The 57671-nt window shown below is 45.9% G+C and carries 38 protein-coding genes and 3 tRNA genes (1 of these 41 cut by a window edge); 7 read left to right on the forward strand and 34 right to left on the reverse strand.

All coding sequences use genetic code 11. From position 1 onward, the window contains the following. Position 1 precedes the first annotated feature (1 nt). From BMY09_RS16610 to BMY09_RS16660, 11 genes are all read right to left on the reverse strand, one after another. Positions 2–78 (reverse strand) — tRNA-Arg (locus tag BMY09_RS16610). Between the two features lie 50 nt (positions 79–128). Continuing rightward, positions 129–205: transfer RNA gene (locus tag BMY09_RS16615), tRNA-Arg, on the reverse strand. Between the two features lie 4 nt (positions 206–209). Continuing rightward, positions 210–299 (reverse strand) — tRNA-Ser (locus tag BMY09_RS16620). A gap of 67 nt (positions 300–366) precedes the next feature. Further along, positions 367–549, reverse strand: coding sequence for a carbon storage regulator CsrA (gene csrA / locus BMY09_RS16625; protein ID WP_019620695.1), 183 nt, complete (start codon positions 547–549; stop codon positions 367–369). A gap of 150 nt (positions 550–699) precedes the next feature. Next, positions 700–1935: an aspartate kinase gene (locus BMY09_RS16630; protein WP_091360509.1), complete on the reverse strand. Its 1236-nt coding sequence runs from the start codon at positions 1933–1935 to the stop codon at positions 700–702. 52 nt (positions 1936–1987) lie between these two features. Continuing rightward, a complete protein-coding gene (alaS, locus tag BMY09_RS16635) occupies positions 1988–4552 on the reverse strand; it encodes an alanine--tRNA ligase (protein WP_175483579.1) in 2565 nt (854 codons plus the stop codon). Between the two features lie 209 nt (positions 4553–4761). Then, a complete protein-coding gene (locus BMY09_RS16640) occupies positions 4762–5220 on the reverse strand; it encodes a regulatory protein RecX (protein WP_091360512.1) in 459 nt (152 codons plus the stop codon). 133 nt (positions 5221–5353) lie between these two features. Then, positions 5354–6397: a recombinase RecA gene (gene recA, locus BMY09_RS16645; protein ID WP_091360513.1), complete on the reverse strand. Its 1044-nt coding sequence runs from the start codon at positions 6395–6397 to the stop codon at positions 5354–5356. 97 nt (positions 6398–6494) lie between these two features. After that, positions 6495–6986 (reverse strand): CinA family protein, encoded by a 492-nt coding sequence (locus tag BMY09_RS16650; RefSeq protein ID WP_091360515.1) that lies wholly within the window; start codon positions 6984–6986, stop codon positions 6495–6497. 86 nt (positions 6987–7072) lie between these two features. Then, complete coding sequence (locus BMY09_RS16655) at positions 7073–7978, reverse strand: lysophospholipid acyltransferase family protein (RefSeq protein ID WP_091360517.1); 906 nt, start codon at positions 7976–7978, stop codon at positions 7073–7075. A gap of 1 nt (position 7979) precedes the next feature. Then, entirely contained in the window at positions 7980–9383 is a 1404-nt protein-coding gene (locus tag BMY09_RS16660; RefSeq protein ID WP_091360518.1) for a cytochrome P450, read from the reverse strand. Positions 9384–9643: 260 nt separating this feature from the next. Here BMY09_RS16660 and BMY09_RS16665 point away from each other — a divergent pair, with 260 nt between their 5' ends. Genes BMY09_RS16665 through BMY09_RS16675 form a run of 3 tightly spaced genes read left to right on the forward strand, consistent with a single transcriptional unit; the run spans position 9644 to position 19858 of the window. Then, on the forward strand, positions 9644–17215 hold the full coding sequence (locus BMY09_RS16665) for a type I polyketide synthase (RefSeq protein ID WP_091360520.1): 7572 nt from the start codon (positions 9644–9646) through the stop codon (positions 17213–17215). A gap of 2 nt (positions 17216–17217) precedes the next feature. Further along, a complete protein-coding gene (locus BMY09_RS16670; protein WP_091360522.1) occupies positions 17218–18540 on the forward strand; it encodes an aminotransferase class I/II-fold pyridoxal phosphate-dependent enzyme in 1323 nt (440 codons plus the stop codon). A 19-nt stretch (positions 18541–18559) separates the two neighbouring features. Beyond that, complete coding sequence (locus BMY09_RS16675) at positions 18560–19858, forward strand: capsule biosynthesis protein (RefSeq protein WP_091360525.1); 1299 nt, start codon at positions 18560–18562, stop codon at positions 19856–19858. A 16-nt stretch (positions 19859–19874) separates the two neighbouring features. On the opposite strand, the gene BMY09_RS16680 is transcribed toward BMY09_RS16675, so the two are convergent. The 7 genes from BMY09_RS16680 to BMY09_RS16710 form a co-directional block, all read right to left on the reverse strand. Beyond that, the gene (locus BMY09_RS16680) at positions 19875–21440 is read right to left on the reverse strand and encodes an LTA synthase family protein (RefSeq protein WP_091360527.1); all 1566 of its coding nucleotides are present in this window, start codon (positions 21438–21440) and stop codon (positions 19875–19877) included. A gap of 2 nt (positions 21441–21442) precedes the next feature. Beyond that, positions 21443–22225, reverse strand: a complete 783-nt coding sequence (locus tag BMY09_RS16685) for an SDR family NAD(P)-dependent oxidoreductase (protein WP_245756616.1) — start codon at positions 22223–22225, stop codon at positions 21443–21445. A gap of 401 nt (positions 22226–22626) precedes the next feature. Then, the gene (locus tag BMY09_RS16690; protein WP_091360531.1) at positions 22627–24636 is read right to left on the reverse strand and encodes a capsular polysaccharide biosynthesis protein; all 2010 of its coding nucleotides are present in this window, start codon (positions 24634–24636) and stop codon (positions 22627–22629) included. Beyond that, a complete protein-coding gene (locus BMY09_RS16695; RefSeq protein ID WP_091360532.1) occupies positions 24633–25571 on the reverse strand; it encodes a glycosyltransferase family protein in 939 nt (312 codons plus the stop codon). The genes BMY09_RS16690 and BMY09_RS16695 overlap by 4 nt, the downstream gene beginning before the upstream one ends. Further along, positions 25568–27823, reverse strand: a complete 2256-nt coding sequence (locus BMY09_RS16700; protein ID WP_217647461.1) for a glycosyltransferase family 2 protein — start codon at positions 27821–27823, stop codon at positions 25568–25570. Before BMY09_RS16700 ends, BMY09_RS16695 begins: the two co-directional genes overlap by 4 nt. A 412-nt stretch (positions 27824–28235) precedes the next feature. Next, positions 28236–28784 carry a dTDP-4-dehydrorhamnose 3,5-epimerase gene (gene rfbC / locus BMY09_RS16705; protein WP_091360534.1) on the reverse strand — a complete coding sequence of 183 codons (549 nt, stop codon included), beginning with the start codon at positions 28782–28784 and terminating at the stop codon, positions 28236–28238. 255 nt (positions 28785–29039) lie between these two features. Beyond that, a complete protein-coding gene (locus BMY09_RS16710; RefSeq protein WP_091360536.1) occupies positions 29040–30428 on the reverse strand; it encodes a hypothetical protein in 1389 nt (462 codons plus the stop codon). A 1011-nt stretch (positions 30429–31439) separates the two neighbouring features. Between BMY09_RS16710 and BMY09_RS16720 the strand changes: the two genes are divergently transcribed. The 3 genes from BMY09_RS16720 to BMY09_RS22070 all read left to right on the forward strand — a co-directional run bounded on the left by BMY09_RS16720 (position 31440) and on the right by BMY09_RS22070 (position 35526). Further along, the gene (locus BMY09_RS16720) at positions 31440–32651 is read left to right on the forward strand and encodes a hypothetical protein (RefSeq protein ID WP_091360541.1); all 1212 of its coding nucleotides are present in this window, start codon (positions 31440–31442) and stop codon (positions 32649–32651) included. A 138-nt stretch (positions 32652–32789) separates the two neighbouring features. Further along, complete coding sequence (locus BMY09_RS16725; protein ID WP_091360543.1) at positions 32790–33917, forward strand: polysaccharide pyruvyl transferase family protein; 1128 nt, start codon at positions 32790–32792, stop codon at positions 33915–33917. A 427-nt stretch (positions 33918–34344) separates the two neighbouring features. Then, the gene (locus tag BMY09_RS22070) at positions 34345–35526 is read left to right on the forward strand and encodes a hypothetical protein (RefSeq protein WP_139203209.1); all 1182 of its coding nucleotides are present in this window, start codon (positions 34345–34347) and stop codon (positions 35524–35526) included. 154 nt (positions 35527–35680) lie between these two features. Here the strand turns inward: BMY09_RS22070 and BMY09_RS16735 are convergent, their stop codons facing one another. The 16 genes from BMY09_RS16735 to BMY09_RS16810 form a co-directional block, all read right to left on the reverse strand. Beyond that, positions 35681–36928, reverse strand: coding sequence for a glycosyltransferase family 4 protein (locus BMY09_RS16735; protein WP_091360547.1), 1248 nt, complete (start codon positions 36926–36928; stop codon positions 35681–35683). Beyond that, on the reverse strand, positions 36925–38730 hold the full coding sequence (locus tag BMY09_RS16740) for a glycosyltransferase family 2 protein (RefSeq protein ID WP_091360548.1): 1806 nt from the start codon (positions 38728–38730) through the stop codon (positions 36925–36927). Before BMY09_RS16740 ends, BMY09_RS16735 begins: the two co-directional genes overlap by 4 nt. Before the next feature lie 141 nt (positions 38731–38871). Then, positions 38872–39747: a glucose-1-phosphate thymidylyltransferase RfbA gene (rfbA, locus tag BMY09_RS16745; RefSeq protein WP_091360550.1), complete on the reverse strand. Its 876-nt coding sequence runs from the start codon at positions 39745–39747 to the stop codon at positions 38872–38874. Positions 39748–39750: 3 nt separating this feature from the next. Then, positions 39751–40647 (reverse strand): dTDP-4-dehydrorhamnose reductase, encoded by an 897-nt coding sequence (rfbD, locus tag BMY09_RS16750; RefSeq protein ID WP_091360551.1) that lies wholly within the window; start codon positions 40645–40647, stop codon positions 39751–39753. After that, positions 40644–41729: a dTDP-glucose 4,6-dehydratase gene (gene rfbB / locus BMY09_RS16755; RefSeq protein ID WP_091360553.1), complete on the reverse strand. Its 1086-nt coding sequence runs from the start codon at positions 41727–41729 to the stop codon at positions 40644–40646. The genes rfbD and rfbB overlap by 4 nt, the downstream gene beginning before the upstream one ends. A 69-nt stretch (positions 41730–41798) precedes the next feature. Further along, complete coding sequence (locus BMY09_RS16760) at positions 41799–42887, reverse strand: KpsE/RkpR family capsule polysaccharide export protein (RefSeq protein ID WP_091360555.1); 1089 nt, start codon at positions 42885–42887, stop codon at positions 41799–41801. A 48-nt stretch (positions 42888–42935) separates the two neighbouring features. Further along, positions 42936–43625: an ABC transporter ATP-binding protein gene (locus BMY09_RS16765; protein ID WP_091360557.1), complete on the reverse strand. Its 690-nt coding sequence runs from the start codon at positions 43623–43625 to the stop codon at positions 42936–42938. Continuing rightward, the gene (locus tag BMY09_RS16770) at positions 43622–44410 is read right to left on the reverse strand and encodes an ABC transporter permease (RefSeq protein ID WP_091360559.1); all 789 of its coding nucleotides are present in this window, start codon (positions 44408–44410) and stop codon (positions 43622–43624) included. Before BMY09_RS16770 ends, BMY09_RS16765 begins: the two co-directional genes overlap by 4 nt. Positions 44411–44476: 66 nt before the next feature. Continuing rightward, on the reverse strand, positions 44477–46201 hold the full coding sequence (locus BMY09_RS16775) for a polysaccharide biosynthesis/export family protein (protein ID WP_245756617.1): 1725 nt from the start codon (positions 46199–46201) through the stop codon (positions 44477–44479). 59 nt (positions 46202–46260) lie between these two features. Further along, entirely contained in the window at positions 46261–46641 is a 381-nt protein-coding gene (locus BMY09_RS16780; RefSeq protein WP_091360563.1) for a DVU3141 family protein, read from the reverse strand. A gap of 807 nt (positions 46642–47448) precedes the next feature. Further along, positions 47449–48258 (reverse strand): sulfotransferase family 2 domain-containing protein, encoded by an 810-nt coding sequence (locus BMY09_RS16785; RefSeq protein WP_139203210.1) that lies wholly within the window; start codon positions 48256–48258, stop codon positions 47449–47451. Between the two features lie 14 nt (positions 48259–48272). Further along, positions 48273–48890 (reverse strand): acetyltransferase, encoded by a 618-nt coding sequence (locus tag BMY09_RS16790; protein ID WP_175483578.1) that lies wholly within the window; start codon positions 48888–48890, stop codon positions 48273–48275. Positions 48891–48923: 33 nt separating this feature from the next. Next, on the reverse strand, positions 48924–51275 hold the full coding sequence (locus tag BMY09_RS16795) for a hypothetical protein (RefSeq protein ID WP_091360570.1): 2352 nt from the start codon (positions 51273–51275) through the stop codon (positions 48924–48926). Position 51276: 1 nt separating this feature from the next. After that, positions 51277–52398 (reverse strand): DegT/DnrJ/EryC1/StrS family aminotransferase, encoded by a 1122-nt coding sequence (locus tag BMY09_RS16800; protein WP_091360573.1) that lies wholly within the window; start codon positions 52396–52398, stop codon positions 51277–51279. Then, entirely contained in the window at positions 52391–53140 is a 750-nt protein-coding gene (locus BMY09_RS16805) for a sulfotransferase family 2 domain-containing protein (protein ID WP_091360575.1), read from the reverse strand. The genes BMY09_RS16800 and BMY09_RS16805 overlap by 8 nt, the downstream gene beginning before the upstream one ends. A gap of 40 nt (positions 53141–53180) precedes the next feature. Next, positions 53181–55952, reverse strand: a complete 2772-nt coding sequence (locus tag BMY09_RS16810) for a glycosyltransferase (RefSeq protein WP_245756618.1) — start codon at positions 55950–55952, stop codon at positions 53181–53183. 606 nt (positions 55953–56558) lie between these two features. Between BMY09_RS16810 and mutS the strand changes: the two genes are divergently transcribed. Then, a protein-coding gene (mutS, locus tag BMY09_RS16815) for a DNA mismatch repair protein MutS (protein WP_091360578.1) crosses the window boundary here: on the forward strand, positions 56559–57671 show its 5' end (the start). The gene runs 1473 nt beyond the window's last position; 1113 of the gene's 2586 nt are visible here — the first part of the coding sequence; the start codon lies at positions 56559–56561; its stop codon lies off the right edge, out of view.

Raw genomic sequence — 57671 nt, forward strand, 5'->3', positions numbered from 1 at the left:
GTGGCGCGCCCGGCACGATTCGAACGTGCGACCGCCTGGTTCGTAGCCAGGTACTCTATCCAGCTGAGCTACGGGCGCGTACAGGAAAAAAATAAAGCAGGAAAAAAAGAACGGGATATTTGATGGGGTGGCGCGCCCGGCACGATTCGAACGTGCGACCGCCTGGTTCGTAGCCAGGTACTCTATCCAGCTGAGCTACGGGCGCTAAATGGCGGTGAGCGAGGGATTCGAACCCTCGATAGAGTTTCCCCTATACGCCCTTAGCAGGGGCGCGCCTTCAGCCACTCGGCCAGCTCACCTAAACAACGGCGCGTATAGTACAATACTGATTTTCAAAAGAAAAGCATAAAAACCAGAAAAGAAAAATTATTCGCTATCCTGCTCTTTTTCTTTCTGAATACGCTGATAGATCTCTTCACGATGGACAGATACATCTTTAGGCGCGTTAACACCAATACGTACCTGGTTTCCTTTGACGCCCAATACCGTAACGGTAACGTCATCTCCAACCATCAAGGTTTCACCAACTCGGCGAGTAAGAATAAGCATAGAAAAATCTCCTTATTTAACAGACAAGTACTACAGACCTGACCTCTCCTGTTTGCATTATAGCGTAACAACGGGCTGCCGCAGGGTGACCTTGCGTTAAACATTATAATTGTCCATCAATGGTCTAACTATAGACCACTGATGATAAGTTTATTCGCTAACTGTATCAGCCGCGTCCAGATCGAAAGCTGAGTGCAAACCGCGCACAGCCAACTCAAGGTACTTCTCTGCAATCACAACAGAAACCTTAATTTCAGATGTCGATATCATCTGAATATTAATGTTGTCGCCCGCCAATGTATCAAACATCTTGCTAGCAACACCAGCATGAGATCGCATACCCACACCAACAATGGATACCTTGGCAATTTTATTATTACCTACGATCTCCCGAGCCCCCAGTTCTTCTTTGATCTTTTGCAGAATTTCCTGCGCAGCAGCAAAGTCATTCCGGTGCACGGTAAACGTGAAGTCAGTAGAGTTATCAGCAGCGATGTTCTGAAGAATCATATCAACTTCAATATTAGCGCGACTGATCGGCCCCAAAATACGAGAAGCGACACCGGGAATATCTGGCACGCCCAGAACTGTCAGTTTTGCTTCATCGCGGTTAAATGCAATACCTGAGATGACCGGTTTTTCCACTGTATCGTCTTCCTCTGTTGTAATAAGTGTACCAGGACCGTCCTGAAAACTATGCAGAACCCTCAGCGGCACATTATATTTACCCGCAAACTCGACCGAGCGAATCTGCAGTACTTTTGAACCGAGACTGGCCATTTCCAGCATCTCCTCAAAAGTAATCTTATCCATACGTTGTGCGCCTTCCACAACCCGTGGGTCTGTGGTGTATACGCCATCGACATCCGTATAGATCTGACACTCGTCAGCCTTCAGAGCAGCAGCAAGCGCAACACCGGTGGTGTCAGAGCCTCCACGACCCAGTGTGGTGATATTGCCATCAGGATCCACACCCTGAAAACCCGCCACAACCACAACCCGCCCCTGTTTAAGGTCGGCACGCATGCGCTCAACTTCAATATCCTGAATCCGTGCTTTCATATGCACATCATCAGTCAGAATTTTCACCTGGCCACCGGTATAAGAACGCGCACTGACGCCACGCGCCTCAAGCGCCATACACAGCAGCGCAATGGTAACCTGCTCCCCCGTTGAGACCAGTACATCCATCTCACGGGGACTTGGCTGATCCTGCATCTCTTTCGCCAGAGCAATCAGACGGTTTGTTTCACCGCTCATGGCGGACACAACCACCACGATATCATGCCCAGCGTCACGGAACCCCTTAACCTTATCAGCTACACCCTGAATTCGATCAACGCTACCGACAGAGGTTCCACCATATTTCTGTACATATAGGGCCATACTTATCTGTTCCCTTCATCAGCCTTTCAGCTTCAGTTATTACATGCGTTTATTACAAGCCGTCATTAAAGCTTTGTTCAATCAGTTGTCGTACTTCAGCCAGTGCCGCTGGCAGAGCGCTAACATCGGTACCTCCGCCCTGAGCGAAATCAGGACGACCGCCCCCTTTACCCCCCAGACGGGCGGTCAGCGTACGCACCAGATCACCTGCTTTAACCTGACCAGTCAGATCCTTAGTAACACCAGCAGCCAGACTTACCTTACCATCGGCTACTGCTGCCAGAACCACAACACCACTACCAAGCTTATTCTTCAGCTGATCAATGGTGTCACGCAGTGCTTTTGGATCAACACCGTCCAACTGCTCAGCCAATACCTTCACACCATTAACATCGATGGCGTTACTCAGCAGATCTGCGCCTTTGGCAGCAGCCAGACTGGTTTTCATCTGCTCAAGCTCTTTTTCCAGCTGCCGGCTCTTGCTGATCTGCTCCTGCAGCTTCGCTTCCAGCTGCACCGCCGACTGATCGATATACTCCAGCGCTTTCGCCCCTGTCACTGCTTCGATACGGCGTACACCCGCCGCAATGCCGCCCTCGGAAACAATTTTAAGCAGCGCGATATCTCCCGTACGCTGAGCGTGTGTTCCACCGCACAGTTCGACTGAAAAGCCTTCGCCCATGGTCAGAACCCGGACAGTATCTTCATACTTTTCACCGAACAACGCAGCAGCACCGGTCTGTCTGGCAGCCTCAAGGTCCATAATCTGCGTCTGCACTTCGGAGTTGAGACGAATCTGCTCATTACAGATCTGTTCAATCTGCTGAATCTCTTCCGGTTTAACAGCCTCAAAATGCGAAAAGTCGAAACGCAACCGGTCAGCATCACAGAGCGAACCTTTCTGTTGCACATGCTCACCAAGAACCCGGCGCAGAGCTTCATGCAGAATATGCGTTGCCGAATGGTTAACGGCCGTGGCACGGCGCTTAGCGCTATCAACCTGAGGCTCAATCACATCACCTACGTTAAGGCTGCCACTGACGAGCACACCATGATGCAGGTGATTCTTTGATTCTTTAGTGCAGTCATCAACCCGGAACTCAGTGCCATTCGCGGTTAGCACACCCCGATCACCCACCTGTCCACCGGATTCACCATAGAAAGGCGTCTGATCTAACACCACCATGCCTTTATCACCGGCAGCCAGTTGGTCAACAGAATCACCATCACGGAACAGCGCCACAACTTTAGCGGAGCCATTCAGCTGGGTATAACCAACAAATTCAGTCTGACCATCAAGCCGGAGCGAATCATTGTAATCAACGTTAAACTTACCCGCCGCACGAGCACGATTACGCTGATCTTCCATCGCCTGATCAAAACCATCCATATCGACGGTTAATTTATGCTCACGGGCGACATCCGCGGTCAGGTCGACAGGAAAGCCGTATGTATCGTATAACTTAAACACCGTTTCACCGGGAATCTCTGCGCCGCTCAGATCTTCGATAACCTCTTCCAGCAGGCGCAGGCCATGATCCAGCGTCTTGGCAAACTGCTCTTCCTCTTTCAGCAACACCCGTTCAATCTGAGCCTGTTTCGCTTTCAGCTCAGGATAGGCATCACCCATCTCCGTTACCAGCGCAGCCACCAGCGAGTTAAAGAACGGCCCGGTAGCGCCCAGCTTGTTACCATGACGCACCGCCCGACGGATAATCCGACGCAACACATAGCCAGCCCCCTCATTGGACGGAATGACTCCATCGCAAATCAGGAAAGCACAGGAGCGGATATGGTCTGCGATAACCCGCAACGACTGGGTATCGGTCTCTTTACAGCCAACAGCAGCAGACGCCGCTTTCAACAGATTCTGAAACAGATCGATCTCATAGTTAGAGTGAACGCCCTGCAACACTGCAGCAATACGCTCCAGCCCCATCCCCGTATCGATAGAGGGATTGGGCAGTGGTTCCATAGACCCGTCAGCAGACCGGTTGAACTGCATAAATACCAGATTCCAGATCTCGATATAGCGGTCACCATCCTCTTCAGGACTTCCGGGAGGACCACCCCAGACATCGGCACCATGATCATAAAAGATCTCACTTGAAGGACCGCAGGGACCGGTATCGCCCATCGACCAGAAATTGTCTTCATCCAGCTTGGAAAACCGCTCTGGATCGATCCCCATCTCATCCTTCCAGATCTTTTCAGCCTCATCATCGGAAATATGCACGGTTACCCAGAGCTTTTCCTTTGGCAGTTCCAGAATTTCAGTCAGGAAATACCAGGCAAAACGGATTGCGTCGCGTTTAAAATAATCGCCAAAGCTGAAATTACCCAGCATCTCGAAAAAGGTATGATGGCGGGCTGTATAGCCGACGTTATCCAGATCATTATGTTTACCACCAGCACGCACACAGCGCTGGCTGGTCGTCGCACGACTATATGAGCGTTTCTCGCTACCGAGGAAGACATCCTTAAACTGCACCATCCCCGCATTGGTAAACATCAGGGTGGGGTCATTCCCGGGAATCAGTGAACTGCTCTCTACAATTTCATGCCCCTGGGACTGAAAATATCCCAGGAAGGCCTGACGCAGCTCAGCACTTGTCATATTTTTCATAGCTTTAGTCGCTCTAATACCTAACCGTCACCAGACCTGTTTCTGATACAAAACAGAAACTTAGAAACAGGCATGGAATTCATTATAAAAATGGCGAAGTAGTATATAACGAGACGATTAAATCTACGAATTTTTTTATTTCGGAGGGGCGTTTCTCAATGCGAAACGTTAATGATCAACCTAATGGCAGGCCCGGGTATTCACTCCCACTCCGATGCTGACTCAATAGCATAGCTTATCTGTTCCGATGTAAAGCCCCGCTGTGCCATAAAGCGCATTCGTTTTGCCCGCTCCTTATAGTCAGACCGGTCCAGCCCGGTTCGGTATTTACGCTGGTACATCTCCTGCGCCAGAGCAAACCAGTCGATCTCTGCCGCCTCAGACACAGCAGCAACCAGCTCATTGTCGATGCCTTTGCGTTGCAGCTCAAAACGGATCTTTACCCAGCCCTGCCCCTGCCCTGCCCGCATGCGGATAAAGCTTTCGGTAAAACGCTGATCAGACTGATAGCCATTGCGTGCCAGATCATCAAGAACAGCCTCAAGATCGACCTCCTCACAACGACCCGCAAGCTTATCCCGCAGTTCTTTGCGCGAGTGTTCACGCCGCGCCAGCAAGCCGATAGCCGCATTTTTTGCTTCAGACTGGGTCTGGTACATAAACACTCCTGCCTACACTGTTGCATATAAAAAGAACCTCTTAACTACCTTGGCGTGCGGTTAACCGCCACAGCAGCTTGGCGAGGACAAAAAAGGAGCCATTCGGCTCCTTTATTTAAAACTGATACAACCTTTACAGATCCAGCTGCGGCTCAGCTTCAGCTTCTTCCTCTTTCGCCTTTGGCTTCACAACGGCCAGTAGTTTTTCGCGGATTGCCGCCTCCACCTCGGTAGCCACTTCGGGATGCTCTTCAAGATATTTAGCTGCATTCGCCTTACCCTGACCGATTTTGGTGCCCTGATAGGCATACCAGGCACCGGACTTATCGACAAACCCATGCTTAACACCCAGATCGATCACCTCACCCATATGGTAGATACCTGCGCCATACATAATCTGGAACTCCGCTTCGCGGAATGGCGGCGATACTTTGTTTTTAACCACCTTAACCCGGGTTTCGTTACCAACGATCTCATCACCCTGTTTCACCGCCCCTATGCGACGGATATCCAGTCGAACAGAAGCGTAGAACTTCAGGGCATTACCACCGGTTGTGGTTTCAGGGCTACCGAACATAACACCGATTTTCATACGGATCTGGTTAATGAAAATAACCAGAGTATTGGCATTCTTAACATTACCGGTGAGTTTACGCAGTGCCTGAGACATCAGCCGTGCCTGGAGGCCCATATGGGAGTCTCCCATCTCGCCCTCAATTTCAGCTTTAGGCGTCAGCGCAGCAACAGAGTCCACCACCAGCACATCCACCGCATTAGAGCGCACCAGCATATCGGTAATCTCCAGCGCCTGCTCACCGGTATCTGGCTGAGAAACCAGCATCTCATCGACATTCACACCCAGCTTTTCCGCATACCCCGGATCCAGTGCATGCTCAGCATCAACAAAGGCACAGGTCTTGCCCATCTTCTGAGCTTCAGCGATAACCTGAAGCGTCAGTGTTGTTTTACCAGAGGATTCAGGACCATAGATTTCAACAATCCGGCCAGTCGGCAGGCCGCCAATTCCAAGTGCAATATCAAGCCCTAATGAGCCGGTAGAAATTGCCGGAATCGCTTCCCGGGGATGATCCCCCATCTTCATTACGGCACCTTTACCAAACTGACGTTCAATCTGACTCAGGGCAGCATCAAGTGCTTTCTGTCTGTTCGCATCCATTGTAATGACCTATCTCTGCAGCGCAGTTAAAATACTGTATGTTTGACCAGCATTATTAACATAGCGCGTTCCGTTTGCAAGTAAAAAATATGTTTTTTTATACAGTGTTTTTAGTTAGTTGTTTTATAAGCCCTTTTAAAGCCTCTTTGACCGCCGATTGACGTACCGAGTGGCGATCACCCGAAAACCGGAAACAGCGACTTTGCACCTCACGCCCTTCGAAATACCAGGCCATCCATACCATGCCTACGGGCTTTTCCGGGGTTCCACCACCGGGGCCTGCCACACCGCTTATTGACACACTCAACGTTGCCCGGCTGTTATCCACAGCCCCCTGAGCCATCGCCTTCACCACGGCCTCACTGACCGCACCATCACTGATAAACAGCGCCTCAGGGACACCCAGCATCCGGGTTTTAGCCTCATTACTATAGGTAACGAAGCCACATTCAAACCAGTCAGAACTACCTGCCTGCGCGGTCAATTCCTGCGCCACCCAGCCCCCGGTACAGGACTCAGCGGTGGCGATAAGGAGCCGCTGATCCGTTGCCAGCTGCGCCAGAGTTTTAACCAGTTGCCTGTGATCCATTCAACTATTCCTGTCACCGAATTTCGCAAAAGCTATTTTACCCAACCGCTCTTCGGCGATACTCATATCTTTACTATTTCAGAACACTACCCTGGAAAAGGTTTGTCCAGATTTAACTGCGCTAACCAGTACCAATGACCTAAATCCTCCTTAACCCAGCGCTCCAATACATCATTCAACTGAGCAGCCACATCTTCTGTCGCGCGCAATCGGCTTGAAGTATCACCCACCACAATCGGCGCCTCAATAACCGCCTCATAATGAGCTCCGTTTTTTCGCTGAATATGAATAGGAATCAGTGGCACATCGTGTTTTACCGCCAGCTTAGCCGCCATTACCCGATTACCGGCAAATGGAAGCTGCCTGCCCAGTGCGGGAGACCAGACCAGTCCATCTTTTTCTTCATCAATATAGAGCAGTAAACCACGCCCGGATTTCAGCCAGCTGAGCAGTTCTCGTGCAGCGGTCGGAGATGCTGGTATGTGACGATTACCGGTATCTTCAGGGCAGAAATACCTGCGAATTTTCAATGCCTGCTGCAAGCGCGCCTTATCGGGAATAGGGTCATACAAGACGGCTCCCATAATGTCATGACGGCGCATTACCTCAGCCATTAGCTCCCAATGCCCGGTATGCGCGCTGACACAGATAATCGGGCCATTGATATTACTCAGATGTTCACTTCCCCGAACGGTTAAACGCTCCGCTGCGATCTTATGCAAAACCGGATACTCGGCATAGACCCGGCCAATATGCTCAATATGCTCAATTATCCTCCCCTCCCGAGCCTGTGGATCGTGGATCCCCTCTAAACGTTCAAAATTCTGATGTAAGCGTGCCACCCATTTACGCTTCAACCGAATCGCTTTACGGGCACTCCGGCGTCCCAGCCAGGCACCAATGTCTGAAGCGACATCGATAGGCATAAACCGCAGCAACCTGGCCAGAAACAGCTCCGCCTTTTGCTGTAAAGAAAACCCTTTCTCAGCCATATCACCGCCTTTTGCTCAGAATCATTGGCAAGCCTCCCTTAGGGCGTAACGTTAAGCGACACTCAATATCCACTTTATGCTTATCGGGCAGACTGAGACGATAACGTTGTGCCAGGGTAGCCAGGCACAAAATTCCCTCCGTAAGGCCGAAACGTAACCCCAGACAGACCCGGTGCCCTACGCTGAAGGGGATATAGGTAAATTTGTCGGGCTTAGGGTTACCCGGCATAAAACGCTCAGGGTAGAATGCATTAGGGTTATCCCACTCTTTCTCATGCCGATGCAGCAACCAGGGCAGCGCCAGCATAATAGTTCCGGCCTTGACTTTACTTCCTCGAATCTCGTCTTCACTACGCGCCTGACGACTCAACAGAGGCACTGGCGGATAAAGACGAAGAGATTCTTCAAACACTGCGCGGGTAAAAGGCAGATTTGCCACATCTTCAAAGGTAGGGGTTCGCCCCTGTAATACCTGATCAATTTCAGCATACATTTTGCTGCGCGATCGTTCGCAGCCATCCAGCAGATACCAGGTCCATGCCAGCGCATTAGCAGTGGTTTCGTGGCCCGCCATAAACATTACTATCGCTTCATTCCTGGCGGCTTCTGCACTCATAGGGCAGCCCCCCTGACCACTGGAAGCAGTATCACCCTCCAATAATGCTGATAGCAGAGTCAACCGCTCTGGTTTCCTGCCGCGCTTAAAGCGATCAATAATCTGGTCAATGACCTGATGCACTTCCGCGGTTGCCCTGGCAGCTTTTTTTCGCCGCAAAGGATTTCCTAACCGGCGTAAAAATGGCAATCCAAAGGTGTCTGCATAATCGATCTGGTTGATCGTTTGCTGATACTCGGTAAAACCACTCACCACTTTAGCGGCATCCTGGTCCGGGACATCATCACCAAACACGGTACGTCCAATAATCTGCGCTGTCAGACGCGCCATCTCATTGAGGACATCGACGGTAGAACCATCCGGTAATGCTGCCCACCGGTCTGCCATCTCAACTGCTGAACCTGACATAATTTTGGCAAACCCGGGCAGATAAACGCTTTCAAATGGTGGCGAGCACGCTTTACGTCGCTCCTGCCACAACGCCCCATCACTCACAAACAACCCATCTCCGAGCAACGGTTCCAGCGCATGCCGCATCTGAGGGCTTTTCTTATCATAAATATCATGTCGATCCAGAAAAACTCGCCTGACCGTATCCGGCGAGTTGCACAGGATGTAGTCCTGATTCAACAGCCGGAATGACATTTTTCTCGCCTGGTACGCTTTATCTGACCAGATCGATAGCATGTTTCTGCGAAAGGCCGGCAGATTCCACAGCGATAAACTGAAGGAGTTAGGTCTCGGCGCCATAACCGGGACAAACAGAGCCTGGTTCTCAGGTGTATTCATAGCTGTTTTTCTACTCACAATATGGTGACTGGAGATAACTACCCCACTGAAGCAGTGAAGTAAATATTTAAACATCCGCCAATCGGAAGAGTCGCAGACTACAGACGTATTCCCCGAAAGAACTGTAACAGAATTCTATACGCTCTCGTTAGCCATTGCAGAAAAGACAGTCACATAACTCATTATCTCTTATATCAGGGGTACATTTACTTTAGAATAGGTAGCCCATCGATATGCTCTACTGGACGTTATTATTAAGCATGGATAAACGTGTTGCTCTTATTGGTTATTCATTCCGCCTGCCGCAAACCACCACAGATACCTTCTGGCAGGATCTGGTTGATAAAAAAGACTTTATTACTGAAGTAGAGGCTGAACGATGGGCTTTTGACACTCTTCTTCATCCTGACAAGAACCATCCCGGCAGCAGTTACACGTTCAAAGCGGGGTCATTAGGCAATATTGCCGGTTTCGATGCAGATTTTTTTGGCATTTCGCCCCGTGAGGCGGCCGTCATGGACCCGCAACAGCGGTTTCTAATGGAGATGACCAGCGAAGCGATTGAGCATGCGGGAATCAAAGCATCTGAACTGAGAAAGTCAGACACTGGCGTTTTCTTTGGCATCTCCAGTCTTGACTATTCATATCGCATGAGTGATGACCTGAGTGTTATCAACTCATCAACCGCAACGGGCAATACCTCCAGCATCGCCTCCAACCGGATCTCCTACAGCTTTGACCTGAAAGGGCCAAGCATTTCGATGGATACGGCATGTTCATCAACTCTGGTAGCCTTCCATCAGGCATGTCAGTCGATCCTCAGTGGCGAAGTCACATCCGCCCTGACGGGGGGAATAAGCCTCCACCTTCACCCGTTTGGATTTATCATTTTTTCTAAAGCGACCATGCTGTCGCCAGATGGCCGCTGTAAAGTTTTCGATGAGTCAGCCAACGGCTATGTTCGTTCTGAAGGCGGTGGGGTATTTCTGCTAAAAGATTATGACCAGGCGAAAGCAGATGGCGATACTATCTACGCGGTCGTTGCAGCCTCATCGGTTAATACCGACGGTAGCAAATCAGGCATAACCATCCCCTCTTGCCACTCTCAGACTGCTCTGATGGAACACACTTATCAGAAGGCGGGCATCACTGCTGACCAGGTAGACTATCTGGAAGCACACGGGACAGGCACACCGGTTGGCGATCCGATTGAAACCCGTGCTATCGGTAATGCCATCGGTAAAAAACGCCAACGGCCCCTGCCAATCGGTTCGGTAAAAAGTAATCTGGGGCACCTCGAAACAGCCTCAGCGGTTGCCAGTCTGGTTAAAGCTTTACTGATTCTGAAACACCGGGCGGTACCCGCAACGATCAGTATGAAAATGCCCAACCCTGAAATAAAGTTCGATGAATGGAATATTCAGGTTGTTGATCAGCTATTACCTCTCAAACATGATGGCATGATCACTGTCGGCATTAACTCATTTGGTTTCGGGGGCGCGAACGCCCACGTCATTCTGCAAAGCGATGAAGTTGTAGCAATTAGTGACCGGACGAAAACAACTGAGACTGAATCTCTACCGTTAATCGTCAGTGGTAAAACAGACCAGGCACTGCAAGACAATGCAAAACGTCTGGCAACCTATATTGAAAGCAACGAATCTATATCGCTATACGATATAGCCTGGAACTACAATCTGCGGAAAGAGCGTTACGATGAAGCGCTTCTGCTATACGCCCGTGATTCAAAAGACGCAGCAAGCAAGCTGCACCGTTTTGCAGAGCAACCCGAAACCCTGAATAGCGAAGGCATATACACAGGTAAGGGGCTTATCTCTTCACCTGGTGCAGTGTTTGTCTACTCTGGTAACGGGTGCCAGTGGCAAACCATGGGTAAATCTTTACTGGCATCCTCCCGGGTATTTGCCGAAACCATTGCCGAAATTGATCAACTATTTTCACACTATGCTGATTTCTCTCTGGCTGATGAGATTAATGGTCTGAACGGTGAGAATCGTTTCCAATATACTGAGATTGCCCAGCCAGCCCTGTTTGCAATCCAGGCAGGTATCACCAGACACCTGTACGATCAGGGGATTACACCGGTGGCTGTCACCGGCCATAGCGTCGGTGAAGTGGCGGCAGCCTGGGCCTGTGGCGCACTCACCCTGGCAGACGCCGTAAAAGTAATCTACTTCCGCAGCCTGTGTCAGGGAACAACCAAGGGACAGGGAGCGATGACTGCCGCGGCTCTGAGTGCAGAGGAAACGTTATCGCTCCTGCAACAAGCAGAATACTCAGACATTCACCTCGCAGGCATTAACAGCAGCAAAGGTGTTACCCTGGCAGGAGACCCTGATCAACTTGCACGTCTGGAACAACAACTAAGCGGTGATAATACATTCAACGTCCGGCTACCCCTGGATTATGCCTTCCACAGTCCATCTATGGACCCGATTGAACAGCAACTGCTGCATTCACTGTCAGACATAAAACCAGAAAAAAACCGGATCCCATATTTTTCCACTGTCACCGGTTCACTTCTCGATGGTCTTCAGCTTAATGCTGAATACTGGTGGCAGAATATCCGTCAGCCGGTGCTGTTTCAGCAGGCAATTGATTCTCTTATTGACCAGGGAAACAACTGTTTTGTTGAGGTTGGCGCCCACCCTGTGCTGCGCAGCTATCAGCAGGACCAGATTCGTCAGCACAACATCACCGCCAGAGTTATTCCGACAATCACCCGGAACAATGGCTCGCTGCAAGAGCTGCAACAATGCATTGCAGACGTTTTTATGGCCGGAGCTATCAGTCTGACCCGCTGGTTTCCCCATTGCGGCCAACGGCTGGAACTGCCTTTGTACGCCTGGCAGCATGAAGATTACTGGTATACCAATACCGTCGAATCATTACAGTTACTGAACCGTTACTCAGTCCACCCACTGCTGGGTGCAGCTGTCCCACACGCCCCTCTGTGTTGGGAAAGCCAGCTTGATACAGCTCTCCACCCCTGGCTGGCAGATCATAAAGTCGGAGATAGTGTTGTCTATCCCGGTGCGGGTTTTATTGAACTGGCTCTGAATGCAGCAAGCCACTTCCGCCAGCACGACCATATTGAGATAGAAGAGTTTGAAATTCTCGGGCCATTGATTTTAGAAGAGGGTCAAAGCAAGGTCGTTCAGACCGGGGTCAACCCGGAATCAGGCGATATCAGCATTAACAGTCGCAGCTACACCGTTACCGATCAATGGACTCTTAACTGTAAAGCCCGTGCAGTGCATCAGACCACCGGGGCGGCACTTCTGACTGAATCACCTGAGCGACCTCAACGGGAACCTGATTTTGATGCCAACGAGCACCAGCGCTTAGCGCTAAAGGCCGGGCTTCAGTACGGTCCGGCTTTCAGCGCCGTAACGCAGGGCTGGATAAATGACTCGGAAGTGATAGCAGAGTTATCGCTACCTGAATCAATCAGCGCAGCTGCCAGTCAGTACCTGCTCCATCCAGGGGTCCTGGATAGTGCGATTCAGCTAATCATTCACTTCCTGACCGAAGAGCTGGCAACAAATAGCGGCACCGCCTTTATTCCATCCCGGGCGGATCGAATTCTGATTAGCAGACATTCAGGCGCCTCTCCAACCCTGGCCCATTTAAAACTGTTACGTAAAGCACCTCACTCCCTGTTAACCAGAATCGAACTGTTCGACTCCCAGGGGCGCACAGTTGCACTGCTGGATGGGGTTCGCTTTAAAGCGGTCCGGCTCTATAAATCCGGTGCCAGGGAGATTGCATATCTCAATTACCATCTGACCGCTGTTGCCAACAGATCAGCAGAGCCAAAGTCACTGCTATCGCCACTGAACACGGCACTTGGCAAGGCCTACCAGCTCCAGCAGCATCAGATTCGCCGTTATAATGATGAAGTTGCCCCACTCCTGGAAAGTATGATTGCCCATGCCATGGCAGAGGCTGTCCATTCGGTGATGGAGGATATCTCTGAGTTGCATACTGATGCAGTAGAAGCGCTCAATTTGCAAACTCCGGAGCTGAGTAATATTCGCCGTCAACTCCTGACATCCGCGTGCGAATATGGGGTGCTGGAGTATAACGACAATGAGTATTCGCTGACGGCAGAGTTTATCGAGCCGGACATCAGCAGCAACCTGATCTGGAATACCTTACTTCGTGAATACCCCGATTTCTTTTCTGCTATCCAGTTAGCAGGAAGAACATCGCTCTTATTGCGGGATATTTTCAGGCCTCCTGGTGACCAGAGCCAGGCCAGCACCAGTGACGAAACAGATGAAAGACCCAATAGAGAGAGTTATCAGCGCCTGCTGAAAGACCTGTTAAGCCAAACCGTCTACCCGGTCGTCGCATCAGCATTAAAAGAGGTGATTACAGAGCGGCAGGGCAACCTGAAGCCAGGCGAGCGCTTACGAGTATTGGAGGCGGCCTCATCACAATGCCACTTTGGTTATAGCATCTGTTCCGAGCTGAACTTTAATATTTCAGATTACACTTTTGCCAGTGACAACGAGACAGCATTGGAAAGTGCTGATCATCTGCGTGAACGCTACCCGCTCGCCAATACATCTACACTGGATCAGGCAGACGCTGTTGCGCCATACCAGTTGGCAGTGCTCACTTTTGATGATTATCTGCCCTCAAACTGCTTACAGCTGCTAAAACAGCTACAACCGCTACTGGAGAAAGGAGCGACCGTACTGGTGTGTGGTATACAGCCATCTTTCTGGTTTGATTTTGCCTTTGGTTATAATCAGGACTGGTGGTTAAACCAACACTCTGTTCAGGCATCCGATGAGCAGTGGTTAACAACCCTGGAACAGCAAGGCATTGGTGAGCTCCAACCACTGTCTGATACCGCGGGAGACAGCAGTTTCTTCCTGATTAGCGGGAGTCTTACTAACGCTGGCTCAACACAAAACGGGGCTGAAAACATACCAGGCCAGTGGCTGATTATTGGCGGCGACAACGAGAAAGAGCAACAGCTGACTGCCGCTATCAACAGTGTGCATCCAACAACGATAATGCATCATAGCTCTCAGTCCGCCCTGAAAGAGCAGCTGTTGGAAGCCGGGCAGATGAACACGCCCATCACCAGAATCATTCTTCTGGAACAGTTTGGAGACAACGCCGACCCTCTGACCAGTCAGACGTTACGCTGCGTCCAGGCAACCGAAGTGTTGCAAGTGCTGGAGGAACTACAAAGCGAGGCTGAAATCTGGCTTATCACTCAGGGGACCGGGGCAATCTATCCCTGTGATCAGGAGTACCTGACTGAGCCTCAACTCGCTCCACCTGCAGATGCCGCTCTGTGGGGCTTTGGCCGCACGCTGATGAATGAATCGTTAGCTAACCCGGTGCGCCTGATCGACCTGCCTGCGGTTATTAGCACCGCTGCCAGCGACGCACTTTTGGCAGAGCTACAGACACCTTCAGCGGAACATGAACTCTTCATTAGTGAACAAGGGAGCTACTTTGCTCCTCGTTTGCGCCGGGAACAGCAACCCACTGAGGCAACTCATGACCATGATACTGACCTGATCTCATTAGGCTTTGAGCTTCCAGGTCAGTTGCGTAATCTGCAGTGGCAGGCTCGCCTAGCCAGGGAACTGACTGATGATGAGGTCGAGATTGAGGTCATGGCGACCGGGCTGAACTTCAGGGATATCATGTACGCGCTCGGCCTCTTATCCGATGAGGCGATTGAAAATGGTTTTGCCGGAGCAACACTGGGACTGGAGTTTTCCGGCCGTGTTATCCGCACCGGTAGCAACGTAGATAATTTCAGCGCAGGCGACAAAGTTGTTGGCTTTGGTTCCTCGTGTTTCAGCAACCGTATCATTGCCACCTGCTACTCAATCGCGCCGATTCCGGCAGGGCTAAGCTATGAAAGCGCAGCCACCATTCCGACAACGTTCCTCACTGTTTATTATGCGCTTCACCACCTGGCCCGCTTGCAACCCGGTGAAAAAGTGCTGATTCACGGAGCAGCAGGAGGGGTTGGCATAGCGTCGATTCAGGTGGCCCAATGGCTTGGCGCTGAGATCTACGTGACGGCTGGTTCACAAGAAAAACAGGATTTCCTCCAATTGCTGGGTATCCCGTCTGAACGAATTTACAACTCCCGATCACTGACTTTTGCAGAAGAAATTCTGCGGGATAGCGAAGATGGTAAAGGCGTCGATGTGGTACTTAATTCGCTGGCAGGCGAAGCGATCAAACAAAATTTCAGAGTGCTGAAGCCCTTTGGCCGTTTTCTGGAACTGGGGAAGCGTGATTTCTACGAAAACACCAAAATTGGCCTGCGACCGTTCAGGAATAATATCAGCTACTTCGGGATTGATGCCGATCAGCTACAACGGGAGCTACCTGAACTGACCAGTCGTTTATTTACAGAGATGCTGGAGCTGTTCAATCAGGAGACACTGTTTCCCCTGCCCTACACAAAATTCAATGCCCATCAGGTGGTTGATGCCTTCCGCTATATGCAACAGGCCAAGCAGATAGGCAAAATTATTGTCTCCTATGAGGAGGGCCTCAACGCCGATACTCTGATACCGGTAGACGGACAGCACAACAGCTCATTAACGTTAGATGCTCAGGGAACCTATCTGGTGACCGGTGGCCTGGGTGGCTTTGGTCTGAAAACGGCTCAGTGGTTAGTCGCCAAAGGGGCAAAACACCTGCTACTGCTCAGCCGGCGGGGGGCTACATCACAAGAGGCTGCTGAGTTTATTGCTCAGTGTCAGGACGCTGATATTAATGTCCGGGCCGAGGCCTGTGATGTCACTGATAAACAGGCATTACAACAGGCTATCGGGTTATGTGGAGAGCAGATGCCACCGCTCAAAGGCGTGGTACATGCAGCAACGGTGATTAATGACAACCTTATCCGCAGCCTTGATGCAGAGCATATAAGAACCAGCATGGCGGCTAAGCTTCGGGGCGCACAATACCTCGATGAACTAACACGGGAACAGGACCTGGAGCTATTCATACTCTACTCCTCTGCCACGACGTTGCTGGGTAACCCAGGGCAGGCAGCATATGTTGGAGCCAATCACTGGCTTGAAGCCCTGGCGGCAACGCGTCGGTCATTACAGCTGCCAGCCACCTGTGTCCGCTGGGGTGCGATCGATGATGTAGGCTTCCTGGCCAGAAACGAAACCGTAAAAGATGCATTACAAAACCGGCTTGGTGGCAACGCTCTCAACTCCGACACCGGGCTGGCAATACTGGAACAGATCATTCTGACCGATGCGCAGTCCCTGGGTGTTATGGAACTGGACTGGCATGCTCTCAGCCGCTTTCTGCCTACTGCACAACAGAATAAGTTCCGTGAGCTGGCCCTCACGGCCAGTGAAGCAGAACAGAATGATGACGATACGCTTGATCTGGAAGCGATGATGCTGGAGATGAGTGAAACCGAGTTCCATGCAGCCGTGGTTGAAATCCTGGTGCATGAGCTCAGTGAGATACTGATGATCCCTGAAAGCAAAATCAGTCCTGATAAATCGATCTATGATATGGGCATGGACTCTCTGATGGGTGTAGAACTGATGTCCGCACTGGAGTCCCGCATCGGTATTCAGGTACCGGTTATGGCACTAACGGAAACCCCCAAGCTTTCTCAGCTGGCAGACAAAATTATCGGTCTGGTAAAGGGTAAAGATCCATCGACTGAAAACACCGCCCAGGCCGAGGTGGAAAAAATAGCCGCTCAGCATGGTGCAACCGATAGCCAGATGACGGATAAAATTGTCTCCTCTATCGAACAAAGCAACAGTAACCGGACGAAGCACTGAATATGGTCGCCAAAAAACTATCCCGTGACCTGAAACAGAAACTGATTCAGCAATCGCTGCAACGAAAACTGAAGCAGGCTGAAACGGATGCAGCTAAACCCGCTGTATCACTAAAAGAAACAACGATTCCCGATAAGTTTTGCCGCTTTGATCAGCACCCGGGATATATCCAGATGCAGATAATCAACCGGGGAGCAGAACAACTCGGTGTGGAGAGCCCCTTCTTCAGAGTCCATGAAGGTCTGGCCGGGGCAACCACAATTATTGCTGGCCATGAGCTGATCAACTTTGCCAGCTATAACTATCTCAACCTTTCTGGCCACCCTGAAGTCAATCAGGCAGCAACACAGGCCATGCAGCGATATGGCACTTCGGTATCCGCCAGTCGGATCGTCTCAGGTGAACGCCCTATTCATCGTGAGCTGGAACATGCCCTGGCCAGAACTTACGGTGTGGATGATGCGGTGGTATTTGTCAGCGGCCACGCAACCAATGTATCCACTCTGGGCTATCTGTTCGGTGCAAAGGACCTGATCATTCACGATGAGTATATCCATAACAGTTCAATTGTTGGCGCTCAGCTTTCCGGCGCCAGGCGGCTGTCCTTTCCCCACAATGATCTGGATGCCCTGGAACACTTACTAAAGGAGAGACGGCACCAGTTTGAACGGGTGGTGATTATTGTCGAAGGCCTCTATAGCATGGATGGCGATTTCCCGGATCTGAAACGCTTAGTCCAACTGAAGCAACAGCACCGGGTCTTCCTAATGGTGGATGAAGCCCACTCTTTTGGTGTCCTCGGTAACTCCGGCAAGGGGCTGCGGGAGCTGGCGGATGTAGATGCGACCGATGTTGATATCTGGATGGGCACCCTGAGCAAGACACTCTCTGGCTGTGGTGGATTTATAGCGGGGGAATCTGCGCTGGTGGAAAACCTGCGCCACCTGTCACCTGGCTTTCTCTATAGTGTCGGCATTCCGGCTCCAATTGCAGCGGCTGCGATAAAGTCCCTCGAAATAATGGCCCGGGAACCTGATCGCGTACGTCGGTTACGCTCAATTTCAGAATACTTTATTACCCAGGCCAAAGCGCTGAAGCTCAATACCGGGGATAGCAGAGGCATTGCGATTATCCCCGTCATTCTTGGAAGCTCGGTTAACGCTGCCAGAATATCCTCAGCATTATTTGATCGGGGAATCAATGTACAACCGATTCTATACCCTGCAGTGCCAGAAAAAAGTGCCCGACTTCGCTTTTTTCTCTCCTGTGAACACACTCAGGAGCAGATCGATACAACCCTGAATACTTTAGCCTCGTTACTGTAATTAGCCGGTATTGATGTAGATGGATAATCGCAATTTTATCTTTCTTCAGGGTCCCACCAGCCCCTTCTTTTCCCGACTGGGGGACAGATTACTGGCCAGGGGAGCCAGGGTCTACCGTGTCAACTTTAACATGGGGGATTACGTTTACTGGCGCGCCAAGCCATCGCTGCAGTTCCGTAAAGATGTTTCTCAACTCCCCGCCTGGCTTGAAGACAAACTGATTGAACTCCAGATCACCGATATCATTATGGTGGGCGATACCCGGCCCGTAAACGCCCCCGCTGTCGCGCTGGCCAAGAAACACGATATCAGACTGCACGTATTTGAGGAGGGCTACCTGCGGCCAAACTTTCTGACGCTGGAGGAGGATGGCATCAACGGTTTTTCCCCGTTACCAAAGGATTCAGACTGGTACAGATTGGTAGCGGCAGAACTGCCCCCTTTGGAGGAGACGAAGCCGGTCAGAACACCCGTGGCTCTGCTGGCCCTGCATGAGATCGGTTATCATCTGCCAGGCCTGCTGAATTGCCTCTTCTATCCTGGTTATAAAACTCACCGCCCCTATATTTCCGGGATTGAACTATTGGGGTGGGCGGTCCGGCTCGGAATTATGCCCTGGTATGAAAAGCGCGATGAAAAAACGATTCAGACACTGATCGATCAGCAATCGGCATTTTTCTTACTGCCATTACAGCTTGACAGTGACAGTCAGATTCAGACACATTCCCCGTTTGACTCCATGGCGGAAGTCATTAGATACACGCTGACATCTTTCGCCCATCACGCCCCGGAAAACAGCTTACTGGTGATTAAGAACCACCCACTGGATACCGGTTTTTCCAACCACAGAAAGCTGATCAGGCGATTAGAGAAAGAGCTGAACATTTGTAATAGAACGGTGTATCTTGAAAGTGGCCACTTACCAACTCTGCTGGATCATTGTCAGGGCACAATCGTCGTCAACAGCACAGTGGGCACATCTTCCCTCATCCACAAGTGCAGAACAATTGCCCTTGCAGACCCTGTATATAATATCCCCGGTCTGACATCCCGTTGCAGCCTTGATCAGTTCTGGTGCGATACAGAGCGACCTGATATGCACCTGTTCCACTCTTTCCGCAAAGTGGTTCGCCATACAACGCAGATAAATGGTGGGTTTTATTCCCGCGAAGGCGTGGAGATCGGTGTGGACTCATCTATCGAGCGCTTACTGATGAACAGATCGCCGTTGCAAACACTCTTTGGAAGCTATCCACTGGAATCACAGCAGGTACTGATCCCGGCACAAGAGCCTCAGGAAGGTGCAGACTGCAACTAATTACCGCTTATCAATGTCAGGAGATCGCGGTTTTTACAGCGCGGCATAAAACTGTACGCTCAAAAAGCTCAACCGACAACTGATCGACGCCTATATCCTGCTTGCCGCCCTGCTGTTCTGCAATCTGGTTACACCAGATAAAATAGGGGGTTTCAGCAACCGGCTCCCCCATCTGTTTATAAACCTCAGCCATCACCGGCACATGATCACCATACCAGCACAGATAACTCTTCCGGGCTCTGGACGACAGGTATTGCGTTAACTGATCAATCATCTGATCGGCATTTTTGAGATGCCTCAGGTAAACCGTCAGGTCGCTGGACTTAGCAGATGGTGCCTCCCGATAGAACGCAGTAGTATCGATACCCTCATCCGATTCCAGATGCAGAGGCCCGTGGTTTTCCATTGTAATAGTGAATACAAAACAGGGGCCTCTCTCCTCACCAAGCACCTGTTTCACCTTTTCAGACACCGCCCTGTCACTAATATACTGCCCATCTTTTGCTCCGGCACTGAACCCGCCAATATCGATAAACTGATCAAAACCGAGCTTAGGAAACACCAGATCCCGGCGATAAAACTCAACCGGATAGGGATGAATACAGATAGTTTTGTATCCCAGCGATTTCAGCCTGGAAACCAGGTTGGGTAAGTGGTTTCGTGACAGATACCAGTACGGATTAAACTGATGAATCCCCATCTGCTCTGGCTGCAGACCGGTTAAAAATGAACTCTCAGTACGTACCGTATTTGCCCCCCATGCAGGCACCTTCAACTGCCCAAAAGAGAGTGACTGTTTCACCACCCGGTCATAGTGCTGCAGAACACTGCTCTGTACAGAGGGATAGCTCACCCGTGGGTCAAAAAAAGATTCACTTTGAACCACCACCAGATCGGGCAGGTCATTAGTGGTTTCAACACCGACTGCTGCATCATAAACGGCATGTGGCGAGAGCTTTGGCGTCCGCCTGAATGCCAGAAAATACCCCCAGAAACTGGCATACAAACCGTATATACGCAGGTCATCTTCGGGTCTCAGTGTGGGCAACGGCAACCTCTCAGCGGCCATATAGAGGGCCCAGAGTGACAGCGCCAAAAACACACTAATTACGCCTAGAAAGGTGTTCAGGGCCACCACGTTCAGAAGCGACGTCTCCAACATTAATGCGCCATATACAAGGGCAATAAACATTGCGGCCCCCAGAATCGCATTCCAGATACCAAAGAAAGGCAGATAGAGACGTGGGTGTCTGATCATATCGTAAAAATACTCAAAGTCCTGCAGAATAAAGGGCTCTCTGAGTGAGCGATATTTAACAAAGTTAACCGCCAGCAAGAGTAACTGAAATGAAGTCGTCAATAAAACGGCAAACCATGGACGCTGAAACAGCAACAGACACACAAAGAAAAAACTCAACCAACTTGCACTGTGGACAAAATAGCCCGTAAAACCTCTTTTAAAACAGACTGAACTTCGAGGCACCAGCAGAAGGAACTCAAACAGCAAAGATGCACTTAGCCCCACAGCGATGGCAGAGGTCAGTTGTCCACTAAAGGACATTAGGGTAAACAGATTCGACACCGTTATTTTCCGTGGTAATCAAGCAGCGCCAGGATCCGCCCCGACACGGCATATGGCAGCACTGAAAGAAACCAGCAACCGATATTCAATGGAAAGGGGAATGTTATCCGGGCTTTATTACGGATTAACCCTCTGGCGATTATTTCAGCCGCTTGTTCAGGCTGCAAAAGAAATGGCTTGGGCCCCGGCATCTCATAACACATTTCAGACGCAACATAACCAGGCATGATAACCGTTACCCCAACCCCCAGGGGGGCTAGTCCGCCACGCAAGGCCTCACCATAGGCTTTAACTGCCGCTTTACTTGCGCAATAGCTGGGAGTCACAGGTAGCCCATGGTAAGCCGCAAGAGAGCTCATCAAGGCGATTTTCCCTGTTCCACGCTGACGCATCAACGTGGCAACCTGACCCGCCATCAGCAGAGTCACTTTTACATTGAGATCGAGTAACGCTTCCATTTCGGCGGGCTTCTCTCCCGACAGGTCGTCACCTATATTGATATTCATACCCGCACAGGCAATAAAAAGATCCAGCGGGCTTTTGTTATCAAGTTGTTCCAGCCATGGCTGTAAAGAACGAGTATCAGAAAGGTCATTGCGATAAGTCATCACTTCTGCACCCGCCGCCCTGCACTCTTGCGCTACGCGCTCCAGTCCTGCCGGATTACGTCCATGAAGATGCAATATAACACCCGGTTCTGCATAATAGTTTGCCAGTGCCCCTCCGATTGCGCCAGTGGCACCGGTAATGAGGATAACTTGCGGCGTTTTAACAGTGTTACGCACGGGCGTCATACTCCTCAGGTGTTATATTCATGATAAATGGGTCTTTTGTTATTTAACTGATGACACATAGCAGTCTGCATTAAAAACAGACTAACTCTGCTGCTTTTCGCGATCCCTGAGCATATCTGAGATCTGATTTTTTAACGAATGTACCAATAGTACGATATCCTCGGGATTCCCCCCTTTTACATCCCGTATTAAGTATTCTGGCCTGATCATTCCGATGAGCCTTTCAACAAGAGGGTATTCCGGATATGAAAAATCAGCCCTTAATTGGACTCTGTATTACCTGTTGTTCAGGTAATCCAGGATCGGAGAGGTGCTGGTTTTTGGCATCCCTATATGTACATAACACGTTTTCACCCACGCCTCCAATTAACACAATGCACGGCTATCACAAACTAGCACTTCAGAAAGGTATTTCTGAACACCCGATAAAGTCTGGTTTTTATATCTGCATCTGAACAGCTGTTCCTGCTCTGGTTAAGTATCTGGATAACAGTCTCGATATTCACCTGATCACCCGAGACAGGATCGATGTACACCGGATAAACGATTAGTGTTATCGCCACCAGCTCGTCCAGGGTGAGATGACGTTGTCGCCGTTCTGAAGCCTCGGCGTCCTCGGTCAGTCCCCAGCCCGCATAAAAAGGCAAGCCGTATGTAAACACTTTCACATCTCGTAACAAGGCTTCAAACCCGGCCAGCGAGGTTATTGTGTGAACTTCATCAACACTGTCCAGCAAGTCTGCTATAGATGCATTTTTAAGCTCCAGATCATACAGGGATGCAGCCGCACTGGCCTTTAATTCGCCATAGCGACCACCGCTAATCACATCAGGGTGGGGCTTATAGATAATATATGCATCAGGATTGCGGTTACGCACCCTCTGCAGAAGCTCAAGATTGGTTTTGACAGAGGAAGAGCCCCGCAGGATTGAGGCATCAGTTTCAACCTGACCCGGCACCAAAATAATCTTCCGGGCTTCTGGAAGAGACAGCGTTAACGTATCGCCCACATTATATTTTGACAGTTTTAACTTAACGACCGCCTGACGTACCCGTTGTGCACGCTCTGTTAACGAACGGCTGACATCCATACTATTCAGCATATTCTCAAGATCACTGGGGGCAGATGAATCATAATAGATGCCCACCGAATCTAAAACGAGCGACAGGGGCTTCACTCTGTCGACCCCAAGCCCTGTTGACCTTACAAAGCCATCCTCCATCCGCCATAACTCTATACCCGCAGAAGTACAGATTCCTGACAACTCGGTGCTCAATGAGCTGGCCCATGCAAGCACCCGCGTAGATGGCGTTAAATGTTGCTTGACCGAACGCGCCCTGCGAATAAAAGCCGTGCGGGCAAATGTCCCGAGAAAGCGACCGACAAACCCTTTCTTCCACTGAGAAAATCCAACAGCAAGCCATTGGCCCCGATAGCGATCCCGCTGACGCTTCTGATCACTGAGTAAATAGATCGTATCTTCCAATTCACATCTTTGACCAGTATAGGGGTTTATATAACGTGGATAGAGCAGATAAGCCGCTGCAAAAACCTGTTCCAGACTCCGGCTCACGCCGCGCCGTTCGCAATGGAGAAAATCGTTGGTCAGCCCCCAGCCAGAATAAAAGGGCAAACCAAAACAACTCACCTGTTTGCCCGCTAACAGAGCCTCAAACCCCATCTGACTGGTAACAACATAAACATGCTCCACTGTATCTAACAACGCCCAGGGAGAGATATCCTCAGATAGAACCACACAATTTCGTGTCAGGGCGGCACTCAGCAGGTAACCCTTTTTTTTGCCCGCAATCACATCAGGGTGAACCTTTACACAGATCTCGGCTTCCGGGTGTTCTGCAATCGCAGTATCCAGCATGCGAATAAAGGTATCTGGATCGGCGCCCCCATAAACTACAGATGCATCGCCAACAGTCTGGTCAACCACTAAGACTCTTGTGTGTTGACCAGTGCGCTCGGGGAGAATATCCGGGGCATGATTATACTTTGATAACCGGTGATAACTGAGGAGATCGATACACCGTGCCGCACGCTGCAACAGACTCTCATCAAACTCGGTTGAGAGAATCAGTGTCTCCAGATCACTGGGGCGGCTGGAGTCATAATATATTCCACTATAATCAACGATTACGCTGTGAGCAGGGACGCGATCCACTCCCAGTTCAAGCGAACGGATAAAACCATCTTCCAGGCTGATATAGGGTAGTTTCTCCCTGCGGGCATGCCTGCGGGCCTGGGCAGAGGTGGGTTTCAGTCCCCATCCGGCAATATAATCACAGGCAGGTTTATTAAATGCTCCCACACGGACAACGTCAGCATCCAATATCTCAGACAGATAGGGAATTTTTAATATCTGGCCGGAAAAAACGCCCACACAGCTCATGTCTGCCCTAACCTGAAACAGTGAGATTTGGCCTCTGAATGTAGCGCTATGCGCTTAGCTTTGTTATCGATCAGATCCACTATTGCGCAGACCCACTCGGACTTATCCATTGCGATGGTCATTCCATTCGATTCGTGTTCGATATATGAGGTATATACCGGGTCATCTGCAAACACACCTGCGGCCCCAGCAGCGGTGATATCAAAATATTTTGTATGGGATCTCGCCCGATTAAACGGGGAGTCCAGCAGTGGAGCCAGGCCGATATCCCGCCCGCCCCGTAGGATTAACGCCTGATAGGAAGACCAGTTCATTGGCTGCAACACATTTACCCGGCTTAATCCCTTCAGCCATTTACGCACCTCAGTGTTGCCAATCACCTCAAAAACGGTATTTTCACGGAGCCTTAATACCTCCTCGATGACCGGCACTAACCAACGAATCTCTGCATTATGGGAGGATGAACCATGATAAAAGATCGTCAACGGCCCGGGCTTCTCAGGAAGAGGAACCGGTGCAACAAGAACAGGTTCAAACGCGCTATAAACCGATTGCAGGTAAGGTGTACTCACCCAGAAACAAGCATTGTGATTTTGCAACCAGTTTCGGGCCAGAAAAGCATAGCGGACCAGCTTAAACCGGTAGCGTAAAGGCAACCCTGACAGCGCGGCCGGATTCAGAAGATCATCGTCCATAAAGTAGATGATCTGATCAAAATGCTCTCGATGACGATCAATGAATAACTTCCAGCACCGGGGCACATAGCGAACAAAGACGACAATACTTTTGCCTGCGTCCCCTGCTGCGGGACAGCTGTCGAAGCCAAATCGTCTGATCTCATACCCCCGTCTTTTCAGCTCAGGTATCACAAAAAAATCTGATGAGGGATTTATCGACTCTTCAACTACAAAAGCGACTTTCTGATCGGGCTTCATCGCAACGAAAAGTCCTCATGAACCAGGGTCAGATTTGGATTGTAAGCTGGATCCTGATATAACTGTTCTCCCCACTGCTTTCGCATATATTCCGCTTCACGCTTTGCTCTTTTGCGTTTTTTTGCAGAGTCATCAGCACCGCGGGATACAGATTCATGATGGTAGAGTTCTGCATAAGGGGTCCAGATGTTTTTATAGCCAGCGGCTCTCACTTTCAGGCACAGATCAACATCATTAAAAGCAACAGCCAGATTAGCCTCGTTTAAGCCACCCACTTCTTCATAAACAGACCGGCGTATCAATAAACAAGCGCCAGTAACTGCTGATAATTCCTGCACCAGTCTCAATCTGGAAAAATACCCATGCTCATGACGTTCATAGTATTTATGGGAGTGACCAGCAACGCCGCCAATACCCAGAATGACGCCTGCATGCTGGATAGTTTCATTAGGGTAATACAGTTTTGCGCCAACACAGCCGACATCGGACCGGCAAACAAGGCTAACCATCTCGGTTAACCAGCCTGGATTGATCGGTTCAATATCATTATTCAGAAGCCCGATAACAGACCCGCGTGCTTTGGTTACGCCAAAATTGTTGATGGATGAATAGTTAAATGGATAGTCCCAGTTAACCACTGTAACCCGGGGATCCGTCGTGATCCGTTCTAAATATTCAAGCGTCTCTTCACAGCTACTCTGATTATTAAGAATGATTATTTCGAAGCTTTTATAATCCGTCAGCTGCAGAATAGCGTCTACACAGCAGCGCAATACCTCAACATTATCCCGGGTCGGTATCAATAAACTGACAAGAGGAGCGGGCTCAGGAACTGGCCAGCAAACCTTATAGGTATTGGGTACGATGCCCGGTTCAGCAGAGGCCCCCGGGTGATATTGTCTGCAATACTCAGAAACCGCTTTCAAACCTGCCTCACTGGTATAGTCTTTTTCATTAGCAGCAGAGGCAGTCGACCCCTCAATAGACCTCCAGTGATATAAAATGTGGGGGATATGGACGATTTCGTCCGGAGAGAGGTGCGCAATACACCGCAGCAGCAGATCATGATCCTGACTACCTTCAACCCCAGTCTTAAACCCACCGACACCTCTGACCAGGTCAGTATCCAACACAGACAGGTGGGCAATATAATTCTGCGCCAGCAGGAGATCGTAGTTCCATTCGGGTTTGAAATGGGGATCAAACCTGAAGCCATCTGCATCGATTTTATCTTCGTCACTATACAATAATCGCGCTGCAGAATTTTTATTGAGAGCATCGACGACCCGGCTCAGCGCAAATTCTGATAAACAGTCATCATGATCCAACAACGCAATATAACGGCCAGTTACCAACTCGAGCGCGCTATTGCTTGCAGCAGATATATGGCCATTTTCCTCTCTATAACATACCGTTATGCGATTATCCTTAGCCGCATAGCTATCAAGAACCTGCCGGACATGGCTCTTGTCGGAGCCATCATCCGCAATACATAGCTGCCAGTTCTGGTATCGCTGTGTAATAACAGAATCAAGGCACTCCCTTAAGAAAATTTCAGGCGTGTTATAAACCGGAAGCAGAATAGAGATCAGCGGTCCAGATTGCGACTGTTGGCTGAGCAGAGCAAACTGCTGATGATGGTTCTGCTCTTCACACTCTATCCAATCCTGGTAACCCCGACGAGTGGGTCGCTTTATAAATGTTTGATTATATAATTGCAGAGCATGATCCCGTACCGGACATCCTTTCTCTTTAGCGCTGGCTTTTATCTCCCGGCGTACGCACTTCAGATCCTGCTCACGAAATCGGTAGTGCATGTTAATAAGACGGTGCAACAAACGCTCTTCGGCAAAGGCAGAAGTGAGCCAGATAAGTCTGGCGTGTCGAATATTAAACTCGCCTTCAGATTCAAGAGGATCTAAACGTATTTTTTTTACACCGAAAGGCAAAAAAACTAACCTTTTTGAGACCCTTCCATTCTTAATCGGAAGCGAATATACATGCTCTTCAGAGAAACCTTTACCACAATCAAGATAGAGTTTCGTTACCACACTGGGCTGATTATGCTGTAGGGCAACCTCGAGCATAAACCATCCCCGCATCGGGAAGCGCAATTTAACAGAAAACTGGGGATCAGTATCTGTTGATTCCCATTCATATTCGCCGCTATCTGAGTTTAAATGTTTAATAGCCGACGCTGGACTAAGTCGCAAATCAAAACGAAATATACTTAAACTTTTAATGATACCCACCCAACCTATTCACACCTTACTTGCAGTCACGGAGACAGAACAATAAAAAATACCGCAAGACAAATATCAAAAGCGCAACATTACCTGACAACAAAAATCGATAAATATTAACTAATACTGCAAATATAAAAAAAATTCTAAATACTTATTGTGACTTTATTACCTGTTTTAAGCGTTCAACCTAACCCGACAAATGGACAACAAACTGAAGGAACGCTCTGTTAATACCCTGCCGTAACACATTACTATCTTTAAATCGCAGCTGACTCATATCGAAAGGGGGCTGATTTTCCATTTCAAAGAAAAAGTTATCAACACCGATCTGATTAAAATAGAAGGACAAGCTTCTGCCAATGAAGCCGGTAGATCCTAACAAGCATACTCTATTCATCTATACGCCTACGACCTTCAGTCACAACTCAAAATAGCGGGCATCCTTAAACAAGTCGCCAGCTGAATCTTTTTCAGAAAGAACAGGCCCGCTACCGGTCACGGGCCAGTCGATGCCCAAAGCAGGATCATTCCATAAGAGCGAGTACTCATCGCCAGGTGCATAGTAGTCAGTACACTTATATTGAAACTCTGCCTCCTCACTGGTGACATAAAAACCGTGAGCAAACCCAGGGGGGATCCATAACAACTGCTTATTTGTTTCACTCAGTGTCGCCGAAACCCACTTGCCGAATGTGGCTGACCCCTTGCGCATATCAACGGCAACATCATAAACCTCACCACGGGTAACGCGGACTAATTTTCCCTGGGGATTTCGCAACTGATAGTGAAGCCCCCTCAAGATCCCGTTCAACGACTTGCTATGGTTGTCCTGAACGAATGTATACTCGCCACAATTAGCCTCGAACTCACTCTGCCGGTAGGTTTCAAGAAAAAAACCTCTTTCATCACCAAAGACCTGTGGGGTTAGTAATACGACATCCGGAATCGCCAATTTTTCGTATTTCATACTCAGTTTCATTCCTTAAAAGATCGCAAGACCAGTGACTTTCAGATGAAGATCTACAAAGCTAAAGTCCAGCCCATTGCCAGGCGCAGGCTGTGAGAGTTCACACACAGCCTGCCCTGCAAAACACAGCAACCAATACTAACATTGTTGGTACGCATTTGGCAGACGACAAGCTGCCTTACCAACAAGCATCAATCACACAGACAGTATCGCTGAAAACCAAGGAAATAAAACCGCACTACATAAAAGAGCATATTACTGTTTATTCTCTAAAATCTTCTCCAATCGATCTTTTATTTTAAAGATTCCGACACCATCCTTTCTGACATCTGCCGCCCGGCATATAACCTGATAAGCATCGTTATATTTAGCGTCACGTTCTAGAGAAACAGCAATTTCCCTTAATAAATCAGCCTCTTTAGATTTATCAGACAGAAGCACTTTCATTTGGCCTTCATTAAAAAAATGCCCTCGATAGTTTCCTTCATTAAACTCAACATCTAAAAGATCAGCGAGTTTAAGAATGGCATAATTTGCTGGGCCTTCAGCAAGCCTTTTGCCAACTCTATCTCTAACTTTCACTACTAACTCAGAGCAATCATTGAATGCTGTCTGTACGACATCACTAAGGCAACTATTTTTTATATACAGTTCTTCCCCGATATCATACTGATCGTTATAAGATAGAAAATCGCCAGCCACTCCCCCAAAAAAATTATCAATTAGATATTTATTAGATAACTTAAACTTTTCAATCAATGCAAAAAAAACATCCTCACCCAAGAGAAGTATAGGCTTTTCCGCTCCTTTATTATTTAGATCCGAATATTTTTGCAAACAGTTATCCACTCTTCTAAAAAAATCCGACTCATCTTTATCAAACAAACAATTAACTAGCCGTTTATACTCCAAAGCACCACTAGTATAGCTAACATTGATTCGTTTACTATGATACTTGAAAGACTTTCTTTGAAGTTTTGATACACCTAACAAATCAAGAAATGAAAATTCAATTTTACCTTCTGGAAAAAAACCTTCACCATAAGGTAATAAACAAACATTATCTTTACCAAAGCACTCTGCCCACAGGCTGAATATAAGCCCGGAATAACCATCACTTTCATTTACAAGGACATTCTTAGCAAAGCCTTTAAGGTCAATAGTAGCAAAATGCCTTTTTACTGCCTGATTATAATTAGAAATCAATAACTCTATAGGATCGCGGAAGTAGGCTACTATTCCAACTCGATAATTTTCCAATATCGACTTCAACATCCGAGGCTTTGAATAAAGAGATTCAGCAGAAATCAATAGCGTTTTATTTCTCTCTTTAGCCTGAACAACCCACTCATCGACAAAACGGGATGCAGAAATAAAATCTTTCTTAATCAGATTGACACCGACTACAGAGTGGCCCCCAGACACATTATTGTCGTCAACACCATGCTCAGGATAGTAATAACCGCAGGAAAGCAAAGCATCTCTATTATTAAGAAAAAATGCCTGTAGTGCTGAAGAGCCTGTCTTTGGGGCACCGATATGGATAACTATATCGTAATCAGAATAGCATAAGTTACTCCCCCTAAGTCGGGGCTTGGAAAAGGTCCTCCCTTCCTTATACTTATCAAATATTTTTCGAATCATAAAAATCTCTACCAAAAACAGAAAACAACACCACGAAAAACCATTACTTGACGTATAAAAGCTTACTTTTAAACACACCAGCACTCTAAGATTAGCTACACCTATTCATAGCCTGAAACCTAAATACAAAAAACATCAGAACTCTCCTTCCTTACAAAGTTTAAGCATATCGGTTACAACCTCAAAAAACGAAATCCTTAACAACACGAGCACTTGAAATACTATTTTTTGCATATGAATCACACAATCATTATTTCCTTAAAAGATCGCATGATCAGTGACTTTCAGATCATGATCTACAAAGCTAAAGACCAGCCCATTGCCAGTCGCAGGCTAAGAGAGTTCACACACAGCCTCCCCTGCAAAACACAGCAACCAATACTAACATTGTTGGTTGCTGTTTGGCAGGAAATTGCTACCCGTCATAAGGTAATTATGAGGCTAATTCAGCTTTACCAGCAAGTTGATACGATCACCGTTAACAGGCCGTAACACGCTAATTCAAAACTGATTCAGAGTCTTTTTCAAAGCAATAAATCCTATAGCGTTATGTTTCGTAGCACAGAAATGCTAAATAACCGGTACCGATTCAAAGACTGCCTCACTTAACCGACCAGCAATTACCACTGACACATTCAATGAAGCCGTGGCATGATGGACAAAAGACTGGGTAGGCGATCCTGTTCTGCCCTGATGCGGCCATTTCGTCAACAGGATCAGCTTGTCCATCCAGACCTGGAACTGCTCCTTTTTAGTTCGACGTCGCCTATGACTGAAATCTCTGCGCGTACAGGAAAGATGCCAATCCAGCTGTACGTCCTCAACCATCCATTGCGCAGATTAACTAATGCAACAGACTTGATCACACTTACCCCAACGTCACACAGAACACGTAAAGCTTTGGCATAAGACCGCTTTAATCAGTATCATATTGCAACATCCAAACTATTTATTTGTACATTTTAGTTAAAACAACCAATACCAAACATAAAGTATGATTTATCAAACATCATGAATATTATCATTATTGGCACATCAAACTCTGTAATGACTGAGTCTTACGTTTCAGCTTTAAAAATCTATCATCAAGTTTCAAACATATCCTGCGGGCGCGTTCCATTCTTTTACCACATAAAAACTATCAAGCAAAACATAGAACTAATTGAGAAATCAGATCTTCTTATCATTGACCACTACATCAACGACATAAATTATTACCATCCTCGACTAGGAGATTTCTACTTAGAAGAGTGCAAAGACTTTTACAGACTGCTTAGCTCATTAAACACCAACATTTTAAATATACTATTTCCCATAAGAAAAAAACTAAACTCTCAGGAGTCAGACTATTACAATTTCGTAAAAAACCTTTCAAAAACAAACAAAATACCTTTACTTGACCTGAATAAATTCGCATTTAAAACTGAAAATTACGGGGATGACATTCACTTGAATAGAAAAACTTCATTTACAGTAGGGGTATCACTTGCTAATAACTTGAGAACACTTACCGAAAAACCCGTACACGGGGGGTCTATAAAAAAAGATCCATATATTATATTTGACAGCCATGACATTGCAGAAACTAACAACTACCAAAAATATGATTTCAAAAACTCACTTATAGATATTACTTTTTCCAGGTGTACAGACCAGATACATCTAAACAACAGAGTGCCGTGCAAACTATTATCAATAGGATATTTCTTAGCCCCTTCAAGAAAAGAAGAGCAAGGTATAAGCGTCCTGAATAAACGCTTTTCATTCTCAGGAAACTTGTACTTACACGAAGCTATTGACTCTTTCCCATCATTTCCGGGTGATATTAGAATCACCGTTCTGAATGGAAACTATTCAAATACTCCTTCCTTTATGGGAAGAGAGATAGTTGACGGACCTTTTAAAGACGCTGATATCGTTGAGCTTTTAGCTAAATCAGAGATTGACCTAGAAGTAAATCCAGCAAACAGAAGTTACTATGACTTTGAACTACCAGACCTAAACGAGCTTCTATTAAAGTTTGAAGAAAGTTTAACTGAAAATAAATCCATCGCTATATCCTCAGAACTGGTAGATATTTTGCGAGACCTGGCTATTGGCATAGAGCGCTTAAACCTAGACAAAGCATACGAGTTGATGAAACTGGTAAAACACTTCCGCCCAGATGGGGTTACCATAAACAGTAAAATCAAAAACTACGAAAGCAAATTAAAAAACCATTAAACTGCAACCAATAAGTAAAGCTTGACTCTTCGAGCATATTTATTAAAATACAGAATTTACTTTTTAATAATACAAAAAACACTACATTAAAAGACGTAATACAACTATCGCCCCTGTAGGAAGCGTAAAGGATAGAAAATGATTAGAGTAGGATTCATAGGTTCTCCACGGGGGGTTGTACCTGAAAGTTTTTGTAACAGCTCTGAATATTTAATGCAGCATTCGGGTCAGAATTTGGGGAATTTAGCTTTTTGGTTGGGGTTCACCCGTTTAGTTGGAGGAAATGTTTTACAAGTCAGATGGAATGACAACCCCGAAGCGTTAAAAAATAGAATTGATGTGCTCGTCATTGCTGCTGCAAACTTTCTTATGGAGTCAAATGATCTCAGCATATTAAGGGATCTAGTAGAAACACTTAATAAACCCGTATTAATATCTGGCCTGGGCGCACAATCAGAGGATGAATCAAAAATACCAGATTTGCAGGAAGGTACGATAGGCTTCTTGAAAGCCGTCGCTTCCAGATGTGAAAACATTGGTGTAAGAGGAGACTTTTCAAAGAAAGTTTGTGAACATTATGATGTAAAAAACATCACCAATCTTGGCTGTCCATCCATATTAATCAACAACAATCAAAACCTTGGAAAAGAAATCAGCCTAAGATGGAATGCAGATCTGACACATCTATCATCAGCTTCAGCATCTATAAAAGAAAACCTAAGAAGAACGGAGTCAAAATTATTTAAATTAATAGACAAAACAAATGGAAAATATATAATACAAAGACCCGCAGCCCTTCTAAAAGTTATTCGCCATGAAAGTCTAAATAAAACAGACTTGGAATACATAGAAAAGTTTCGTAAATTTATTGACCCAGAGATGACAACAAGTTATTTCTACAACTTCCTACGAAAAAATTCCATTTACTTTACTACAGCCCACTCATGGTTAGAATATTTAAAATGTACAAGCCATGCCGTCGGCACAAGGATACACGGTTCAATTTTACCTACTTCTGCGGGCATTCCTTCTATATGTATAACACATGATACGAGAACAAGAGAGTTGAGTAAGAGCGTTTTTATTCCTTCAATAACATCCACTGAGTTTTCACAGTTTGATGGCACTATCAATGATTTGTTCAGCACTATAACATTTGATGAGATAGGATTTTATGAGAGAAGACGTGAACTAGCTACTAATTATGAAAAAATGTTCAAAAGTGTTGGCATCAATATATCAGCACATCTAAAGTCATTTTTATAGATTTAGCGAAAACTTATAAGACATTACCCCTCCAAAATAAGCATTATTAAGTGACTGAGATTATGAATTTTCACATATTCGTTACTCTTCTGAGTAGCGCCTGCAAGAATTTAGGATTATCCAATCTACATTACCTGGATTTATAAAGCGTTATTCAATGATATTAAAATCATTGGATTTAGAGGCTTCCCCCTCATCCACCCTACTAATCTACTTATTAGTAGTTACTTAAGTTGTGTTAATCTACTCCTATTGAGAAGTATCTTACAACTAACATTTTGCCTAAAATAAAGCTATAATTTGCTCATCCCTTGTACAGAGCGCCTAGTCAGTCATTCACAAACTCTATATTTCAACAAAGTCGTGTTAACATTCTTAGGTATGTAATCACTCGATACACGCTAGAAAACGAAAAAATAGTATTAACATGAAAAAACGTAGAATATACCTCCATATTGGTACAGAGAAAACTGGTACAACGTCTATTCAAGAATTTCTATACGAGAATAGAGAGGCGCTAATTCATAAGGGATACTATTTCATCCAGTCTGCAGGAGTTAGAAATAACCGAGCACTGCCCTCATATGCCATGAGAGATGACATAACAGATGATTTTTTTCAGGACCGAAATATAAATACTCCTGAAGAGAGAAAAAAATTTAGAGAATACACTAAGCAAAGCCTTGATCAAGAAATATCATCCCTACCAGACTCAATCCACTCTATAATAATATCAAGCGAACACTTCCACTCACGAAATACAACTTCATCGCAAATAAACATCATCAAAAACTTATTATCACCATATTACAGTGATATAAAGATAATTTGTTATATAAGAGAGCAGACTGAAACACTTTCATCTCTTTATTCTACATTGATAAAATCTGGAACAATATATGATTTCTCTTATCATTTGAAATTTTGCACACCCAGAAATTCATATTACAACTTCGAGACAATGCTAAAAAACTGGGTAGATAACTTTGGAGAAGATAAGCTATGCGTAAGAAGATTTGACAGAAAAACCTTTATAAACTGTGATTTGATAGACGACTTCCTTTCTTGTTTAGAGATAGAACCATCTGAAGATTTTTCACGCGTCAAAAAACCTCAGAACGAATCGTTAAATCCACTGGGACAAGTTATTGGGCTAACCATTAACCAAGCTTTTCCAAATCAGTTATCAGACAAAGCAATAATTAGCAAAAAGCGAAAGTTACTTTCTATAATTGACAAAAATTTCGCAGGAAAAGGTGTGTCTGTAACGCCAGAGCAATATTCTGAAATATTCGAAGCATTCAGAGAAACAAACAGAGAGGTAAATAGAAAGTATCTAAAATCAGACGGAGACTTATTCCCGTACAAAGAACCAATAAACAATCAGGTTAATATAGACCAAAACTCGATATTAAAATTAATTTTACAACTAATTAACTTCACTCCCCTACCTGGTAGCTTTGCAGATTTGTTCAGAGACGCTGCTTTACTATACGAATCTCAGGATTTGGAGAAAGCTTTTATTTTTATGGAGCTAGCTCAGAAAATACGCCCTGACGGAGTTGTTATAAACAAAAAACTTAACGAATACCGGGAGAAACTGAAATAAAGAAATATAATGTCTTTTAACAATACTAAGCTTATTTTCTCCATCAAGATCTGTAGTCGGCGCAGCCCCTTTCACTATTGATTATCCGCATCGGCGTGGATACCAACTGAGCGGATGATGCGTAGTAAGAGGCTGCCCAAAGACGACTAATCTCTTAGCACCTGTCAAAATATCTCAAATGTTCGATGCTACATTCCATGTAGTTTAAGGGCTTACTTATTCCCTCCCGGAGCTCATCCCAGACTTCACTGTTACCGGAAAGGTTCAGCAACTTGATCCCCAGGTCAACCGGGTTTCCAGCACTGAAGTGGACACCATCCACACCATCTCGGACCTTCTCTGCCATCCCGCCTATATCAGAAACAATCAGCGGGCGGCCGGCAACAAACGCTTCCTGTATCACCATGGGGGAGTTTTCCCACCAGATGGAAGGGACAATCACCCAGTCAATACTCTGCATCCGCTTCATCTGCTCATCAGGACGGTAGGGCCCTACCCAGCGAAGACAGCCTTCCTCGATAAGCTTAGAGGCCATCTCCTTCACTTTCTCCTGAAACTCACCGGTTTGCTGTTCCAGATTGGCACCATGTACTTCAACTACCAGTTTTTTCCGTTGCTTTTTCTTCAGACTTAACAGTGCCTGCAATAATACATCGATCCCCTTATAGGGGTTCACCTGGCCGAAATACGCAAACCGGTTACGTGTTTCTCCATCCGCGAGCTCTCTGGGAGGGAGCGTCTCAATATCCTGCTGACCATTTTCGATTACAATGATCTTACTTTCATCTATCCCCCACTGGATATACCGCTGCCGCAGAAATTCAGACGGCGAAATAAAGCCTTCAATCAGGTCAAAATGGCTTTTTATAAAGTGCTTTCTTAACCAAAAATCTTCAGCCGTATGTTGCGGGTAGCACTGATGACATTCATCATAGGACTCGCTACTACACAGTTTATGGCCTTCCCCTGTTTTCACCATCTGACCATTATGTTTACAGATCGCCATATATTCATGGATGGTGAAGAAGATACGGATCTCAGGGTCAATCTGTTTAATAACCCTGATGAACTCAACCCCCATATGAGCATAGTGATGCATATGCACAATGGTGGGTTTTAGTGCCTGAATCAGATCGGTAAACCATGTAGTCAGCGACTGTTGCTGTTCTGCTTTTAGCAGATGCCAATCACCGATGCCCTGCTCCCACAGATATTCATTTTCTCGACGCTTCCGAATTTGCCCCGTTGCGCCGCGTCCACGGTCCGCACGTGCCAGAAACCAACTATCTTCGACATCCGGGTGCTGTTGATAGGCGTTAAACAGGTTATAGGCCGCGATCTCGGCACCACCTAAACTGAAATCGGGATGCCCATGGGAGATTACAAGAATTCTATTTTTCATAATTTAATAGCCGCCTCAGATTTCGCCGCTAACTTTTCAATCAAATCAGACCAACGGGTCATATGCCGGGAAGCGTTAAGAATCACAACCTTGGTTCGAAAATCCGGAGTGCCTGTTAAGCCAAATGACTGTCGTTCCAGATGCGTCAGCTCAACTGTGGGAAGGTATCCACAGCCCTTTCCTTTTTCCAGCAGTTTCAAGCAGAGGTCAGAATCCTCAAAATCACCTATCAGATAGCCTGTATCCCATCCTTCAACGGCGTCAAAGTCTTCTCTGGAGATCAGCATACAGGCGCCTGTAACCGCAGGCATTTCTGTCAACGTCTGATGAGGATCCAGAATCGGATCAAGCCCCATATGGGGGTGGTGATTGATCCAGATACCGATATCCGACCGATACTGAAACTCCATTCCTGCATGTTGAATTGAGCCATCTGCGAATAACAGCCTCGGCGCAATAACCCCAAGCTCAGGATTCGTTTTTAAAGCCTCTAACATCGGCCCCAGCCACCCTGGAGATTTAGGAAAGACATCACTGTTCATGAACAGAAGGTAGGTACCGCTGGCGTGTTCTGCACCAAGGTTGTTGGCTCCGGAAAAACCTCTGTTGACCCCACCAAACACAACCTTGAAAGAGACTTTATAAAGATCATAGATCTCCTTCGCCAGTGTTCTTAACTTCTCAACCAGTGTTGGGTCATCAACGACGTAGATAATCTCTGTCTGACTTTTAATAAACTCATCTAAAACAAAAGAGACCATCTGCCCTTCAATAAAATCGATACGGCCGTAAAGCGGAATAATGATACTGATCAAAGGGTCCCGGACCTCGCCATACTGTTCAACAGAGACGGGCATTCTGGCGATCACGCGGTTGTTCCGGGTTAGCTGTTCGCTGAGCATAGGCCAGAAAATATGCCTGAAAATATCCACCTGATCGGAAGGTTTCGATTCGATAGTGAACAACCACTTAGCCATCTCCGCCGGTTGAGAATCGAGGTAACCGACCTCAGCAGAGGATAATCTATGCACTCCTTTAGATGACAAAGCATATATTGAGAGCGTCTCTTTAGGACTGATATTTTTTACTGGCACTAAACAGCCACTATTGATCTCCGCTTTATCAAAGCTTGTCAGGAAAGCCTTATACACATCCTCCCTGAAAATTCGATGGGCCTGAGTTAAAAATGTTGGCGAGCCCTCTTCATCTTCAATCCAGACGATTGAGTCGGGACTACTGACGACCCACCCAACTAACAGTCCGGACGAACCCCGTTCAGAGACAACGGCTGATTCTATATAGGCTTTTACATTTGGATGTGGTGTGGATTCCTGCTTAACTTTTTTTATCCACTTTTTCCATCGTTCGGGAGTAAAGCTCTCGTTATCCAGTAAGTTTCTGGCCTCTTTATAATACAGGCTATGATAAAAAGTATCGGCATCATCGTCGACTGTATGGCTAGCGGGATCCACCAGAGGGTTATCGGACAGCGTCGTTTTATTCCTCTTACTGGGTTTGATATTCCGCTCCTCTTTTCTTCCATAATAGAGATAGTGAAAGAAAGGGTTGACTCCGGTTTCACTGACATCAGGGAAGTCGATGAGGTAGTCATCTATGGAAAACCACCCACAAGGATCGAACCCCTCATTTGAGCCAACCTTGATGAAATGCTCCAGCGGGTCCTGACCATTGAGAACCAGCTCATACTCCTGACGATAAAAGTCTGCATCAAAATCTTTAGCAATAATGCTTCTGATCTTTTCTTCAGTTAGTTTGTTACTTTTCTCAAAAATCTTTAACACTGGCAGCTCCCTGTTCAGCCTTCGCTATCACTTTAAACATCAAGGTTAGTCAGCAAACATATCTCGATAAAAAATCTATTCAATACCGGACTTCATGCAGATAAATATCTGTCCAGTATTCAATAAATAACAATGGGCGCTTTATTTCTCATCCAACAAACTGATTATGTATCGACCATAATTCGTTTTTGAGAGGTTTTCCCCATACATACACAGCTCTTCACGGCTCAGCCAGCCATTGCGCCAGGCGATCTCCTCAAGGCAGGCAATTTTCAGCCCCTGCCGATGCTCTACGGTCTGCACATAGTGTCCGGCTTCAAGCAAGCTGTCATGGGTACCGGTGTCCAGCCATGCAAAGCCGCGCCCCAGCTTTTCGACCTTAAGATCACCCCGCTCAAGGTATGCATTGTTGACACTGGTAATTTCCAGCTCGCCCCTAGAGGAGGGTTTAACCTGTTTTGCGATCTCAATCACATCGTTGTCATAGAAATATAGCCCCGTCACGGCATAATCAGACTTGGGCTTCAGAGGTTTCTCTTCAATAGAGATCGCCTTTCCATCTGCGTCAAACTCAACAACACCAAACCTTTCCGGATCACTGACCAGATAACCAAAAATGGTGGCTCCCTGCTGTTGCCTGCCAGCCCGCTGCAACTGATCAGAAAAGTGCTGCCCATGAAAAATATTATCGCCCAGCACAAGGCACACCGGGTCTTGCCCAATAAACTCCTCACCGATAATAAATGCCTGCGCCAGACCATCTGGAGAGGGCTGTTCTTTATATTGAAAATGAACACCAAACTGTTTCCCGCAACCCAGCAGCTTCTTATACTGAGGCAGGTCTTCAGGGGTTGAGATAATCAGTATCTCGCGGATACCTGATAACATAAGCACAGAGATCGGATAATAGATCATCGGCTTATCGTAAATCGGCAGCAGTTGTTTCGATACACCCAGGGTAATCGGGTGCAGACGGGTGCCTGAGCCCCCTGCCAGGATAATTCCTTTACGCGCCATAACTTATTCCTCTCTATTTTTCAGGCTCAGATATTCTTCTAATGTCATCTGCAGCTGGCTATACCAGTCCGGCATGATGATTCCGAGCTCTCGTTCAATTTGTTCCAGTGACAAACGTGAGTTCAATGGCCTGCTGGCAGGCGTTGGATAATCTGACGTTGGTATCCCTGTCACTTGCGCCACTTTGAGTTTAAAGCCCTCCTCCCGTGCTAATGCAAAGATAGATTCAGCGAACCTGCACCAATTGGTTTCGCCGGATGGAGCCAGATGATAAATACCTGAACCTTGTGAAGCCATCTGCTGTGAACGACTAACAGCCAGCGCAGTGATCTCCGCTATCAGTCGCGCAGGCGTAGGCACGCCCCACTGGTCATTGACGATACTCAGTTGCTCCCGCTCTGCGCCAAGCCTGAGCATCGTTTTCATAAAGTTGTTGCCCCGGGCACTGTAAACCCAGCTGGTTCTGAAAATCATATAATGACAGCCAGATGCGGCGATATTGTCATCACCCAGCAGTTTGGTTTTACCATAGACAGATAGCGGGGCGGTCTGATCAGTTTCACTCCAGGGTGTCGTTCCGTTGCCGGGATAAACATAGTCTGATGAGTAGTGAATCAACCAGATATTGTTCCTGGCGGCATAGCCCGCCAGCACAGCGGGCAGGTCCGCATTAACAATGCGGGCGCTATCCTGCTCCGTTTCCGCTTTATCGACCGCGGTCCAGGCTGCAGCATTGACGATAAGCCCAGGCTTTGTCGCTTCAAGATATGCAGCCACCTGATCCAGGTCTTCAAGGTTAAGGTGTTGCCGGTCCGGTGCATCAACACGACCAAAGATCGCCAGGCTACGCTGCAGTTCAAAGCCTACCTGACCGCTCCCCCCCGTAACCAGTATGTTCATAGTGACCCCAGACGTTCGCCCTGATAGCTGCCATCCAGCACCGATTGCCACCAATCCTGGTTGCTAAGATACCACTCCACCGTTTTCCTCATCCCTGTTTCAAAGGTTTCCTGAGGTACCCAGCCTAAATCCTGTTCGATTTTACTGGCATCAATGGCATAACGTAGATCGTGCCCCGGGCGGTCTGATACAAAGGTGATCAGTTCCCGATAGCTGTTAACTGTAACCTCTGTATTGCTCTGTGACGGCCTTAGTTCATCGAGCAGATCACACAAAGTATATACAACATCGATATTCTGCTTCTCGTTATGACCACCGATATTGTAGGTCTCACCGATGAGCCCCTGCTGAGCAACCTGAATCAGGGCCCGGGCGTGGTCCTCAACATACAACCAGTCACGCACCTGCTTACCATCACCATACACCGGTAACGCTTTTCCAGCCAGGGCATTCAGAATCATCAGAGGAATCAGCTTTTCAGGAAAGTGATAAGGTCCGTAGTTATTGGAACAATTGGTTACCAGAGTCGGCAATCCATAAGTCCGCTGCCACGCTCTGACCAGATGGTCTGAACTGGCCTTACTGGCAGAATAGGGTGAGCTTGGCGCATAGGGCGTCGTTTCCGTGAACAGATCATCTGCACCGTGCAGATCACCATAGACCTCATCCGTTGATATATGGTGAAAACGAAACCCCGACGCTTTTTCGGCACTCTGCGCTTTCAGTTGCTGAAAATACTTGCGAGCAGCTTCCAGCAGTGTGTAAGTGCCTACCACATTGGTCTGTATGAATTCACCAGGGCCATCAATTGAGCGATCTACATGGCTTTCTGCAGCCAGATGCATCACTATATCAGGCTGAAAATCGTCAAATACCTTTTCCATCGCATCACGGTTACAGATATCCTGATGCACAAAAAAATAACGTTCGCTGTCCGATACCGTTGCAAGTGACTGAGTATTCCCTGCGTAAGTCAGTTTATCGATATTCACAACCCTGTGTTCTGTGTTGAGAATTAACTCCCTGACTACAGCTGAGCCAATAAATCCGGCCCCTCCGGTCACTAAAAACGTTTTACTCATAGCTATACCTTTAATTCTCACATACCGCTTCGTAGTATTTATCTTAACGAAGATTATATAAACAGCAGGTTAATCCCGATGATCTTTTATAATCAGCAACAACATCTGCATAATTAACCCCATAAACAGAGCGACAATCGCATACATCGCAATATTGTGCAGCCTTTGCGGTTCAAGCGGGTATTCCGGGTATGTCGGGCTTTGCAGCACAGACACCTGCTTGAGCTTGCGAGCAGCTTCGATACGGGTGCTTTGCAATGCAGCCAACGCCCCGGAATAACTATCCAGTGCAAACTTCACCTTCAGTTCAAGCGTCTGGTATTCAGCCGTGACTGTATTCAGTGCGTTGCCCGACTGCTGTGCCATTCTGTTTTTTTCCTGCTCAATTTGGTGCCGCACCGCTTTTATCTCATTGTCTATTTTAACCATCGCAGGAGAACTGCTGCTCTGATAACTTTTCAACATGGTTTTTTCCGCCTGCAAGTTAGAAAGCTTCCCCTCCAGGGTTGCCACTACAGCGCTAATACTTTCAACCGTACCGGTTGGTGAGATCAGTCCATTTTTATTCTGATAATTCAGAAGTTCATTGCGGGCAACATTAAAATTGTCATTGAGCATCGCCACCTGGTCTTCCAAAAAACGCACCTGCTCCTCAGCAAGACGCTTGCCCAACAGGTTCATATGCTTTTCGCCTTCTTCAAGTAACAAGCTGGCAATTTTATTGGCCATCTCAGGGCTGAAAGCTTCTACTTTAATGCGCAATACATTGGCATAATCATCCAGTTCAACAGAAACCCGTTTAAGGTAGTATTCATGCAGATCTTCAATAGGAACATCAGCGCTGCTAAGCGCTGAAATAAAATCGATACCCGCGGCGGAATAGTGTTCACGAAACCCCACTAAACGATCAATATCAAGCAACATATCGACGGACAACAGGTAATCCCTGAGCAGCAGCATGTCACCACTCTCTCCCGTGGGGCCGCCCAACAATGAAGACACATCCATTGTGGGAATGGTAATCTGCGGACTCTCAAGAACCACATTGGCTTCAGAAACATAACGGTCACTGGCCAGCATCCCCCAATAAAAAGCAGACAGTGCAATGAAAACCCCACACACCACCCATACCGGGTTTTTCATTAAATGTTGTTTCATTAACCATTCATCCCTAACATACATGTTGCGTTTGCTATAAAAATAAAACTATTTGCCCTTGTCGGGAGAAGCCTTCGGCTGACTATTTTTGGTGTGGTACTCTTCCAGAGCGTCATTAATATCATCAAACCAGGTTACGTTCCCTTTATCGATCAGTATGCCCGCCTGACACAGCTGCTTCAGCATCCCTTCACCGTGAGACACGATTATCAGACTGGCTTTACCCATTTTGTCTTTAAACGCCTTAGTTGCCTTTTGGCGGAAAACCTGATCACCCACAGAAGTGGCTTCATCAGAAAGGTAAACGTCGAAGTCAAACGCCAATGACAGCCCGAATGCCAAACGCGCTCTCATCCCTGATGAATAGGTTTTAACCGGCTCGTCAAACGCCTTGCCGATCTCCGCAAAGCTTTCGACTTTATGTAGAATTTCGGCTAAATGTGTTTCACCGCCATGAATACGGGCGACAAACTTGACATTTTGCCGGCCGGTCATCGAACCCTGAAAGCCTCCGGTTAAACCGATGGGCCAGGAAACGCTGCAATCGCGAATAATTTCACCTTTATCCGCGCTATCCATCCCACCAATTAACCGGAGCAGTGTAGATTTACCCGCACCATTCCTCCCGATCAACCCAACACTCACCCCCTCGGGGATATCCAGATTCACATCTTTAAGAACCCAGTCACCACCATGATGTTTATGGTACCGTTTATAGAGCCCTCTGATGCTGATCATTGTGCTTTCAGTCTCGGTTCAAAACGCATATGGAGCATCAGCCCAAAGGTAATCAACCCTAGATTCCAGAGCCACAGATACCCCATATCGATCCCCGCAACAGGGCGATAATTTTCGAAAAAAGCCATACGTAGCAGCTCTAACCCGTGAACAATTGGGTTGAACAGAAGATACTCCTGAATCCAGAACGGCAGAAAGTTAAGGGGGAAGATCACTCCAGAGATAATCATTAGTGGCATCGAGGTAATTCGCACAATTTTACCAACTTCTGGAACCAGTTCCGAAACAGCAGAAAATGTTAATGCAGCCCCTACCCCTAAAAACCACAACGAAAACCAGCAAAACAGAGCAAACAGTGGGTCATCCGCAATAAGATCAATATCCAACAAAATCCCAGCAAAAATGAACAGAACGAGGATGAATGTTTTCAGCATCCCTTCAAGAAAACATCGCACGAAAACAGGATCAATGGATTTAACCTGACGATATGCAAATAGTCCCTTATAGCCCTGCATAGCTCCTAACGAGCGCTGCAGGTTCTCACGAAACAGATAAAAGCCCAGCAGTCCAACCAGCATCCAGGGGATAAACTCAGCTCCTGATATATAACGCCCCCCCATAATAATGCCTCTCATAGAAACCAACACAACAATCATTGCAACAGGTTCTGCTAGCATCCAAAACCACGCAAAACGATCCCCCGTGGTGCGAGACAGAGCTTCCCGCATAAACAAAGCGTACCAAACAGCTTTGGTAACCTGCCAGGATGTTCGAGAGCTAAGCATTCAAAAAACCTTGTTCCATGGATTCAATACTCTCACCTCAGGTTGACAGTTAAGAAAAAGTTCATCTTACAACCCCGTCACAACTTTGGTGGCCACTGCAATCTGATAAACGATTTGAGATATACTGGTTGCCAGCTGCAGATTTTTGGTTGGCACTTCAGGCAACACCAGAATCTCATCGCCCGCTTTCAGTGCAACATCCTCAGCATCGCGCACTTCGCCATTCTGGCGTACGATCAGAATCTTTGACTTATCGGCATGAGAGCTAAAACCACCCGCACCATCGATATAATCAGAGACACTTTTTCCAGACTCATAAACCACTGACTGAGGTACCAGAACTTCACCACTGATCAGCAGAGAATCTGACTTTTCGGGAATTGTAATTACATCGCCATCCTGTAAACGGATATTGGCTATGTGATCATTAGAGGCCACAACCAGTCGACCGCTGGGCTCTGCTTTTGAAGCCCGGGCGATAAACTTGCTGATAAGTTCGGCTTCCTGCACACGGATACTGGCTTCCTGAGAGGTGGCGGAAGATGCACCAAGGTAGGTTGCTTCTAAACGTCTCAGGCTTTCATCTAAAGACTCTTTTTGGCGTAGGGCAACGCTTTCCCGGCGCATAGAGATGCTGGTCGTGTCAGTAATACCCTTTGGTACAGCAATCGAATCAAGAAAGTCCTGCAACATTATATCCCGGGGCAGGGAGTAACGGGACGGGCCATAAAAACTACCCTCAATCTCAACAACAATGGTGTCATAACGCTTATCGATACTTAAAATAACTTCATCGCCATTTTGCAATGACTGCTGTCTGAAGTCTGCCAGAGACAGGTAACCGGTTAACGGCCCGCTGCTGCGATCCCCCCGTAACAGTACATGGGAAACCCCCGCCTTCATATGCGTGAGTTTAGTGAGTGCAGCCCCCGTCATCTCGTTCTTTGTCAGTTCATATCGATATGACCGCTCTACGTCACCGGAAACCACCACCGAAGCCTGGCGCTCACCCACCACCAGAGTGTCACCATCGCGAAACTGAGGTCGTACCATCTGACCGTTTAATAAGAAATCGTACAGATCAATCGTTTCAATTGTTTTACCGTTACGAATAACCTTAATCGCACGGTATGTCCCCATCAGATCATCGATGCCACCCGCCTGGTTTAGAAAGTAGATAGCCGAATCATTGGGGGTGCCTGCATAACGGCCTGGACGGGAGACAAAACCGGTGACAAATACACCCACCGGCTGGACACCCTGAACCTGGGTATAAACATTAACATTCTCCGGATAGATCGCCCGGACAGCCCCTCGAATGCGGGTATCAAGATCTTTATGACTCAGACCCTGAACCCTGACGGGACCAATAGTCGGTATAAAAACATTCCCCCGGGCATCCACTGGCAGCACCCGCTCCATCTCAATTGCCCCCCAGATACGCAGAACAACCTGATCACCCGGCGTGACTTTGTAGTCTGAATTAAGACCATCAGACCTTAAGCCGCTGAAGCCACCATCAAACAACTGACTGCCAAAGGGTCGAATAGTCTCCGTATCAGCAGGGCCTTTTGAGCCCAGCTGGCCATAAGTACCCGATTTCCAGTCGATACTTTGTTGCACCTGTTGAGCATCAATGCCCCCTCCGCCACTCATCAACTGCTGCATCGCAGGATCAAGATCACCTGCACTTTCAATGGCGGCCTGTGCAAAACTGCAGAACAACAGAGTCAGGCCTGCCACAAAGCCTTTACACATAACATTACGTCTTTTGGTGCTATACAAATTCATAGATGAATTCCATTTAACATTGTCACGATGGATTACCTGAGCGGTGATACAACCTGCTATCAGAGTGTTACCGGAATCAGTTCCCATTGGGTGTCATTAACAGTACAGGCAAGGTAGTGCCGCTGAGACAGATTATCACTGATGACCACTCTTCGGCAGGAACGTCCACTGGCAGCAAAGTAGGTAGCATTAGCCATAAGATTTCCCCCCTGGAACATCCCCGCTGGAATAGTCAGGGAAAAATCCTGAGAATTATCCGAGAGTATCTGACTCACGTCCCGTGGTAGAACATTATTGTCGACAGATGTCTGAAAAGAATCCCCCGGACCGGCCTTGTGCATTGCCTGAGGGGTACATGCGGATAAAAAAGTCACTAAAAACAAGACTACTACAGAGTTAACTATTCGGGCGGTACTCAGCTTCATCAATCTGCTATCCATAACAAAATTTACAGGCCAAGATCATACAATATTATCGAGCCAACTTACATGTCTCAGAGCAACTACGCTCTATTAATTAAAACTATCTGTATTCACAGACAATGACAGATCAGAGAGGGGCGAAGAGGTTTCCCTAGGCCCGACGAAGAGACTGTAGATAAAACTGTGAATTGCATATCATAAGGTCAGCAATGGCTAAGAGTGGAATTGAGAAAGGCTGAGGTTACGTGTTTAATAAAGACAGAGCAGCTAGGGCTTCAAGCGTGTCACACGTTCCTTCTCACTAGGCTATCGTAAGGCAGGCGTTCGACAAGTAATATATAGGGGCTGGCTGGGAATACGTGCATATCTACACTGATGACTATACCCGCTGTAGCTATGCTGAAGCCTATCCCAGACAGTCAGCTAAGAACGCAGTCAGTTTTTTTTAAATACTATCAAAATATTGACCTGCACCCTTTAGGAATGCTGTAGAAGCGATAGGTTCACGACCTATGGATACGCACCCTTATCGTCGCTCACAAATGGCAAAGCGGAACGTTTTATACAAACACTGATCCCGGAGATATCTTGCGGTAAACTGTATAACAACTCCACTAAGCGAGATGCAAAACAATCCTGTTACCTTAAGAGGTATAACTTTATCAGACCACTTGGAAGTTTAAACAAGCAACGACCCATAAGCCGGTTACTTGCAAACACAGTATCTGAAATCCACACACAGAATTACAGGGTCAGTTAATCTAATCAAGGGCAAACTATCCCTCAGTGCGATTTTGCAAGACGCAGTTAACTGACCACATACTACTAGTCAATTATATTAAAGTTTTTTGCTATTGAATCGTAAGCATCCGAAATAAGCATAGGTTTTTTAGTTACATAATGAGGAAACAAATCCATTGCACTTCTATAAACAAAGTCATCAATCCAAGTATGGTGCAGTAATGCTTCCTCCAATTCCCCCCTACTTCCACCTATATTAATTTCAACCTGCTTACTGATATTTAATCGATGCACTTTAAATGCAGGAGTAATATTATCTTCAGAAAGAACAGAAGCCGCTCTAGACAAATCAGAATCAAATATATAATCGAATCGCCTCAAAGCATCTAATATAGAATTAGTAAAATTCAAGTCCAATAACAAATCAGGATTATACCTACTACAATAAAACCCAAGCTGATTTTTCTTTAAAACATCTCCAACTAAGTTTCTAAAAATACCGTTAGGCTTAACAATTTTAAGAAAATCAATAAAACTCATATCCCTATATCGTTTCAGTGTTGGATCGTTCTTCAACGAAATAGGATTGCTAGCCCTATTAAGGTTATACGTATAAGCAGAAATAACACGCGCAACAGGGTCTCTTAAGACAGTAAAAACAACATCTCTTTTTAAAAGGACCATTTCCTTATAAGATATATGACCATGAAGGTAAATTGAGTTGCTAGCAAATTTATAAGCAATGGAGGAGCGTTTCAAAGACCAAAGTTTTGTAGTCTCCTTATCAACTATAACTGATATATGAGTTTTACTTAAATTTAAGGCACTTTCTATGCCATCACTAAACGCGCTTCCTCCGCACTTTGGAATATGAACATATCCAATTCTCTTCAAAACAACCTCCTATTTCATTTAGCAGTCTCTTTTGCTGGTATTCCTACAACAGTTTTACCATCTTTAATATTATTTATCACTACAGCTCCAGCACCAACTATTACTGATTCTCCAATTACTATCTTATCAATAATGGTTGCTCCAATACCAATCCATGTTTTATCACCTACTATCACATGCCCTGCAAGAGCAGCTTTAGGCGATATGTGAACGCCATCTCCGATATTACAGTCATGTTCTACAAGGGCACATGTATTTATTATGCAACTCATACCAATTCTTGAACCTGAGTTGACTACGGCTAACGCTCCAATAAAAGTACCGAGCCCCAGATTAACTCTATTAGACAAAACAGCATCGGGATGAATAACTACTGCTAGCACACCACCATGAAGACAAATCTGATTTGAAAGATAATACCTTACAGAAGAATCTCCTATAGCCACAATAAATTCAACATTATCAGATATATGTTCTACAAAGCTATCTGAATGACCGATAACCTTTTCATCTTTACATTGAGGATAATGTGAGTCCAAGAATAATACACTTTCATATTTTTCAGAGGCATATGCAGCCTCAGCTACTACTTTACCATGCCCTCCTGACCCAACAACTATCAACTTTTTCAAATCCACAACTCCAATCAAAACCGGACATAACTGTTAGCTATGATCCAAAGCATTTAAATTAACAATATCTGAAAGAGCCTTACCCCTTCCTCTTAAATCGCCAAGCTCAGACAACCTTTCCTTTATAGCAAAAAAATAATCACTTACATCTTGACCTGAGTTAATTTCAGCAATTTTTTTAAAAATCATTTCCATATTCGCAAACCTCAAAGACTCAGGAACCAAGTTATTTAAATCAGACTGCATATCATCTATTGTTAAAACAAGCATCCCATGCTTTAACGAAGAAATACCTACACCACCTGCGCCAGGAATACCGGGCAATGCCAAAATCACGTTATCAGACCGATATACAGTGTCTAGAGAAGACACACCCATTATAAGAATCCGTTCTCTAACAAAGCTAGGTACACTATCAGGGATTGCTTCATATGCCACAGTAACATCCGCAGCCCCAATAAGTGTCCAACTCAAATATGGGTATTTAGTAAATAGCTTTTCAAGCCCACACCAGTCATTATCAGTTAAATTAGAAAGTCCATGAGAAATTCTATTTGATGAATAGACAGAGATAAGTTTTTTTATACCACCAAATGACGTCATATTAAAAACCCGATCACTATCAGGTTTAATTCTAATAGGGGGATGAAATGAGATTTGCCTTTCTAAAGGATTTTCATGCCTAACTAGAACTCTATCCGTATACTTAACATCTGCAACAGCTGAGCTAAACAATACAGTAGTAACATTACATTTATTTAGAATATCTTTTGCATATACGTTAGAACACCTAAATCTAGCAACTCCCTCAAATCGAATTACATTCTCACACAGCAATGAAGCTAGAATATTTGGACGAGGAGATACAAAAATACGTAATTCACTACAGACCAGCTCTTTATTTAAATAGTCAAGAGCTGATTTATCTAGATATTCAACCAGAGCCCTTGTGAACTTTTCTCGAAAAGCTTCGCCTGCTTGTTTTCGCCATGATGGCCATTCCATCTCAGCCATTAAAACAATACTTACCTTTTCACCAGCTAATACAAGAGGAACTGCATGATTTAATATAACTCCCATATGTTCACTATCTGGGCGAACAATACTACTAAGAACTGTGACTCCTTTCCCTCTATGGCTTATATCAAGCTTTAAGTTATTTTGGTATATCGCAATTTCATTGATAAGAAGGTTAAATTGATTACTCTGCCTTAATTTCAATTTCACAAGAGACGACAGTGCAATTGTGTCCTGCAAACCAATATGCATAGACAGCAATTTACTTACCAAACCAATCAAAACTTCCTCATTCACCAACTCAGTACAAAATGCCTCATCGAATATCGGCACACCAAAACGATCCTGAATAAATTTGACATATATATTTAATGGCGGCGTGGGTATATCAAAAATATCATCAAGAGAGTCAATAATCTTGAGACCTATTGTGCTATGTTTGGCCTCAATTGCAGCTGTAATAGAAAAAATATCCTCTACATCTAATTCAACAGTTGAGTTAGAAACACTAACATCCTTAAAACCATCTGATAACTGTATTCCCCAATTATTTTTAAACAACAAATTTTGAGCAGTATAAGTTTCTGTTGCAACATCATAGATACACTGAGTAATCTTTTTGTCTAAAGAATAATCAGCATTCAATCCTGACAACTCAGAAAGCACTCTATATAATAATTTTGTATCTAAGCCAATACTTCCAATAGACCTATTTAATGCTTTTTTATATTCAAGTAGCTTATTCCCAATACTCGGATTCTGATCTTTACTATCAAACCTGAATCGCTCCAGCTCATTCAAAGATAGTACATCTAAAAAATCAACCCTAATATCTTCACCCGTCAAAAGCTTTTTATCAAAAGATCTAACTATAAGCGAGGCGTCAGGAAATGCCTCCTCCCAAGATTTTATAAAATCATTATAGTTCAAATTATTAAACAAGCGTTTACTATACTGCTCAATTGATTCAGTTAAGGCTTGATTCTGTATTGCCTGCGAATAAGATGAAAGAAGATAACTTAATTGATCACGAAAATAGCAAACGATATATATATCAAAATCCCCCTTCAAAACACGAGCCAAGCTTTGCGGTTTAACATTCTGAAAGGCTTCACTACTCAGAATAACATTACACTGAGAATTCTCAATAGATAATAACAACTCATCCACTTCATACTTATCACTCTCATCCAAATCACATGTTCCAGACAAAGCTTTAGCCAGAAGGTGATGAGCGATTGGTCTACGACCTAACAGAGGATATTCATATCCAAACTCTAATAATAGTTCGTAATTTTGACATAAAAATTTTTGTAATGAGGATGTACCACTCTTATGCCGCCCAATATGAATAAAAAGCTTACGCATACTACTTCCTCAACAACACTAAATTAATAACTCTATTAATATCATATTGAGAAAGACCTCCATAAAAAGGCAAACATAATACATTTTTCGTAATTCGATTGGCCTGAGGCAAGTATTTTCTACTGGCGGATGCCAAAGAACTATAACAGGGATATTCACTAACCAAAGGAGAAAAATACTTTCTAGCCATAATATTACTAGCTTTCAAACGATCATAGATATCATCGCGACTTTCCCCAAACTCTACCTCGTCAATACAAATACAAAAATATTGCTCACTACTGGTAGTATTTTCTGGCACTTTAATAATAGTAATTCCTTTTACTTCACCTAATGCGTCCGTATAAATTTTTCTTATTTCAGACCTTAATCCTTGCTCTTCTTTAACCAAAGGCAACACACTCAATCCCATAGCAGCTTGCAACTCGCCCATTTTCCCATTTATACCAGGCAAAAGCACTTCTTCTTCATTTTTTATCCCGAAGTTCTTCAAATACTCAATACGTTGTTTGAGATTAGAATCATTAAAAACTAAAGCTCCCCCTTCTCCAGTATGAAAAAGCTTTGTAGGGTGAAAACTAAACATAGTAATATCACCATAGTCAGCTATCGGTCGACCATTGTGAACTGTTGTAAAAGAGTGAGCTCCATCATAAATAACCCTCAACCCGTGACGATCAGCAATATCTTGAATTTCATCTACATGACAAGGAACGCCATACACATGAACCCCAAGAATAGCTGTAGTTTTTGCCGTGATGAGTCTTTCAATTTTTTCTGGATCGATGGTTAAACGTATAGGATCTATATCACAGAAAACAGGGGTAATATTATTCCATGCTAGAACGTGTGTCGTGGCAGGGAAAGTAAAAGGAGTCGTTATAACTTCACCTTGCAACCTTAAGCTTTGTACCGCAGTCATTAATGCGGTTGTACCATTATTGAATAGTGAGATATTTGGAGCATCTATATACTCCTTGAGACGAGCCTCTAACTCCCGGTGTTTAGCCCCGCCATTAGAAAGCCACTTCGATACCCATATATCCTCTAAATAACGATTATAGTTTTCTAGCTTAGGCATCAACGGTCGTGTAACTAATATCGGCTCATCAGATTCAGTCATTTTTAGTTTCTTTCGCATTTAAATTATTGAAAAAATCAATATCATTACTATTTGCATCCACTAATTTACTATATAGCTCTTCACCTATTTGTACTTCTATCTCAGATAGCTTTTTATCTAAACTGCTTTTCACACTTCTGGATACATTTTTTTCAACAGGATTCAGATTGATATCAGCGAAGCCCTCTTCCTTCAATAACAACTCGAGCTTCTCTAAAGATTCAGAATAGCGTTCTACAACACCAACAAATGGAAGCTTCTCTATTGCCAACTTAGCCCTGTAGCCTTCATCACCCACTTTCTCCCCAAACATTGTCGCTAAGCGGTGTGCGTGAAAGTTTCTGCACTGACGATCATTCACAAGCGAAAGTCGTGTTTCGATATAACCTTTTAATGTGGTGTTACGTGCTAACGCTGGGCCGAAACCATCGCCCACCTGCTTTTTCTCAAAAGAGTACGCTGATGCTATTCTGTCGATCGGGTGACGCATAAAGATTACAGGAATTATCCTTATGCCCTCGATCTCAGGTACCGGGAAAATAGCGGTATGGGAAGAAAAACACTTTGCCTGTGGGTTATCTATAATCCATTGCTTTACCTTTCCTCGATTTAAAGCAGGCTGAGCAGGAAATTCTTTTGTTACCCATTCACCATCTTCTTCATTGAAATTTTCTTTAAAGGCAGCATCCAGTGATGTGCCTGCATTTTTAAAAAGATGATAATGCAAAATAACAGTTCTCATCCAATCCTCCTACAGCCGGACAGTTTCGATCAATACAAATTCATTTAATAGAATAAATTCCAACACTAGAGAAGATATTCCTGAACACTTTTTTACCGCGCTCAAACGAATACTTTTCGGTTACAAGTGTTTGACTATTTTCTGCGAACTTATTCCATAAGACCTCATCGTCATATAGCCTGATGATTGCATCAACCCACTCTTGCGGCTCTTGGGCGATCAGTGTACTGATCCCATGAGTCAGCCCCGTTCCCTCGGCAGCCACTTCAGTTAATACTGAAGGCAGACCATATGCCATGGATTCCAGCACTTTGCCCTTAATGCCAGCACCGGAAAGCAGTGGCGCAATAAACACCCGATGATCGTGGAAAACACCATCTAAAGACTCAGCAAACCCAAGCATTTTGATATTTTCAGTTTCCATCTCTTTATAGGCCTCGGGCATATTACTGCCATAGACATAGAGCGTTATATCAGGACGCTGCTTTCCTAACAGAGGCATAATTTCATCCACAAGATAATCTACAGCTTCTCCATTAGGGGTATGATTAAAACCTCCCAAAAAGGCGATACCATTACGATCATTAAACTCGGGACCTTTTGGCTTCTCTTCAAGAACCCAGGGTGTAATGTGAAGCTTGTCAGCTTCTAATATATGACTGGTAATTACTGCATGTTCTGTCGAGTTATAGCATAGAATTGCATCCACTTGTCGACATACAGACAACTCCTGTTCACGCGTGTTCAGCACTTTTTCTAACAGCAACTGATCTTTCTCACCTTTTAATGCCGCCCGCATCTCCCGTAAAAAATGTAAATCAGCGTTATTGAAAATAATTTTTGCCCGGGAATTTTCGCGGATATAGGAGATATAGTCTTTCGCGATATGATAGCGGGTGATATAGACCGCATCCATCTCCTGCAGACGTGTTTCAAGTACATGATTGACGCTGGCATAAAATGGAGCATAAAGTACTTCAACCCCCATTTTCTGCAGCTCAAGGGTATATTTACCAAAATGAGCCAAGTTGGCCGGAACAAAAGTAACTTTAAAGCCAAGCGACTGAATCAGTTTCATCTCCTGAATAGCAGCATAACTACCCGCATCTTTATTTGGCATTGGGGACGCATAATCAATCACAAGAATACGCTGATCGACATTCCTGTCCTTTTCAATTTTTAAATTTTCTAAACCGGGTGTCCCATTGTTTCGAAATGCCTTAAACCACTTCTGGCGGAACGTTTTTTCATTGATCACCTGATAGCGTTTCAGCCCCTTTGTGACATCAGTACCATGACTTTGCCCTTCAAAGTGAACCACAACGGAATGGGGGGTGTAGACCGTTTTATACCCCTCTTCTCTCACTTTAAAAGCAAGATCGGTATCTTCGTAGTAACAGGGCACGAGCTCTTCGCTGAACAAGCCTACTTTGTGCCATACACTGCTGCGAATACACATTGCGGCACCGGTCAGGTAATCGACCTCCCTGGCGTAGTTGAACTCAGGTGTCATAGGGTTTTCGTTACGCCCAACATTCCATGGCTGCCCATTTTCCCAGATAATCCCCCCGGCCTCTTGTAATGTGCCATCCAGGTTCAATAATTTCGAACCTGTCATACCGATGGTCGTATCCTGTTCCATTTTACTGACCAGTTCATCGATCCAGAAAGAGGTAACCTCGGTATCATTGTTCAGGAAAATAATGTACTTGCCACGTGCTTTTGCACTGGCACGGTTACAACTTTTAAGGAAGCGTAAATTTTCTGGATTCCGGGAAACAATCAGGTTTTTGATGATCGCCTCTGCTTCGGATGTTTTATCCGTTGAGCAATCATCGGCCAGAATGACTTCATAAGTGGTTTTATTGTACGCTAGAGCTATCGAAGCGATGCAGTGATAGGTAAGCTCAAATTTATTGTAGGCAGGAACGATAATAGATACGGAGGGGGTATCACATTCAGGCAGGCTGAATGCGGGATACTGGTCTCTTTTTTCATAGCCTTCAACCACCACTTTATGAGTAGTTAGCAGGTTCTCTACCGTATTTTGAATTGAGCTTTCACTCATTGCCTCAAGTTGAAAGTGCAACGATTCATATCGGCTATCTGCCTGCTGGGGCATCGACAAAAAACCGGGCTTATTAAAACTTTCTTTGAGGTATTGCCAGGGTGTCTGAATTGGATGACTGGTGACCACCTCGGTTCCCAAAAGATAGGGAACACCGGTCATGCCAACTTTATAAAGTTTAGGTCGCCCATCCTGCAAGCTCAAAGGAATTGGCAGGCGCACCTCTAAAACACTCTGATTTGTTTCAATTAACCTATGGTTAATTAATTTATCTTCATTAAAGAGGGTAACCTCTTTCTTTCCTATAGGGTTGCGGGACTGTAACTGAATAACAATATGTCCATGCTCTTCACCCAGAATTTTTGCGAAAATCCGCTCTCCATTCAGAGAAAAAACTTTCGCATCTTTAGTCACCGGCTGACCGCTTTCTGCATCAACAATTAACAGGCCTACCTCTTTTTCATCAATAGCCCACTCATCTGCCACATCTATCTGAAAACCATGCTTACCTGATCCGTATCCGGCTTTTTCAAGGTCTGCACGATAGATATTCGCAATACCTGATCCAATGATCCGATCACCACAAACAATATGAACAGATAAAGGACTTGAAGTATTTTCAGTATTAATACTCCAACCGCTTACAACACCATTTTCAAACAGATCAATATGCCCTAACAAATGATCTATTTTTTTTTCTTGAACACTATTTTCTTCAATCGAACTCTCATCCATGCTTTTCATAAAACATATAACTCTAAAAAATTTATATTAAGACATTATTTATTAGATAATTTTCCAAAAACAATTTACAAAAAATCAAACTATTCATTAAAAGCACATTAAATAATTATTATACCCATCTAGCAACCCTTAGCTTCATAGACCATTTCCCGGCTAGTCTACAACCAACAGGAGTTGTCTTTACACTTCACTCTGCTCAACGCAGGCATTTTCATTTCTCGCCGATCATACAATATATTGACAGCCGGTTCACTTATCCTGCTCGTTGTCGACATTTTTCAAGAGACTTACTCTATTCCTTTAGCCACAGTTCTTAAAAAAAACCATTCACTGCCATCATACAGCAACAGACATCGCAGCCGCGTTACTCTACCGACCAAAAATCAGGCAGTTCTGATCACTGATAAATTACTTCCAAGTCTAACAGCATTTACTGGTATTTTTGATACACTATGTCACTAACTTAGGGGCTTAAATTTTCCATGATGACAGACTAACTCAACACTCCGATACAGCAAGCCAGCAGCATGACCTCAGGTATGTTTCAGTAAGATATGGAGCTCCCCTTTAAAAAACGCTTAAACCACCCAAAAAAACAGACGTCCAATGCAAAAAAAAATCGATACAGCTTCCTCTTCGCAACACACCCCCATGATGCAGCAATACCTCAAGATCAAGGCTGAACATCCGGATCAGTTGGTGTTCTATCGGATGGGAGATTTCTATGAGCTGTTTTTTGAGGATGCAAAGAAAGCGTCTCAGCTATTAGATATTTCCTTAACGGCCAGGGGGAAGTCTGCCGGGGAGCCTATTCCCATGGCGGGGATCCCTTATCATTCCGCGGATGGTTATATTGCAAAAATTGTCCGGGCGGGGGAGTCCGTTGCGATCTGTGAGCAGGTGGGTGATCCGGCCACCAGCAAAGGTCCGGTCGAACGTAAGGTGATGCGCATCGTTACACCGGGCACCCTGAGTGATGAAGCGCTGCTGGATGAGCGGCGCGATAGCCTGCTGATTGCGGTCAATACCGATCTGCAGCGCTACGGTATTGCGATTGTCGATATCAGCACCGGGCGTTTCAGTTTGCTTGAGGTGGCCGGTGAAGAAGCACTGCATGGTGAGCTTGAACGCATCAAGCCCGCTGAGATTCTGTTCAATGATGGTCACAACCTGGCTCAGCCACTGCAATCTTACAAGGGATTGCGCCCTCAGGCCCCCTGGAACTTTGAACTGGAAACAGCCGAACGACTCTTGTGCCAGCAGTTTCAGACCAAGGACCTGACCGGCTTTGGCTGCGATCATCTGCCGGTGGCTCTGGGCGCTGCAGGCTGCCTGCTGCAATACGCAAAAGAGACACAGCGCACTGCACTACCTCATATTCGCCGTTTGCTGCTGGAACAGCGGGACGAAAGCGTGATTCTCGATGCCGCAACCCGTAAAAACCTGGAGATCGATATCAATCTGGCAGGTGGACGGGAAAACACCCTGGCCGCAGTGATCGATAAAACCGCCACCCCGATGGGCAGCCGGATGCTCAGACGCTGGCTGAACCGACCTCTGCGTTGCCGTAATACTCTGCAATCCCGCCAGGCAGCACTGCAATGGCTGATCAGTGACTATCGCTTCGAGCAACTATCCCCTGCGCTAAAACAGATTGGTGATATCGAACGGGTGTTAGCCCGGGTTGCCCTGCGTTCTGCCCGCCCCCGGGACCTCGAG

Source organism: Amphritea atlantica, assembly GCF_900111095.1.
GTDB lineage: Bacteria > Pseudomonadota > Gammaproteobacteria > Pseudomonadales > Balneatricaceae > Amphritea > Amphritea atlantica.

Coding starts and splice junctions, on each gene's coding strand:
- csrA (WP_019620695.1), bottom strand. CDS start 549: ATGCTTATTCTTACTCGCCGAGTTGGTGAAACCTTGATGGTTGGAGAT.
- BMY09_RS16630 (WP_091360509.1), bottom strand. CDS start 1,935: ATGGCCCTATATGTACAGAAATATGGTGGAACCTCTGTCGGTAGCGTT.
- alaS (WP_175483579.1), bottom strand. CDS start 4,552: ATGACAAGTGCTGAGCTGCGTCAGGCCTTCCTGGGATATTTTCAGTCC.
- BMY09_RS16640 (WP_091360512.1), bottom strand. CDS start 5,220: ATGTACCAGACCCAGTCTGAAGCAAAAAATGCGGCTATCGGCTTGCTG.
- recA (WP_091360513.1), bottom strand. CDS start 6,397: ATGGATGCGAACAGACAGAAAGCACTTGATGCTGCCCTGAGTCAGATT.
- BMY09_RS16650 (WP_091360515.1), bottom strand. CDS start 6,986: ATGGATCACAGGCAACTGGTTAAAACTCTGGCGCAGCTGGCAACGGAT.
- BMY09_RS16655 (WP_091360517.1), bottom strand. CDS start 7,978: ATGGCTGAGAAAGGGTTTTCTTTACAGCAAAAGGCGGAGCTGTTTCTG.
- BMY09_RS16660 (WP_091360518.1), bottom strand. CDS start 9,383: ATGAATACACCTGAGAACCAGGCTCTGTTTGTCCCGGTTATGGCGCCG.
- BMY09_RS16665 (WP_091360520.1), top strand. CDS start 9,644: ATGGATAAACGTGTTGCTCTTATTGGTTATTCATTCCGCCTGCCGCAA.
- BMY09_RS16670 (WP_091360522.1), top strand. CDS start 17,218: ATGGTCGCCAAAAAACTATCCCGTGACCTGAAACAGAAACTGATTCAG.
- BMY09_RS16675 (WP_091360525.1), top strand. CDS start 18,560: ATGGATAATCGCAATTTTATCTTTCTTCAGGGTCCCACCAGCCCCTTC.
- BMY09_RS16690 (WP_091360531.1), bottom strand. CDS start 24,636: ATGAGCTGTGTGGGCGTTTTTTCCGGCCAGATATTAAAAATTCCCTAT.
- BMY09_RS16695 (WP_091360532.1), bottom strand. CDS start 25,571: ATGAAGCCCGATCAGAAAGTCGCTTTTGTAGTTGAAGAGTCGATAAAT.
- rfbC (WP_091360534.1), bottom strand. CDS start 28,784: ATGAAATACGAAAAATTGGCGATTCCGGATGTCGTATTACTAACCCCA.
- BMY09_RS16710 (WP_091360536.1), bottom strand. CDS start 30,428: ATGATTCGAAAAATATTTGATAAGTATAAGGAAGGGAGGACCTTTTCC.
- BMY09_RS16720 (WP_091360541.1), top strand. CDS start 31,440: ATGAATATTATCATTATTGGCACATCAAACTCTGTAATGACTGAGTCT.
- BMY09_RS16725 (WP_091360543.1), top strand. CDS start 32,790: ATGATTAGAGTAGGATTCATAGGTTCTCCACGGGGGGTTGTACCTGAA.
- BMY09_RS22070 (WP_139203209.1), top strand. CDS start 34,345: ATGAAAAAACGTAGAATATACCTCCATATTGGTACAGAGAAAACTGGT.
- BMY09_RS16735 (WP_091360547.1), bottom strand. CDS start 36,928: ATGAAAAATAGAATTCTTGTAATCTCCCATGGGCATCCCGATTTCAGT.
- rfbA (WP_091360550.1), bottom strand. CDS start 39,747: ATGGCGCGTAAAGGAATTATCCTGGCAGGGGGCTCAGGCACCCGTCTG.
- rfbD (WP_091360551.1), bottom strand. CDS start 40,647: ATGAACATACTGGTTACGGGGGGGAGCGGTCAGGTAGGCTTTGAACTG.
- rfbB (WP_091360553.1), bottom strand. CDS start 41,729: ATGAGTAAAACGTTTTTAGTGACCGGAGGGGCCGGATTTATTGGCTCA.
- BMY09_RS16760 (WP_091360555.1), bottom strand. CDS start 42,887: ATGAAACAACATTTAATGAAAAACCCGGTATGGGTGGTGTGTGGGGTT.
- BMY09_RS16765 (WP_091360557.1), bottom strand. CDS start 43,625: ATGATCAGCATCAGAGGGCTCTATAAACGGTACCATAAACATCATGGT.
- BMY09_RS16770 (WP_091360559.1), bottom strand. CDS start 44,410: ATGCTTAGCTCTCGAACATCCTGGCAGGTTACCAAAGCTGTTTGGTAC.
- BMY09_RS16775 (WP_245756617.1), bottom strand. CDS start 46,201: ATGAATTTGTATAGCACCAAAAGACGTAATGTTATGTGTAAAGGCTTT.
- BMY09_RS16780 (WP_091360563.1), bottom strand. CDS start 46,641: ATGGATAGCAGATTGATGAAGCTGAGTACCGCCCGAATAGTTAACTCT.
- BMY09_RS16795 (WP_091360570.1), bottom strand. CDS start 51,275: ATGCGTAAGCTTTTTATTCATATTGGGCGGCATAAGAGTGGTACATCC.
- BMY09_RS16800 (WP_091360573.1), bottom strand. CDS start 52,398: ATGACTGAATCTGATGAGCCGATATTAGTTACACGACCGTTGATGCCT.
- BMY09_RS16805 (WP_091360575.1), bottom strand. CDS start 53,140: ATGAGAACTGTTATTTTGCATTATCATCTTTTTAAAAATGCAGGCACA.
- BMY09_RS16810 (WP_245756618.1), bottom strand. CDS start 55,952: ATGAAAAGCATGGATGAGAGTTCGATTGAAGAAAATAGTGTTCAAGAA.